This window comes from Sphingomonas sp. DG1-23, from assembly GCF_030730875.1.
Classification (GTDB): domain Bacteria; phylum Pseudomonadota; class Alphaproteobacteria; order Sphingomonadales; family Sphingomonadaceae; genus Sphingomonas.
The window spans coordinates 163,868-218,398 of sequence record NZ_JAVAMA010000003.1; the positions used below are offsets into that span (position 1 = coordinate 163,868).

57 protein-coding genes (2 of these 57 only partly in view) are annotated in these 54,531 nt (G+C 64.9%); 24 read left to right on the forward strand and 33 right to left on the reverse strand.

Annotated elements, in window-relative coordinates; translation table 11 throughout:
- The 4 genes from Q9Q95_RS06360 to Q9Q95_RS06375 form a co-directional block, all read right to left on the reverse strand.
- A protein-coding gene (locus tag Q9Q95_RS06360; protein WP_306095033.1) for an SDR family oxidoreductase crosses the window boundary here: on the reverse strand, positions 1-222 show its 5' portion. 573 nt of this gene lie to the left of the window's left edge; 222 of the gene's 795 nt are visible here — the first part of the coding sequence; its start codon is at positions 220-222; the stop codon falls past the left edge of the window.
- 97 nt (positions 223-319) lie between these two features.
- Entirely contained in the window at positions 320-1,504 is a 1,185-nt protein-coding gene (locus tag Q9Q95_RS06365) for a zinc-dependent alcohol dehydrogenase (protein WP_306095035.1), read from the reverse strand.
- Between the two features lie 62 nt (positions 1,505-1,566).
- Complete coding sequence (locus Q9Q95_RS06370) at positions 1,567-2,115, reverse strand: SRPBCC family protein (protein WP_306095037.1); 549 nt, start codon at positions 2,113-2,115, stop codon at positions 1,567-1,569.
- A 10-nt stretch (positions 2,116-2,125) separates the two neighbouring features.
- Positions 2,126-2,281, reverse strand: coding sequence for a hypothetical protein (locus Q9Q95_RS06375; protein ID WP_306095039.1), 156 nt, complete (start codon positions 2,279-2,281; stop codon positions 2,126-2,128).
- A 309-nt stretch (positions 2,282-2,590) separates the two neighbouring features.
- On the opposite strand from Q9Q95_RS06375, the gene cysS reads away from it, so the two are divergent.
- The 3 genes from cysS to Q9Q95_RS06390 all read left to right on the forward strand — a co-directional run bounded on the left by cysS (position 2,591) and on the right by Q9Q95_RS06390 (position 5,500).
- Complete coding sequence (gene cysS / locus Q9Q95_RS06380) at positions 2,591-4,018, forward strand: cysteine--tRNA ligase (RefSeq protein ID WP_306095041.1); 1,428 nt, start codon at positions 2,591-2,593, stop codon at positions 4,016-4,018.
- Between the two features lie 97 nt (positions 4,019-4,115).
- Positions 4,116-4,568, forward strand: coding sequence for a TM2 domain-containing protein (locus tag Q9Q95_RS06385; RefSeq protein WP_306095043.1), 453 nt, complete (start codon positions 4,116-4,118; stop codon positions 4,566-4,568).
- A complete protein-coding gene (locus tag Q9Q95_RS06390; RefSeq protein ID WP_306095044.1) occupies positions 4,565-5,500 on the forward strand; it encodes an NAD(P)-dependent oxidoreductase in 936 nt (311 codons plus the stop codon). The genes Q9Q95_RS06385 and Q9Q95_RS06390 overlap by 4 nt, the downstream gene beginning before the upstream one ends.
- Here the strand turns inward: Q9Q95_RS06390 and Q9Q95_RS06395 are convergent.
- Positions 5,494-5,823, reverse strand: a complete 330-nt coding sequence (locus Q9Q95_RS06395; RefSeq protein WP_306095046.1) for a hypothetical protein — start codon at positions 5,821-5,823, stop codon at positions 5,494-5,496. The two genes, Q9Q95_RS06390 and Q9Q95_RS06395, sit on opposite strands and share 7 nt — an antisense overlap.
- 115 nt (positions 5,824-5,938) lie before the next feature.
- Between Q9Q95_RS06395 and Q9Q95_RS06400 the strand changes: the two genes are divergently transcribed.
- The 4 genes from Q9Q95_RS06400 to Q9Q95_RS06415 all read left to right on the forward strand — a co-directional run bounded on the left by Q9Q95_RS06400 (position 5,939) and on the right by Q9Q95_RS06415 (position 13,095).
- Positions 5,939-7,528: a class II 3-deoxy-7-phosphoheptulonate synthase gene (locus Q9Q95_RS06400; RefSeq protein ID WP_306095049.1), complete on the forward strand. Its 1,590-nt coding sequence runs from the start codon at positions 5,939-5,941 to the stop codon at positions 7,526-7,528.
- A 68-nt stretch (positions 7,529-7,596) separates the two neighbouring features.
- Complete coding sequence (locus Q9Q95_RS06405) at positions 7,597-10,866, forward strand: SIR2 family protein (RefSeq protein WP_306095051.1); 3,270 nt, start codon at positions 7,597-7,599, stop codon at positions 10,864-10,866.
- A 137-nt stretch (positions 10,867-11,003) separates the two neighbouring features.
- Positions 11,004-11,456, forward strand: coding sequence for a hypothetical protein (locus Q9Q95_RS06410; RefSeq protein WP_306095052.1), 453 nt, complete (start codon positions 11,004-11,006; stop codon positions 11,454-11,456).
- A 109-nt stretch (positions 11,457-11,565) separates the two neighbouring features.
- Positions 11,566-13,095: a tryptophan halogenase family protein gene (locus Q9Q95_RS06415; protein ID WP_306095054.1), complete on the forward strand. Its 1,530-nt coding sequence runs from the start codon at positions 11,566-11,568 to the stop codon at positions 13,093-13,095.
- Positions 13,096-13,246: 151 nt separating this feature from the next.
- Here Q9Q95_RS06415 and Q9Q95_RS06420 read toward each other — a convergent pair whose 3' ends face one another.
- Positions 13,247-14,611, reverse strand: a complete 1,365-nt coding sequence (locus Q9Q95_RS06420; protein ID WP_306095056.1) for a cation:proton antiporter — start codon at positions 14,609-14,611, stop codon at positions 13,247-13,249.
- A 205-nt stretch (positions 14,612-14,816) separates the two neighbouring features.
- Between Q9Q95_RS06420 and Q9Q95_RS06425 the strand changes: the two genes are divergently transcribed.
- Both Q9Q95_RS06425 and Q9Q95_RS06430 read left to right on the forward strand, forming a co-directional pair.
- Positions 14,817-15,053, forward strand: coding sequence for a type II toxin-antitoxin system Phd/YefM family antitoxin (locus tag Q9Q95_RS06425; protein ID WP_306095057.1), 237 nt, complete (start codon positions 14,817-14,819; stop codon positions 15,051-15,053).
- Positions 15,053-15,547: a PIN domain-containing protein gene (locus tag Q9Q95_RS06430; RefSeq protein WP_306095060.1), complete on the forward strand. Its 495-nt coding sequence runs from the start codon at positions 15,053-15,055 to the stop codon at positions 15,545-15,547. Before Q9Q95_RS06425 ends, Q9Q95_RS06430 begins: the two co-directional genes overlap by 1 nt.
- Positions 15,548-15,708: 161 nt before the next feature.
- On the opposite strand, the gene Q9Q95_RS06435 is transcribed toward Q9Q95_RS06430, so the two are convergent.
- From Q9Q95_RS06435 to Q9Q95_RS06445, 3 genes are read right to left on the reverse strand one after another with little or no spacing between them, the layout of a single operon-like run.
- Entirely contained in the window at positions 15,709-16,098 is a 390-nt protein-coding gene (locus Q9Q95_RS06435) for a VOC family protein (RefSeq protein WP_306095062.1), read from the reverse strand.
- Between the two features lie 13 nt (positions 16,099-16,111).
- The gene (locus Q9Q95_RS06440) at positions 16,112-16,543 is read right to left on the reverse strand and encodes a DUF488 family protein (RefSeq protein ID WP_306095064.1); all 432 of its coding nucleotides are present in this window, start codon (positions 16,541-16,543) and stop codon (positions 16,112-16,114) included.
- The gene (locus Q9Q95_RS06445; RefSeq protein WP_306095066.1) at positions 16,540-17,166 is read right to left on the reverse strand and encodes a lysoplasmalogenase; all 627 of its coding nucleotides are present in this window, start codon (positions 17,164-17,166) and stop codon (positions 16,540-16,542) included. The genes Q9Q95_RS06440 and Q9Q95_RS06445 overlap by 4 nt, the downstream gene beginning before the upstream one ends.
- Positions 17,167-17,229: 63 nt before the next feature.
- On the opposite strand from Q9Q95_RS06445, the gene trmFO reads away from it, so the two are divergent.
- Positions 17,230-18,543 (forward strand): methylenetetrahydrofolate--tRNA-(uracil(54)-C(5))-methyltransferase (FADH(2)-oxidizing) TrmFO, encoded by a 1,314-nt coding sequence (gene trmFO / locus Q9Q95_RS06450; protein ID WP_306095067.1) that lies wholly within the window; start codon positions 17,230-17,232, stop codon positions 18,541-18,543.
- 30 nt (positions 18,544-18,573) lie between these two features.
- On the opposite strand, the gene Q9Q95_RS06455 is transcribed toward trmFO, so the two are convergent.
- Positions 18,574-19,047, reverse strand: coding sequence for a histidine kinase (locus Q9Q95_RS06455; RefSeq protein WP_306095070.1), 474 nt, complete (start codon positions 19,045-19,047; stop codon positions 18,574-18,576).
- 62 nt (positions 19,048-19,109) lie between these two features.
- The gene (locus tag Q9Q95_RS06460; RefSeq protein WP_306095072.1) at positions 19,110-19,784 is read right to left on the reverse strand and encodes a squalene/phytoene synthase family protein; all 675 of its coding nucleotides are present in this window, start codon (positions 19,782-19,784) and stop codon (positions 19,110-19,112) included.
- A 102-nt stretch (positions 19,785-19,886) separates the two neighbouring features.
- On the opposite strand from Q9Q95_RS06460, the gene Q9Q95_RS06465 reads away from it, so the two are divergent.
- From Q9Q95_RS06465 to Q9Q95_RS06475, 3 genes are read left to right on the forward strand one after another with little or no spacing between them, the layout of a single operon-like run.
- Positions 19,887-21,908 (forward strand): TadE/TadG family type IV pilus assembly protein, encoded by a 2,022-nt coding sequence (locus Q9Q95_RS06465; RefSeq protein WP_306095074.1) that lies wholly within the window; start codon positions 19,887-19,889, stop codon positions 21,906-21,908.
- Complete coding sequence (locus Q9Q95_RS06470) at positions 21,905-22,531, forward strand: TadE/TadG family type IV pilus assembly protein (protein ID WP_306095076.1); 627 nt, start codon at positions 21,905-21,907, stop codon at positions 22,529-22,531. Before Q9Q95_RS06465 ends, Q9Q95_RS06470 begins: the two co-directional genes overlap by 4 nt.
- Positions 22,528-23,244, forward strand: coding sequence for a TadE/TadG family type IV pilus assembly protein (locus tag Q9Q95_RS06475; RefSeq protein WP_306095078.1), 717 nt, complete (start codon positions 22,528-22,530; stop codon positions 23,242-23,244). Before Q9Q95_RS06470 ends, Q9Q95_RS06475 begins: the two co-directional genes overlap by 4 nt.
- A gap of 32 nt (positions 23,245-23,276) precedes the next feature.
- On the opposite strand, the gene Q9Q95_RS06480 is transcribed toward Q9Q95_RS06475, so the two are convergent.
- Both Q9Q95_RS06480 and pdhA read right to left on the reverse strand, forming a co-directional pair.
- On the reverse strand, positions 23,277-24,680 hold the full coding sequence (locus tag Q9Q95_RS06480) for a pyruvate dehydrogenase complex E1 component subunit beta (protein WP_306095080.1): 1,404 nt from the start codon (positions 24,678-24,680) through the stop codon (positions 23,277-23,279).
- Between the two features lies 1 nt (position 24,681).
- On the reverse strand, positions 24,682-25,731 hold the full coding sequence (gene pdhA / locus Q9Q95_RS06485) for a pyruvate dehydrogenase (acetyl-transferring) E1 component subunit alpha (RefSeq protein WP_306095082.1): 1,050 nt from the start codon (positions 25,729-25,731) through the stop codon (positions 24,682-24,684).
- A gap of 210 nt (positions 25,732-25,941) precedes the next feature.
- On the opposite strand from pdhA, the gene Q9Q95_RS06490 reads away from it, so the two are divergent.
- Entirely contained in the window at positions 25,942-26,175 is a 234-nt protein-coding gene (locus tag Q9Q95_RS06490) for a hypothetical protein (RefSeq protein WP_306095084.1), read from the forward strand.
- 21 nt (positions 26,176-26,196) lie between these two features.
- On the opposite strand, the gene Q9Q95_RS06495 is transcribed toward Q9Q95_RS06490, so the two are convergent.
- Entirely contained in the window at positions 26,197-26,514 is a 318-nt protein-coding gene (locus Q9Q95_RS06495) for a septum formation initiator family protein (protein WP_306095086.1), read from the reverse strand.
- Between the two features lie 217 nt (positions 26,515-26,731).
- Positions 26,732-28,009 carry a phosphopyruvate hydratase gene (gene eno / locus Q9Q95_RS06500; protein WP_306095088.1) on the reverse strand — a complete coding sequence of 426 codons (1,278 nt, stop codon included), beginning with the start codon at positions 28,007-28,009 and terminating at the stop codon, positions 26,732-26,734.
- Positions 28,010-28,156: 147 nt separating this feature from the next.
- Between eno and Q9Q95_RS06505 the strand changes: the two genes are divergently transcribed.
- From Q9Q95_RS06505 to Q9Q95_RS06525, 5 genes are all read left to right on the forward strand, one after another.
- The gene (locus Q9Q95_RS06505) at positions 28,157-28,678 is read left to right on the forward strand and encodes a hypothetical protein (RefSeq protein ID WP_306095090.1); all 522 of its coding nucleotides are present in this window, start codon (positions 28,157-28,159) and stop codon (positions 28,676-28,678) included.
- Positions 28,679-28,692: 14 nt separating this feature from the next.
- Complete coding sequence (locus tag Q9Q95_RS06510; RefSeq protein ID WP_306095092.1) at positions 28,693-29,031, forward strand: phage holin family protein; 339 nt, start codon at positions 28,693-28,695, stop codon at positions 29,029-29,031.
- A 14-nt stretch (positions 29,032-29,045) separates the two neighbouring features.
- Entirely contained in the window at positions 29,046-29,375 is a 330-nt protein-coding gene (locus tag Q9Q95_RS06515; protein WP_306095094.1) for a DUF3618 domain-containing protein, read from the forward strand.
- Complete coding sequence (locus Q9Q95_RS06520) at positions 29,372-29,728, forward strand: hypothetical protein (RefSeq protein WP_306095096.1); 357 nt, start codon at positions 29,372-29,374, stop codon at positions 29,726-29,728. The genes Q9Q95_RS06515 and Q9Q95_RS06520 overlap by 4 nt, the downstream gene beginning before the upstream one ends.
- A 75-nt stretch (positions 29,729-29,803) precedes the next feature.
- Positions 29,804-30,031, forward strand: a complete 228-nt coding sequence (locus tag Q9Q95_RS06525; RefSeq protein WP_306095098.1) for a DUF4170 domain-containing protein — start codon at positions 29,804-29,806, stop codon at positions 30,029-30,031.
- Here the strand turns inward: Q9Q95_RS06525 and Q9Q95_RS06530 are convergent.
- The 5 genes from Q9Q95_RS06530 to carA form a co-directional block, all read right to left on the reverse strand.
- Positions 30,028-30,657, reverse strand: coding sequence for a rhomboid family intramembrane serine protease (locus tag Q9Q95_RS06530; protein ID WP_371876699.1), 630 nt, complete (start codon positions 30,655-30,657; stop codon positions 30,028-30,030). The two genes, Q9Q95_RS06525 and Q9Q95_RS06530, sit on opposite strands and share 4 nt — an antisense overlap.
- 5 nt (positions 30,658-30,662) lie before the next feature.
- Positions 30,663-31,139 (reverse strand): transcription elongation factor GreA, encoded by a 477-nt coding sequence (gene greA, locus Q9Q95_RS06535; protein ID WP_306095100.1) that lies wholly within the window; start codon positions 31,137-31,139, stop codon positions 30,663-30,665.
- Positions 31,140-31,351: 212 nt separating this feature from the next.
- Complete coding sequence (carB, locus tag Q9Q95_RS06540) at positions 31,352-34,678, reverse strand: carbamoyl-phosphate synthase large subunit (RefSeq protein WP_306095102.1); 3,327 nt, start codon at positions 34,676-34,678, stop codon at positions 31,352-31,354.
- Positions 34,678-35,055 carry a hypothetical protein gene (locus tag Q9Q95_RS06545; RefSeq protein WP_306095104.1) on the reverse strand — a complete coding sequence of 126 codons (378 nt, stop codon included), beginning with the start codon at positions 35,053-35,055 and terminating at the stop codon, positions 34,678-34,680. Before Q9Q95_RS06545 ends, carB begins: the two co-directional genes overlap by 1 nt.
- Positions 35,052-36,257, reverse strand: coding sequence for a glutamine-hydrolyzing carbamoyl-phosphate synthase small subunit (carA, locus tag Q9Q95_RS06550; protein WP_306095106.1), 1,206 nt, complete (start codon positions 36,255-36,257; stop codon positions 35,052-35,054). The genes Q9Q95_RS06545 and carA overlap by 4 nt, the downstream gene beginning before the upstream one ends.
- Positions 36,258-36,396: 139 nt before the next feature.
- Here carA and Q9Q95_RS06555 point away from each other — a divergent pair, with 139 nt between their 5' ends.
- The 4 genes from Q9Q95_RS06555 to rpoD all read left to right on the forward strand — a co-directional run bounded on the left by Q9Q95_RS06555 (position 36,397) and on the right by rpoD (position 41,301).
- Positions 36,397-36,849 carry a GatB/YqeY domain-containing protein gene (locus Q9Q95_RS06555; RefSeq protein ID WP_306095108.1) on the forward strand — a complete coding sequence of 151 codons (453 nt, stop codon included), beginning with the start codon at positions 36,397-36,399 and terminating at the stop codon, positions 36,847-36,849.
- A gap of 100 nt (positions 36,850-36,949) precedes the next feature.
- The gene (locus Q9Q95_RS06560) at positions 36,950-37,351 is read left to right on the forward strand and encodes a GIY-YIG nuclease family protein (protein ID WP_306095109.1); all 402 of its coding nucleotides are present in this window, start codon (positions 36,950-36,952) and stop codon (positions 37,349-37,351) included.
- Positions 37,348-39,225, forward strand: coding sequence for a DNA primase (dnaG, locus tag Q9Q95_RS06565; protein ID WP_306095111.1), 1,878 nt, complete (start codon positions 37,348-37,350; stop codon positions 39,223-39,225). The genes Q9Q95_RS06560 and dnaG overlap by 4 nt, the downstream gene beginning before the upstream one ends.
- Positions 39,226-39,267: 42 nt before the next feature.
- Complete coding sequence (rpoD, locus tag Q9Q95_RS06570; protein WP_306095113.1) at positions 39,268-41,301, forward strand: RNA polymerase sigma factor RpoD; 2,034 nt, start codon at positions 39,268-39,270, stop codon at positions 41,299-41,301.
- Positions 41,302-41,616: 315 nt separating this feature from the next.
- Here the strand turns inward: rpoD and Q9Q95_RS06575 are convergent, their stop codons facing one another.
- The 12 genes from Q9Q95_RS06575 to pyrH form a co-directional block, all read right to left on the reverse strand.
- Entirely contained in the window at positions 41,617-42,105 is a 489-nt protein-coding gene (locus Q9Q95_RS06575; protein ID WP_306095115.1) for a hypothetical protein, read from the reverse strand.
- A gap of 93 nt (positions 42,106-42,198) precedes the next feature.
- Positions 42,199-42,534, reverse strand: a complete 336-nt coding sequence (locus tag Q9Q95_RS06580) for a PilZ domain-containing protein (RefSeq protein ID WP_306095116.1) — start codon at positions 42,532-42,534, stop codon at positions 42,199-42,201.
- Between the two features lie 139 nt (positions 42,535-42,673).
- On the reverse strand, positions 42,674-42,904 hold the full coding sequence (gene rpmE / locus Q9Q95_RS06585) for a 50S ribosomal protein L31 (protein ID WP_029724515.1): 231 nt from the start codon (positions 42,902-42,904) through the stop codon (positions 42,674-42,676).
- Between the two features lie 103 nt (positions 42,905-43,007).
- Complete coding sequence (gene fabZ / locus Q9Q95_RS06590; protein WP_306095123.1) at positions 43,008-43,499, reverse strand: 3-hydroxyacyl-ACP dehydratase FabZ; 492 nt, start codon at positions 43,497-43,499, stop codon at positions 43,008-43,010.
- Positions 43,496-44,239 (reverse strand): OmpH family outer membrane protein, encoded by a 744-nt coding sequence (locus tag Q9Q95_RS06595; protein ID WP_306095124.1) that lies wholly within the window; start codon positions 44,237-44,239, stop codon positions 43,496-43,498. Before Q9Q95_RS06595 ends, fabZ begins: the two co-directional genes overlap by 4 nt.
- On the reverse strand, positions 44,239-46,938 hold the full coding sequence (gene bamA / locus Q9Q95_RS06600) for an outer membrane protein assembly factor BamA (protein WP_306095566.1): 2,700 nt from the start codon (positions 46,936-46,938) through the stop codon (positions 44,239-44,241). Before bamA ends, Q9Q95_RS06595 begins: the two co-directional genes overlap by 1 nt.
- A 136-nt stretch (positions 46,939-47,074) precedes the next feature.
- Positions 47,075-48,208 carry an RIP metalloprotease gene (locus tag Q9Q95_RS06605; protein ID WP_306095126.1) on the reverse strand — a complete coding sequence of 378 codons (1,134 nt, stop codon included), beginning with the start codon at positions 48,206-48,208 and terminating at the stop codon, positions 47,075-47,077.
- Positions 48,205-49,365 carry a 1-deoxy-D-xylulose-5-phosphate reductoisomerase gene (locus Q9Q95_RS06610; RefSeq protein WP_306095128.1) on the reverse strand — a complete coding sequence of 387 codons (1,161 nt, stop codon included), beginning with the start codon at positions 49,363-49,365 and terminating at the stop codon, positions 48,205-48,207. Before Q9Q95_RS06610 ends, Q9Q95_RS06605 begins: the two co-directional genes overlap by 4 nt.
- The gene (locus Q9Q95_RS06615; RefSeq protein WP_306095130.1) at positions 49,362-50,138 is read right to left on the reverse strand and encodes a phosphatidate cytidylyltransferase; all 777 of its coding nucleotides are present in this window, start codon (positions 50,136-50,138) and stop codon (positions 49,362-49,364) included. The genes Q9Q95_RS06610 and Q9Q95_RS06615 overlap by 4 nt, the downstream gene beginning before the upstream one ends.
- Entirely contained in the window at positions 50,135-50,869 is a 735-nt protein-coding gene (locus Q9Q95_RS06620; RefSeq protein WP_306095132.1) for an isoprenyl transferase, read from the reverse strand. The genes Q9Q95_RS06615 and Q9Q95_RS06620 overlap by 4 nt, the downstream gene beginning before the upstream one ends.
- A 148-nt stretch (positions 50,870-51,017) precedes the next feature.
- A complete protein-coding gene (gene frr / locus Q9Q95_RS06625) occupies positions 51,018-51,575 on the reverse strand; it encodes a ribosome recycling factor (protein WP_306095134.1) in 558 nt (185 codons plus the stop codon).
- A 14-nt stretch (positions 51,576-51,589) separates the two neighbouring features.
- Positions 51,590-52,321: a UMP kinase gene (pyrH, locus tag Q9Q95_RS06630; RefSeq protein ID WP_306095136.1), complete on the reverse strand. Its 732-nt coding sequence runs from the start codon at positions 52,319-52,321 to the stop codon at positions 51,590-51,592.
- Between the two features lie 220 nt (positions 52,322-52,541).
- Between pyrH and Q9Q95_RS06635 the strand changes: the two genes are divergently transcribed.
- Positions 52,542-53,531 (forward strand): hypothetical protein, encoded by a 990-nt coding sequence (locus Q9Q95_RS06635; protein WP_306095138.1) that lies wholly within the window; start codon positions 52,542-52,544, stop codon positions 53,529-53,531.
- Positions 53,532-53,606: 75 nt separating this feature from the next.
- Here the strand turns inward: Q9Q95_RS06635 and tsf are convergent, their stop codons facing one another.
- Positions 53,607-54,531 carry the 3' portion of a translation elongation factor Ts gene (tsf, locus tag Q9Q95_RS06640; protein ID WP_306095140.1) on the reverse strand. 11 nt of this gene lie beyond the right edge of the window, so 925 of the gene's 936 nt are visible here — the last part of the coding sequence; its start codon lies off the right edge, out of view; it ends in the stop codon at positions 53,607-53,609.

Genomic DNA, 54,531 nt, shown 5'->3' on the forward strand with positions numbered 1-54,531 from the left:
GGCCGCAGCCGCGAGCAGCCGGTCATTGCCCTCGAAGGTCGACAGGTCGGCCTCGATCGCCTCGACAGCGACGCCGAACCCGTTCAGTTCGCCCGCGGCGGCGTCGATCGCCGGCTCGTCGGCGGCGAGAATCAAATCATAGCCCTCGCGCGCCGCGATCTTCGCGATTTCCTTGCCGATGCCGGTCGAGGCCCCGGTGATCACTGCCAGTCTGTTCGCCATTGTCTCCACTCCATCCAATCCGTGGCCCCGGCGAGCACCGGGATCTCGTGCGCATGGTTCCTTCGCCTGAGGTCCCGGCTTTCGCCGGGATGGCGGCCTAGGCCGCGACCATGCCCGGCTTGAGCACCACCTTGGTGCAGCTATCCTGCTCGTCCTTGAACATCTTGTAGCCCTGGGGTGCCTGTTCGAGCGGCAGCCGGTGGCTGATCAGGAAAGTGGTATCGAGCTCGCCCTTGCCGATCATCTCGAGCAATTGCGGCAGATATTTCTGGACATGAGTCTGCCCGGTGCGGATCTGCAGCCCCTTCTCCATCATCGCCCCGGCGGGGAATTTGTCGACGAACCCGCCATAGACGCCGGGGATCGACACCCGCCCGCCCTTGCGGCACGCGACGATCGCCTGGCGCAACGCATGGGGGCGATCGGTGCCGAGAAAGGTCGAGGCCTTGATCTGGTCGACGACATTGTCGGCGAAGAAGCCATGCGCCTCGAGCCCGACCGCGTCGATCACCGCGTCCGGCCCGATTCCGCCGGTCAGCTCCATCAGCGCCTCATAGGTGTCGGTCTGCTCGTAATTGACCGTCAGCGCGCCGAACTTCTTCGCGAGTTCGAGCCGGTGCGGGAAATGGTCGATCGCGATCACCCGGTGCGCGCCCATCTTGAACGCCGATTGCACCGCGAACAGCCCGACCGGGCCGCAGCCCCACACCGCCACCGTGTCGCCCGGCTCGATCTGGGCATTCTCCGCCGCCATCCAGCCGGTGGGCAGGATGTCCGAGAGGAACAACACGTCGTCATCGGGCATCCCGTCAGGGATCACGATCGGGCCCACGTCGGAAAACGGCACCCGGACATATTCGGCCTGCCCGCCCGGATAGCCGCCGGTCAGATGGGTATAGCCGAACAGGCCCGACATCGGCTCGCCGTACAATTCCATCCCGAGATCCTGGTTCTCGGCCGGATTGCCGTTGTCGCAGGCGGAGAATTGCTGCTTCGAGCAATGGAAGCACGATCCGCACGAGATCGTGAACGGAACGACGACGCGCTGCCCTTTCTTCAAGGTCGATTTCGGCCCGACATCGACGACTTCGCCCATGAATTCATGCCCGAGAATGTCGCCCTTTTGCAGCGTCGGGATATAGGCGTCGTAAAGGTGGAGGTCCGATCCGCAGATCGCTGTCGAGGTGATCTTGATGATCGCGTCGCGCGGATTGAGCAGTTCCGGGTCGGGAACGGTCTCCATCCGCACGTCGTGCTTGCCGTGCCAGGTGAGTGCGCGCATTTCGAATTTTCCTTCAGATCAGGGTCCGCTCCCCGTTCGCCCTGAGCGCGAACGGGGCGTTGTCAGGAATGCGGTTCGCGATTGGGCGGCGTGGTCGTGGCGATCTCGCCGGTTTCCATCAGCTGTTTGAACCGCCGCAGGTCGCGCCGCGATGAAGTCTGCGGCTCCTTCTGGGTCAGCGTGGCGATCGCCTTGCCGATGAACCCGGCGGGCGGGTCATAGGCCAGCACCGCGCGGACATGGGTGCCGTGCCCCGGAGGACCGTCGCGGAATTCCACCCGGCCGCTATTCTTGACCTCGCCTTGCGCTTCCCACGCGATCAATTCGCCTGGGCGGTCCTCGGTCACCACCGAATCCCATTCGTAATTCCCGTTCGGTCCCTTGACCGTCCAGTGCGACCGCGTCGCGTCGGCGGCGTCGACCGAGACGATATTCTCCATGAAGGTCGCGAGGTTCGCGAAGTCCCGCCAATATGCGTAGAGTTCCTCGCGCGGTCGCATGATCGTAACCGTATGGCCCCATACCGTGCCTTCGCCGCCCTGCGCCTCGCTGGTCTGCACGTCACTGTCTTTCGAGACATAAGACGGCGCATCGTCGCGTACATCGCTCATCTGCGTCTCCTCAATTTTGCTCGTGGCGGCCGGGATAATCTTCCGGCTCGGCCTTGCCCTGGTTTTTGACTGCCTGGCGGCCCTCATTCTGCAGCGCAGGGTCGGAGCCGGGCTCGAGTTTCGAGCCCTCGTCCTTGGCGCCGCCTTCGGAAAGATCCTTCGACATGCTTGCTCTCCCCGGAAAGCGGCTCACACCGCTATCCGACTGATCTGGATCAGTTTTTACAGGCTTCCGCGGGAAGGCGGATGCTTCGGGTGGTTAACCCCCGGCGGCAAAGGGCGTTCCCGCCATCTGCGGGCAGACCCATGAAACAAACCTTCACCCCGGCCTTGTGCCGGGGTCCACCAGGAGGATGCGGGAGAGACAAGCGCCTCCAGCCTTTTCCTTTCGAGGCGCAGTGGACCCCGGCACTGCGGCCGGGGTGACAAGGCAGAGCGGGATGACGGCGCGGGATGGAGCCGCTATGGCCGCGCCATGTCCGCCTCCCTCACCCTCTACAATTCGCTGACTCGCAGTCTCGAGCCCTTCGCGCCGCTCGATCCCGCCAAGGGCGTCCGCGTCTATTCCTGCGGCCCGACGGTCTATAATTACGCCCATCTCGGAAACTTGCGCGCTTATGTCTTCACCGACACGCTGAGCCGCGTGCTGACGTGGAAGGGCTATGCCCTCACCCATGTCATCAACATCACCGATGTCGGCCATCTGACCAGCGACGCCGATGCCGGCGACGACAAGATGGAGGCCGCCGCGCGCGCCCAGGCGAAGAGCATCTGGGACGTGGCCGCGCATTATACCGCGGCGTTCAAGCAGAACATCTCCGATCTCAACATCCGTCAGCCCTCGCGCTGGTCGGTCGCTACCGATCACATCGCGGAGATGCTCGATTTCGCGAAGCGGATTGCGCCGCAGCATTGCTACGAACTCGACACCGGCCTCTATTTCGACACCAGCACCGTTCGGGATTACGGGCGCCTCGCCGGCACGCAGGACGATGTCCGCGAAGGCCGGATCGACCCGGTCGCCGGCAAGCGTCACCCGCAGGACTTCGCGATCTGGCGCAAATCGCCCCAAGGCGAGCAGCGCCAGATGGAATGGGACTCGCCCTGGGGCAAGGGCGCGCCCGGCTGGCATCTCGAATGCTCGGTGATGAGCCTCAAATATCTCGGCGCGCCGTTCGACATCCACACCGGCGGGGTCGACCATCGCGAGATCCACCACCCCAACGAGATCGCCCAGAACCAGGCTTGGTGCGGCTGCAACGACACGGGTGCGCGTTTCTGGATGCACAACAACTTTCTCGTCGACCGCGGCGCCAAGATGTCCAAGTCGAAGGGCGGCTTTACCACGCTCCAGTCGCTGATCGACGCCGGCGTCCATCCCCTCGCCTATCGCCTGCTCTGCCTCCAGGCGCACTACCGCAGCGAGCTCGAGTTCAGTGCCGAGAACCTCGCCGCCGCCCTCACCCGGCTCAAGCGACTGATAATGGCGGTGACCGCGCTCGAGGCGAAGGCCGAGGGCGAAGGCACCGCGGTCGCCCTCTGGCTCGAGCGTCTCGACGAAGCCGTCTCGGACGATCTCGGCACCCCGAGGGCGCTTCCCATTCTCGACGAGCTGCTCGCCGACAAGAAGCTCTCGCCAGCCGATCGTCTCGCCACATTGGTGGCATTCGACGAAGTGCTCGGCCTCAATCTGCGCATCCTCACCCGCGAGGCGCTGCGCCTCCGTCCCGCCAACGCCACGCTCACCGCCGAGCAGATCGGCGACCGTCTCGTCGAGCGCCAGCAGGCCCGTCTGGTCAAGGACTTCCGGCGCTCCGACACGATCCGCGACGAACTCGCCGCCGGGGGGGTAGAGGTGATGGACGGCGACCCCCTCGGGTGGGACTGGAAGCCGGCTCTCTAAACTCCTCCCCGAGCGAGCTCGGGGAGGAATTTGTCCCTCCACCCCTTGCCTCCCCACCCCCGCTTCCGCCAAAAAGCGCGCAACACGGGAGGCACGAATGCGGGGACAGGTACTGGGCGTCGATCGCACCAGCGGCGAGGGCCAGATTTCGGGCGAGGACGGCCAGCGCTACAGCTTCCGGCCCGACGACTGGAGCGGCGAAAAGGGTCCGGCTGTGGGCGCGCGTGTCGATTTCGCGACCGAGGGCGCCCGCGCGCTCCGGATCTTCCGTCTGCCCGATTCGGATACCGTCGCGGTCGCGCATCGCCCGCCGGCATCGAGCGACCGCAACAAATATGTCGCGGCGTTGCTCGCCTTCTTCCTCGGCACGCTCGGCATCCATCGCTTCTATCTCGGCCGCAACGGGTCGGCAGTGCTGATGATCGTCCTGACGATCACCGTGGTCGGGATCCTCGTCACCAGCATCTGGGCGTTCATCGACACCGTCCGCTATCTGATCATGTCCGACGCCGAGTTCGAGCACCGCTACGCCCGCCACTATCCGCGATGAAGATCGTCCTCCCCGCGCTGGCCCGCCCGCTGGTCGAGGCGCATCTGCCCGCGGGACTCGACCTGCACTGGTTCGCCAGCCTCGACGAAGCGATCGCAATGGTCGCCGATGCCGATATCGGCTGGGTCGACAATAATGGTCCCGCCAATTGGGCGCGCGCGGTCGCCGCGGGGCGGAAGCTGCAATGGCTCTCGACGATCTATGCCGGGCTCGATCCGCTCGACAAGGACCAGCTCCGCGCCCGCGGCACCCGCGTCACCAACGGCAGCGGCGTCAACGCCCACACCGTCGCCGAATATGCGGTGATGGGGGCCTTGGTCGCCGCCAAGCGCTACGATCAGGTCGTCCGCATCGCCGAGACCCGCGAATGGCCGTTCGACGCGCCCGGCAAGCTCGAATTGTTCGAGAGCAATGCCCTCGTCATCGGCTATGGCACGATCGGCCGGCTGATCGGCGAGCGCCTCGCCGGCTTCGGCGTGACCGTCACCGGCGTCACCCGCACCGGCGCGCCCGGCACGATCGCGCCCGATGCGTGGCGCGACCGCCTGGGCGAATTCGACTGGACCTTCCTCGCCGCCCCCGCCACCGACGCGAGCCGCGCGATGATCGGCGAGGCCGAATTGCGCGCGATGAAGCCCTCGGCGTGGATCATCAATGTCGGCCGCGGCGAGCTGATCGATCAGGACGCATTGATCGAAGCAGTGACGAGGCGCCGCATCGCCGGCGCGTTCCTCGACACCGTCGCGCCCGAGCCGCTTCCGCCCGAGCATCCGCTGTGGACCACCCCCAACATCTTGTTGTCGATGCACCTCTCGGGCCGCAGCCAGACCCGGATGTTCGTCCGTGCCGCCGGGCTCTTCGTGCGCAACCTCCACGCTTTCCTCGCCGGCGAACCGCTCGAGAACGAAGTCGATCTCGCCGCGGGCTACTGACCGGCAGGAGGCGCCACCGCGAACAGCCGGTCCCAGAACGCGTCGTTCAGCAGATATTCCATCGTCTTGCCGTCGCTCTGGTCGTCGGGGCAGCCCGCCTGATAGGCGAAGGTTCGCGCCGCCATCTCGTCGCACACTTCGCGTGCGAAATCGGGCCCGAGCCGCCGGGTCAGCACTACCAGCATCGCCCGTGCCGCCTCCGAGCCGAACAGCGAGCGCGGATCGGGGACATAGTCATGATCGCTGGCCTCGTCGCCCTCCGCGTCGGCGACATACTCATTGTCGAGTTCCGCCTCCCGATCGATATTGTGCACGCCGTCCATGAGGCGGTCTCCTTCACCGCATCAACGCGAAGACTGCCTTATTCGCTCCTTTACCCCATCCGGGTAAAATTCCCGCTTGCCAAGATTTACCCAGCGGGGGTAAGGCGCTTGCATCATGACCACGCTCGCCGGTTCCAAAATCCGCCGCTTCCGCGAGGAACGCGCCCTTTCCCGCGCCGCTTTCGGCGCCTGGTTCGACACGCCCGGCTCGACCGTGCAGGGCTGGGAGGAGGACGGCAAGCGCGCCTCGCCGGCGACGCTCAATCAGATCGCCGCCAACGGCATCGCCCATCATCAGGACTGGTACGTCCATGTCCGCAATCTGGAGCAGACCATGGGCTGGACCCCCGACAGCTGGAGCCAGGCCGAGGCCCGCCAGCTCCCCAATTACCCCGACAAGGCCGCGCTCGACGCCGCGACCGGCCAGCTCGCCAGCTTTCCCCCGCTGGTCTTCGCCGGCGAGGCGCGCGAGCTCACCACCGAGCTCGCCAAGGTGTCGCGCGGCGAGGCCTTCCTGCTCCAGGGCGGCGACTGCGCCGAGAGCTTCGCCGAGTTCCACCCCAACAACATCCGCGACACCTTCCGCGTCATCCTCCAGATGGCGGTGGTCCTCACCTTCGCGTCGAAGCTGCCGACGGTGAAGCTCGGCCGCATGGCCGGCCAGTTCGCCAAGCCGCGCAGCGCCGATGACGAGACGATCGACGGAGTCACCCTCCCCTCCTATCGCGGCGACAACGTCAACGACATTGCGTTCACGCCCGAGGGGCGTCGGCCCGATCCGCAGCGCATGGTCCAGGGCTACAGCCAGTCCGCCGCGACGCTCAACCTGCTGCGCGCCTTCGCCACCGGCGGCTATGCCAATCTCCATCAGGTCCACAAATGGACGCTCGACTTCATGGGCCGCAGCCCGTGGTCGAAGAAGTTCGCCGACGTCGCCGACCGCATCGGCGAATCGCTCGATTTCATGGAGGCGTGCGGGATCAACCCCGACACCGTCCCCCAATTGAAGGGCACCCAATTCTACACCAGCCACGAAGCGCTTTTGCTCCCTTATGAGCAGGCGCTCACCCGGCAGGACAGCCTCACCGGCGACTGGTACGATACCAGCGCGCATTTCCTGTGGATCGGCGACCGCACCCGCTTCGAGGGCAGCGCGCATGTCGAGTTCCTCCGCGGCATCGGCAATCCGATCGGGATGAAGTGCGGCCCCAGCCTCGAGCCCGACGCCCTCCTGCGCCTGCTCGACACGCTCAACCCGTCGCGCGTCCCCGGCCGCATGACGCTGATCACCCGCTACGGCCACGACAAGATCGAGAAGGGCCTCCCCGCCTTGGTCCGCGCGGTCAAGCGCGAGGGCCATCCGGTGGTGTGGAGCTGCGACCCGATGCACGGCAACGTCGTCAAGGCCGCCAACGGCTACAAGACCCGCCCCTTCGAGCGCATCCTCGCCGAAGTCCGCGGCTTCTTCGCCGTCCACCGCGCCGAAGGCACCTTCGCCGGCGGCATCCACGCAGAGATGACGGGACAAAACGTCACCGAATGCACCGGCGGCGCGATCGCCGTCACCGAGCAGTCGCTGGCGGACCGCTACCACACGCATTGCGACCCGCGGCTGAATGCGGGGCAGAGTTTGGAGCTGGCGTTCCTGCTGGCGGAGATGCTGAATGCGGAGATGGCTGAGCGAAGGAAGGCGGCTATTAATTAATCGTGACAGACTTGCATAAATGACCGCCTCATTGAACGATACTGCTTTGGCAGGGGATGGAGGATGCGTTGGGGTTCGATTTGATAAGGCAAGCAGCCGAATCAGGCGATCTAGTTATTATAGCCGGGGCCGGAGTCAGTATCGGCCTTACCAACGCCACAAAGCCAGCTCCGCCATGGAGGCAGTTGATATCAAATTGTTTAGAATACGCTCACGCGCGTGGAGAAATATCGGATCAACAACTATCTCGCTGGCGTCAAACCCTAGATTCAGACGACATTGATGATCTTATAAGTACTGCAGAATTTGCGGGACGGAAGCTCGGCTCTCCAGACGGCATATTATACGCGAGATGGCTTCAAGAGTCTTTTGAAAGTCTAAGATCAAGCGACAACGAACTGTCCAAGGCAATAAAAAGCCTACACAATAGTGGGGTTCAAATTTGCACAACAAACTATGACAATTTAATCGAACAAGCTACAGATACATCATCTATAACATGCAAAGATAGATCCGAAGCATTATCGTGGTTCAGGAAGAATAATAAAAGCATATTACATTTGCATGGTGTTTGGAATAGACCGCCATCTTGTATATTGGGCGTTAGGGATTATGAAGTAGCAATTCAAGAAGGATTTCGCAGAATTCTTCAGCAGGGATTAGCGTCATTTAAAACGCTACTGTTTGTAGGATGTGGCGACACAATATCTGACCCGAATTTTTCAGCACTTGTCCGCTGGGCGAAAGAAGTTCTTCACGCCTCTGGCCAGACGCACTACGCACTTACCCGCGATATCGAGGTGACAGCTCGATTGCGAGACCCAACATGGCATGGCTTCATAGAGCCCATCTCGTTCGGTGCCGCGTTCGATCAGCTAGGTGCGTTTCTCCAATCCCTCGCACCGAGTGCACAAATCCGCCAAGCTCCCGCCGCCGCTTCAGCCAAAAGCCATGACAGCATCCTAAAACACTATCGCGAGTTCCTTCTCAAAGATTGTGGCCAGATGTCCATCGAAGGGATTAAAACTGATTTCGACACGGCCCAAGGAAAATTTCATTTAGAGCGCCTGTTCGTGCCGCTGGAGGTGGCTCGCATCCCTCCCGATTTTCCACAGTCGGATCCAGATCGAGAAGAAAAACTCGCGCAATGGCTTCGTAAGCACGGCAACAGTCGATCCTTCGGTTCAATACTCCGAGATGAAAGACATATAGCCTTACTCGCCCTCCCCGGCGGAGGAAAGACGCTCTTACTAAAGCGTCTCGCCGTCGCTTATGCCGATCCAACGCGGAGGACCGATAGCAACGACGCGCTTCCCAAACTAGACGTCATTCCCCTGATGATAAGGTGTCGAGAATGGCGCGAACATATCCGGAAACCTCTAGAAACGATATTAAAAAATATGGATATCGTGACTGGAAAGTCAGATTTTTCTCAACTTTATGATGCGATATTGCCGCACCTTCGAACAGGAAACGTTCTTGTATTAATAGATGGCTTGGACGAGATCCACGATGATGGCGACCGGCAAACGTTTGTAGAAAATCTAGAGAAATTCGTCGACGAATTCCCTAACATTCGCACCATAACAACCAGTCGCGAGGCGGGATTTTCTCTTGTTGCGCCAAATATATCTCGTTTCTGTTCACGGTGGCGGATCGAGCCGCTGAGCGAAGGATCTATTAGATTGCTGGTGGAGTACTGGCAATTACTAATGGGCGGAGAAGATCCAGATTCGGCGCGTGAAGCGAAAGACATATGGGAGACCTTGCGTGACAGTGCGCCGCTTAGCCGATTAGCAGAAAACCCTTTACTGCTCACGATGCTCCTAGTTGTAAAGAACAGCGCAGGGAGACTTCCAGTCAATAGAGTGAATCTCTATGAGCGAGCCGTCGAAGTATTGTTAGACACTTGGAACATAAAGGGTCACAAATCTCTTGATATAAAGGAATCTATTCCACAATTATCTTGTGTAGCGTTCGAAATGCTCGTTCAAGGAAAGCAGACTGCTACTAAGAAGGAGATTTTATCTATATTAGATAGCGCTAGAGATAATGTTTCTCAAATTAAGCGATATGCGAAAGATACTCCCGCAGAGTTTCTCAAGAGGGTAGAAATCCGTTCCAGCTTATTGGTAGAAGCTGGGCACTCTCTTGAAGATGGAAGAATAGTTCCATTCTATCAATTCAGGCATTTGACATTCCAAGAATATCTGGCGGCCGTAGCTGCGGCGGAGGGAAATTTCCTTGAGTACAAGCAAGGGGATTCCGTACTGATCCCGCTTGCGCCTTTTTTGTCGTCCGAGAGATGGAAAGAGGTAATACCGATGGCTGCCGTCTTGTCCCGAAAGCAGGCGGAGCCGCTAGTCGCAGCATTAGTTGATATCGGAAGTAATCTGCTCGCTACCGCTCAGGACGAGTCAGGTGATCTTACTATGGATTCCGAGACCCTGCCTGACTCAATAGGGAAGATTTTTCAATGCCTATTTGAGGAAGCGGAATGCTCTAGCGAAACACTAGTGAGTGCTCTTCAATTGATAGCATTATCTGCGCGTGGTGCTCATGGGGCGGAAAATTGGCGGGCCTTTGTTCGTGGGCCTTACGGCGCAGAGTTGTTGCATCAATCATGGCTGACATTCGATAGTCAGGGAGGTATTAATAAATACGTCCTACGCAACACCCTATCTAACTTTGCCGCGCTTCGAAAGGATGTCGAATCTTGGCTCGATGAGGCCAACGTATCTCAAATTAGATTGGATCTTCACAGCAATTCTGAAGAACTTATCACTATCGCAGCATCGACCATTTGCGGTATTTATAGTTCAGAAACAGCGGATGAGGCGATAGATGTTACGGAAAGACTCTGGCACGACCTCCAAATAGCGGCACTTAGCAAAAATCCGGCTACCTGCGAGGTAATTTCTTGGGTATTTGCGTTATATGGTTATTGGAGCAACCATGAAGGTGGACGTCGCACTACGCAGGTTTCTGTCGCAGTTTTAGACCGAATGTTGCATGGGTGGCTAGTTAGGTCTTCGAGGGGCGAATTGAAATCAATACTTAGTTTTGCAATTTTCGAATCCGCTCCTCTTGATCGTGCATCATGGCAGCCAATGATCACCTTAGATCAGCTCTCAAAGCTTGGCGAGCTGGCCGATAACAATGACGAACCTGAATTTGATAGATATGATACTGCAGCCTTCCTTTGGTTATCTTACCTGACGCGGCACTTGCCGGATGCTCACATAAGGTCAAGGTTAGATCAAATCTCCTCGGTCGATGAAGTTAGAATCGCGGAGATGTTAGCTGTCTTATGTAATGCTAGCGAAAAAGAGGTATGAGCGGGTTAGCCCTCAGCGGACGCAGAAATCGCTTTCCTACAATCCCCCACGTATGCAATGTTCCGCATATGTTCCAAACTGCCGACTCGCCCCCGCAAGAGGCTTCCGCCCCTCTCCTCCGCTTCACCCCCCACCCCATGCCACCGCGCGCCGGCGGGTGGTCGGCTGAGCGGCAGATTGCGTTCGTCGACTGCCTGCGGCGCATCGGCGTGGTCGCCGCGGCGGCGCGGTCGGTGGGGATGACCGCAAGCGCCGCCTATCAGCTGCGCAAGCGCGCCGGGCCCGGCAGCGGCTTTGCCCGCGCATGGGATCAGGCGCTCGACGAGGCGCAGTGCGAGGCGATCGATGCGGCGCGCGCCCTCGGCTACGGCCCGATCCGCGAGCCGATGTTTCGCGCCGGGCGGCAAATCGGCTGGCGCGAGCGCTATGACAACCGGCTGCTCTATGCCGCGCTGCGCGCGCTCGACGGCGCCTCGAGGCGGTTCGAGCGGAGATATCATGCCGATCCGGCCGAAGTGCTGGCCGCAGTCCTGCGCAACGAAGTTACGCCGACACGCAACAACATTGCCGATTCACCGTGCAAACCGTGAAATTGTCCCGCCCAAATCCTACAAGCCACGCCGCGCCGCCGGAGCCCGCGCGCGCGCGGTAACGCCGCCATTGTCCCCGCCCCGCGCTTCCCGCTATCGTGCCGGCATCATGGGGAAGCGCGAAGTCCTGGTCATCGGCGGCGGCACGGCGGGGTGGATCGCCGCGGCCTATCTTGCGCGCTTTTTCGAGGGGCGGGTTGGCGTCACCTTGCTCGAATCCCCCGAGATCGGGATCATCGGGGTCGGCGAAGGCGCCTTTCCGACGATCCGCAACACGCTCAAATTCCTCGGGATCGACGAGAGCCATTTCATCCGCGCCGCCTCGGCGACGTTCAAGCAGGGCATCCGCTTCGACGACTGGCTCCACGCCCCCGCGGCCGACGGCACCCGCCATTCCTATCTCCACCCGTTCGAGGCGCCGTTTCACGCCGAGGCGAGCGGGCTGGTCCCTTATTGGCTGCTCCAGGACGCCGGCACCCGCGCCCCCTTCGCCGAAGCCGTGACGATCCAGAACCGCGTCGCCGCGGCGCAGCGCGCGCCCAAGCGGCCGGGCGAAGGCGACTATGCCGGCCCGCTCAACTACGCCTATCATTTCGATGCGGCGCGGCTCGCCGAAGTGATTGCCGCGCGGGCAGTCGAGCTCGGGGTGCGGCATTTGAAGGGCCGGCTCACCCATGTCGAGCTCGCCAAGGACGGCAGCATCGCCGCGATCGCCACCGACGCGCACGGCGCCTTGGCCGCCGATCTCTATGTGGATTGCTCGGGGTTTCGCGCCGAGTTGATCGGCAAGGCGCTCGGGGTGCCGTTCCGGTCGGTTCGCCACCAATTGTTCACCGATCGCGCATTGGCCTGCAAGATCCCCTATGACCGCCCCGACGCGCCGATCGCCAGCTTCACCATCGCCGCCGCGCACCCCGCCGGCTGGACATGGGACATCGGGCTGCAGGGCGCGCGCGGGATCGGCTGCGTCTGGTCGTCGGCGCACATGTCCGATGCCGAGGCGGCGGACCAGCTGCGCGCCTATGTCGGGCACGACGCCTATGAGGCGCGGATCATCCCGTTCGAGCCCGGCTATCGTCCGACGCAATGGGTGAAGAATTGCGTCGCGGTCGGGCTGTCGGGCGGGTTCCTCGAGCCGCTCGAATCGACCGGCGTGGTGCTGATCGAGGCCGCGGTCGCGATGATCGCCGAGCTGTTTCCGCTCGGCGGCCCCGCCGATGCGCCCGCGGCGCGGTTCAACCGGCTGATGAGCGCGCGCTATGCGAACATCATCAATTTCCTCAAGCTGCATTATTGCCTGAGCCGGCGCGGCGAGGCGTTCTGGCGCGACAATGCCGATCCCGCCTCGATCCCCGCGGCGCTGCAGGAATTGCTCGATCAGTGGCGCTGGCGCCCGCCGAGCCGCTTCGATTTCCTGCTCGATCTCGAGAGCTTCGCCTTCTTCAACTATCAGTACATCCTCTACGGGATGGAATATCGCACCGATCTGTCGGCGAGCCGCGGCGATTTCCCCAATATGGCAGCGGCGGAGAAGATGTTCGCGCGAATCCGCAGCTTCGGCGAGCGCGCCACCGCGGACCTGCCGTCGCACCGCGCGCTGATCCGCGAGATCAACCAGGGCCTGTCGCTGGCGGGGTGACCAATCTCCTTCTCCCCTTGTGGGAGAAGGAAGGGGCCCGCGCCGAAGGCGTGGGAAGGATGAGGGGGAGTAAGGCGCCAGCCCCCTCACCCTTCCGCCGATTTCATCGGGCTCCCTCCCTCTCCCACAAGGGGAGAGGGAAAGACCTGCCTCAGGCAGTGGCGAGCCGCCCGTCGACCTGGTCGAGTTCGCCGGTCTCGCGGGCCTTCTTGCCATAGACCGCCTCGAACAACGGGGTGGCCATCACCGTGGTGACGATCGCCATCAGCACGAGCATCGAGAACAGCGTCGGTCCGATGATCCCCTTCTGGAGGCCGATATTGATGATGATCAGTTCCATCAGCCCGCGCGAGTTCATCAGCGCGCCGATGCCGAGCGCCGTGCGGTTGTCCTCGCCCGAGAGCCGCGCCGCCGCCCAGCACGCGCCGAACTTGGCGAGCACCGAGACGAGGAGGATGCCCAATGCGATCAGCAGCAAGGCGGCCGAATTGACCATGTCCATCCGGGTGTTGAGCCCCGAATAAGTGAAGAACATCGGCAGCAGCAGGACCACCGCGAGCGGCTCGACCTTGCGCTTGAGTTCCTCGACGAACAGCCCGCGCGGCATGCACACCCCGATCAGGAAGCCGCCGAAGATCGCGTGGATCCCGATCGCGTCCATCAGGAACGCCGAGAGGCAGAACAGGAGCATCGTGATCGCGAGCACCTGCGTGGTCATCTCGCCGCGCGCCTCGACCGCCCGGCCCAGCGGCGCGAGCAGCTTGCGGCCGTAGAGGATCATGAAGCCGGTATAGAGCACCGCTCCCCCGATCGCGATCACCGCCACGCCCGGTCCCGATCCGAAGGTCGCGAGCACCAGAGCGAGCACGCACCACGACGCCGCATCGTCGAATGCGCCGGCCGTGAGCGAAAGCGTGCCGAGCGACGAATTGGCCAGCCCACGCTCGTTGATGATCCGGGCGAGCATCGGGAACGCGGTCAGCGCGATGCACGCGCCCATGAACAGGGTGGCGTTGCCCTGGCTGATCCCCGGCGCGAACAGCCCGGGCACGGTCAGCAGCAACGGCGTGATCAACGCCGCGAGCAGGAACGGCGCAGCGATGCCGGCCGCCGACACGGTCGCGGCGCTCTTCGCCTTGGACTGGAAGTGATCGAGCCGCAGCGTCAGCCCCACCATGAACATGTAGAGCCCGACGCCCAGTTGCGCGCCGACATAAAGTACGTTGCGCGTCTCCTTGGGAAAGATCGCATTCTGCAGATCCGGAAAGAACAATCCGAGCAGCGAGGGCCCGAGCACCACCCCCGCGATCATCTCGCCGACGACCTGCGGCTGGCGGAACAATTTCTGCCCAAGCCAGCCGACGACGCGGCAGGCAAGGATGATCACGGCGAGTTGCAGGAAGAAATGGACGCTGAAATCCGCCGGCGAATAGCTTTTGACGGCATTCACCGCCGGACCGTGCGGATTGAGCACGTCGGTCAGCGTGAACCAGGCACTATGGAGTAAATCAAGCATCTAACCTCCCCCGATTGGCGTTCGCATCGGCCTCTTCGTGCCTCTCGCGAACCCCTAGGGAGCGTAGCATCGCAGCGCCGCGCAACGCTTAAATCTGCACCCGCCCGCATTTTCCCGCGGCAAATTACCTTTGTGTTGCAAGCCGCGCACACCATAGTAACGTGCCTACATGACAACGCGGACAAGATAGCGACATAGGTATGATATGAGGGTGATCGGCAGCCGCGAATTCAATCAGGATGTCAGCGCCGCGAAGCGACTCGCGCGACTCGAACCCTTGTTCGTCACCGATCGCGGCAAGCCCACGCATGTGCTGATGAGCATCGATGCGTTCCGGCGGATGAGCGGCGAGCGCGAGAGCATCGTCGATCTGCTCGCTTTGCCCGGCGCGCGCGATGCCGCGCTCGGTCCGGTCGAGCGATGGGATCGCGAGCCCCGCTGATGTATCTGCTCGATACGCCCGTCGTCTTCGAACTGCGCAAGGCCCGCGCCGGCGATGCGGATCCGGGACTTGCAGCCTGGGCCGCGAGCGTGGCGCGCGAACGGCTGTTCCTCTCGGCGATCAGCCTCGTCGAGCTCGAGGGCGTGGTCGAGCGCACCGCGCGGATCGACAAATCGGCGGGAGCGGCGTTGCGCGGCTGGATCGACAACCAGCTGGTTCCCGCCTTCGAAGGCCATATCCTCGCGCTCGACGCGGCGATCGCGCGTCGCCGCGGCAAGCTCGCGCTCGCCGAAACCCGTGACGCGCTGTTCGCCGCCACCGCGCTCGAGCACGGCCTGACGCTCGTCACCCGCAACCTCGCCGCGTTCAAGGGGACGCGCGCGAAGCTGTTCGATCCGCGCGATTATCGTGCCAGCGACGACGAAGACACCGACTGGCGCACCGCGGTACGCACCAGCGCGGCATGGCTGCGCAATCCTTTCGTGCGAAGCTGAGAGAAAACGATCCCGCGTTCGTCGTCGCGAGCGGCTGCAACAATGTGAAACACGTTTGTAACCCGGCTCCGCCAGTGGAGCCGTGCCGGCGCAGGGTCCCCTCCTGCCGCGCCGGCTCTCCCCGAACTACGGGGCGGCTCCGGCCGCCCCGCTTTTTCGAGTCATTCGGGGCGGTGGCAGACCGCTTCGATATTCTGCCCGTCGGGATCGAGCACGAAGGCGCCGTAATAATTCGGGTGGTAATGCGCGCGGATGCCCGGTGCGCCGTGATCGGTGCCGCCCGCGGCCACCGCCGCGGCGTGGAAAGCATCGACCTCGGCGCGGCTGTCGACCGTGAAGGCGATGTGGGTGCCCTGCCCCACCTGCTCATTGTCGCCGATCCAGAAGAAGGGCTTGTCGTCCTTGCCATAGCCGATCGCGGTGCCGCCGCTCTCGGTCTGTTCGGGAGTGACCCGCATCAATTCGGCAATGCCGAGCGGCGCGAACGCGGCGGCGTAGAAGGCGCTGGATCGGGCGAGATCCGAGACTGCGAAGCCGACATGATCGATCATGCTGAAATCCTCCTCAGGGAAACAGGTCCACCACTTCGGCACCTTCGCCCTCGGCATGGAGCAGCAAGGTGCGGTGGCAATGTTCGGGGTTGCGCTCGAAGCAGAGCAAGGCGCTAGGCTTCTCGGCGGCCAGCGCGCGCATCCGCGCCGCTTCGGCCTGCGCCTCGGGCAGCCCGAGCTGGGTCTCGTACACGGCCTCCAGCGTCGCGACGTCGCCTTTCTTGGCCGCATCGCGCCCGGGCTTCGGCGTGCCGAGATTCTTCAGATGGACATATTCGATTCCCGCATCGTTCAGGCTCGCCGCGAGGATATTCTTCGAGAAACCTGGCCGCCGCGACAACGGCAGCGCGCGCACATCGATCACCCGTTCGACACCCGCATTGTGCAACGCCGCGATGAATTCGGCCATTGTGGTGGCCTCATAGCCGATCGTGAAGATCTTCATGTCCGCAAGCTCCGCACGACGCCCCAGGCGATCAACGCCTGCCCGGCGAAATAGGTCGGCCAGATCAGCAGCCCGGGCAGGTCCGAAGCGGCGAGCGGCCCCAGCTGGGCAAAAAGGAGCAGATCCGAGAGAACGAAAAAGGCGGCACCGTTGCCGACGGTGAACGGCGAGAAACGGCTCACCGCAGCGGTGCCGAACATCGCTCCCAGCCCCGCGGCATAGAGCGCGATCCCCGGAGCCGCGGCGCGGTCGGCGGGCAGCCACCATGCAAGCGCAGTTACCGCGACGGCGATCAAGACAGCCTGCCACAAGGGTTTGGCGCGGTTGCGCAGATACAATCCCGTCGCAACGACATGCCCGGCGAGAAACGCGACCGCGCCGACTGTCAGTCCATGGGTCTCGAGCAGGACGTCGCCCAGCGCGCCGAACCCCAAAGCCGCGGCGATCAGCCAGCCGTCCGCCGAGCGCGCCTGCACCGCCGCCCACAAAGCGAGCAGCCCGACCCCCGATCCTTTCCACACGACGCCGGCCGCCGGCGCGGCGGCGATCCAGTGCGTCGCATAATAGCTGCCCCCCGCGATCAGGGCGGCGAGAAAGAGCAAGCGGGCGGCACGGCTGTCCATCCAGCGAACATAGTGCCATTGCGGCCTTTGTCATGCGGGGCACATGCGGCTATTCGCCCCGGCGTGACTCACGACATCCACATCATCGGCGGCGGCCTCGCCGGTTCCGAAGCCGCATGGCAGCTCGCGCAGGCCGGGTACAAGGTCAAGCTCTCCGAAATGCGCGGTTCGGGCAGCATGACCCCCGCGCATCAGAGCGACCGCCTCGCCGAACTGGTCTGCTCGAACAGCTTCCGCTCGGACGATGCCGAGCGCAACGCGGTCGGCCTGCTCCACCAGGAGATGCGCGATCTCGGTTCGCTGATCCTGACGCAGGGCGATGTGCACAAGGTTCCCGCCGGATCGGCGCTGGCAGTCGACCGCGATGGCTTTGCCGACGGCGTCACGGCGGCGCTGAAGGCGCATCCGAACATCACGATCGTCCGCGAGCGCGTCGATCGCCTGCCGACGGAAGGCCTGACGATCGTCGCCACCGGGCCGCTGACGGCGCCGGGCCTCGCCGAGAGCATCGGCACCGCGACCGGCAAGGATCAGCTCGCATTCTTCGATGCGATCGCCCCTATCGTCCATTTCGAGAGCATCGACTTCACCACCGCCTGGTATCAGTCGCGCTGGAACAAGGGCGACGGCAAGGATTACATCAACTGCCCGATGTCGAAGGACGAGTATCTCGCCTTCCACGCCGGGCTGCTCGCCGGCGAGAAGACCGAGTTTCGCGAGTGGGAGAACGTCCCCTATTTCGAAGGCTGCATGCCGGTCGAAGTGATGGCCGAGCGCGGCGTCGACACGCTGCGCTACGGCCCGATGAAGGGCGTCGGGCTCGACGATCCGCGCACCGGGCGCTGGCCCTATGCCGTGGTGCAGCTTCGCCAGGACAATGCCAGCGGTACCTTGTGGAACATGGTCGGCTTCCAGACCAAGCTCAAATACGGTGCGCAGGTCGAACTGTTCCGCACGATCCCCGGGCTCGAAAAGGCCGAGTTCGCGCGACTCGGCGGACTCCACCGCAACACCTTCATCCGCTCGCCCGAACTGCTCGACGGCAGCTTGCGGCTCAAGGCGCACCCGAACATCCGCTTCGCTGGCCAGATCACCGGCTGCGAAGGCTATGTCGAAAGCGCGGCGATCGGGCTGCTGGCCGGGCGCTTCGCCGCTGCCGAGCTCGCCGGCCGGACGCTGGCCGCCCCGCCGCGCGAGACGGCATTGGGCGCGCTGCTCGCGCACATCACCGGCGAGGCCGAAATCGAGACCTATCAGCCGATGAACGTCAATTTCGGCCTGTTCCCGCCGATCGAGGGCCGCTCGAAGAAAGCCGACCGCAAGCTGATGTACACCAGCCGCGCCCGCGCGGCGTTCAGCGGCTGGATGCCGGCTTAATTCCTCCCCGATCGGGAGCGGGGACCGGGCCTAGTCCTCGGCCTCTTCCTTCGCCGGTGCCGCGGGGCAGACGCAGCGGGGCTTGGCGCCGGCGCGCGGCTTGGGTGCCGTGGCAAGGAATTCGGCCCGGGTCAGCGCTCCGGATTTGTCGGCGTCCGCACCGGCGAATTTGGTCGTGGTCTTGATCGCCCATTCGTCGAAGTCGAGCCGGCCGTCATGGTTGGCATCGAGCTTCGCATAAGCCTTGCGCCGCGCCAGCAGATATTCCTCGCGAGTCACTGCCTCGTTGCGATCCTTGTCGAAGCGATCGAAGCGCTTTTGCTCACGCGTCTTCGCGCTCGCCTTGGGCGCCTCCGGCAACGGTTCCTCGGGCGCCGCCACCGCAGTGCGCGCCGCGGGAGCAGCGGGAAGCTTGAATTCGGAAGCGGCCGAGCTGCGAAACAGGAACATGCCTGCGAGCATCAGCAAAGCCGCCGCGCCCGCGCCTGCGAAATAGCGCCACATCGAAGGTCTCCCCCGATCGCCGAAGGCAGCAGGCTACGCCTGTGGCACGCGCTGACAAGCCCTTATTTGCCGGTCAGCCGATGCCATAATAGCCGCCCGACCCGGTGCGGCGCGCCGATCCGGGGCGCCGCGCCTTCGGGTGCCTGCAAATCCAGCCGCGCCAGATGGGCCAGCGCGCCGAGCGCGCGGCCGTTGCGGCTCCAGCGCCGCGCCGCCGCTGCGGCCAGCAGCGGGATCGCCATGCTCCGTGCCCCATCGGCCTCGCCGGACCCGCGAAGATTGCGCGACAGATCGGCGAGCGCCCAGCCCTGGCCCGCCGCGGCGAGCGGATCGTGCGGCCCCGCCCCCATCGCAGCGCCCGCCGCGACGAACACATGCCCCCGCCCCTCTCCGAACCGCCGCAATGCGCCGGAATCGAGCGATTCCTCCTCGATCAGCACTTCCCAGCCATGGACGATCGGCACCAGCGCCGCGCCGCGCACCCCCTTCGCCAGAACCTCGCGCTCGAGCGCCTTGAGCACCGGCTCGGCCGGCGCCGGCTCCTGGTCCAGCCGCGCCAGCGCCTCGCGCCACCAGGCCAGCCGCATCTGCCCCAGCGCCGGCTCGCGCGTCGTCCGGAGCAGTTGCGCCAGCGCATCGTCGAGCGCGAGCAACGCCTCCAGCGCGCGGCGATCCCCGGGCCGCGCATAGGATAGCGCCAGCATGCGTTCGGGATCCGCGCCGGGATCTCCGGTCATGCCCCTAGGCTCCATAAGCGCATCGTTAACCAGCTGGATTTAGAAGGCGTTAGGTGCGCGCGTGGCAATACGCCACGTTGATCGGGGACCGGGATCGCAAACATGGTGGGCAATCTGCAGAGCTTGAAGGCGCGGGCGTTCCTGACGCGGTTGGCCCGCGACACGCGCGCCAACACGCTCGCGCTCATGACGATGGCACTGATACCCCTTGCCGGGATGGTTGGCGGCGGCATCGACATCAGCCGCATGTACATCGTCAAGACGCGCCTGCAACATGCTTGCGACGCGGGCGCGCTGGCCGGCCGCAAGATGATGGGCGGCGGCAGCTGGGCGACGAACAGCTATGCCGCGCGCGGCGAGGCGGAACGGTTCTTCGACGCCAATTTCAATCCCAACGCCTACGGCACCACGCTCGAGGCCGCCGCTGATCGTCGCAGCTTTTCGGAAAGCGCGGGCAAGGTGACCGGCAATGCCCGTGCGGTGGTGCCGATGACGTTGATGCGGATCTTCGGCAAGACCAGCGAGACGCTCAGCGTCACCTGCGACGCCGAAATGCGGCTGCCGAACACCGACGTGATGTTCGTCCTCGACACCACCGGATCGATGGATTTCTGTCCCAACGGCAGCAGCAGCTGCAACGGCGACGCCAATTCGCGTATCGCCGCGCTGCGCAAGGCAGTGAAGTGCTTCTACCAGATCGTGGCGCGACTCGACGTGCCGGACACGGTTTGCAACGCCGTCGGCGCCGAGCCGAGCGGCGGCACCGGCAATCAGGTGCAGATCCGCTTCGGTTTCGTGCCCTATTCGACCAACGTGAACGTCGGCAAATTGCTGCCCAACGACTATCTCGTCGATCAGTGGGACTATCAGACCCGCAAGGCGAACATGGCCGTCCCGCCGCAGAGCACCAACACCTATTGGGAAACCTATGGCGGCGGCTCGCTCAGCCAGGGCAATTGCCTGAGCTTCATGAAGAACGAGTCGTTCGGCAGCTTCACGCCTACCCCGGCCAATTCGGGCGGCCCGAACCCGGAGCCGACGATCGTGTCGAGCTTCCCGCATGACGGCGGCGCCACCGACGGCACCGAATGGGGCTGGTGGGGGTCTTCGGACCGCGACGGCAACAGCAAGAGCTGCCGGCGCCGGCGCACCGACGTCACCACATTCTATGTCGAGAAGTTCGCCAGCTGGACCTACAACCAGCTGCCGGTGACGGTCAGCGGCCTCAAGGCCGGCGGCAGCAGCTGGAACAACTCGTTCAACTGGCCGGTCGGCGACACCAGCATCGGCAACGACGTCACCAATTCCACGATCACGTGGAGCGGGTGCATCGAGGAGCGCGACACCGGCGAGCCGACCACCGATTTCGATCCGATTCCCGACGACAAGATCGATCTCGACATCGACACCGTCCCCCATGACGATGCGTCCCGCTGGAAGCCGGCGCTGCCGCGCCTGATCTTCACGCGCGGATCGACCTCGGGCTCCAATTACAACGCCAATAGCTGGACCAACGGGAACACCAGCAACTGGTCGACCGCCGCGCTCACCACGAGCACGGACTATAACAACAACTCGACCTTCTTCTGTCCGACCGAGGCGCGCAAGCTTCAGGCGTGGACCGACGCGTCGGCGTTCCAGACCTATGTCAACAGCCTTGATCCGAACGGCAACACCTATCACGACATCGGCATCATCTGGGGTGCGCGGCTGATGTCGCCGACCGGCATCTTCAAGACCGAGAACGCCACCACGCCCGGCGGCGGCGAGATCGAGCGGCACATGATCTTCATGACCGACGGCGACACCAACGCGAATGCCGGCGACTATGCTGCCTATGGCCTGCCTTTCTTCGATCATCGTCAGACCGGCGAGAATCCCACCAAGGCGCAGCTCGACGAGCAGGTGAATCTGCGCTTCCTCGCCATCTGCCAATGGGTTCGGAACTCGAAGATCACCCTGTGGGTCGTCAATTTCGGCGAGGGCCAGAGCCAGGCGACGCAGGACCGGCTCGAGCAATGCGCCTCGGAAGGCCGCTATTTCTCGAATACCGATGCGGATGGTCTGCAGCAGACCTTCAAGTCGATCGCCGACCAGATCTCGCAGCTGAGGCTGACCAAGTGATCGGTTCGATCCATCGCCTGCGCCGGCTCGCGCACGACGAGCGCGGCGCCACGGTGGTCGAGTTCGCGATCGTGGCGCCGGTGATGGGGCTGCTGCTTCTCGGGGCGTTCGACGTGGCGCACACCCTGTACATGCGGGCGGCGCTGCAGGGCGTCGTGCAGAAGGCGGCGCGCGACGCGACGCTCGAATCCGGCCTCGTCGGCGCTACCCAGACCGCGCTCGACAACAAGGTGAAGAACCAGATCAAGACGCTCGCCAACAACGGCACGGTGACGATCACGCGCCAATGGTATCGCAATTACGAGCAGGCCGCCGCCTCGCGGTTCGAACCGTGGACCGACACCAATCACAACGGCACCTGTGACGGCCCGCAGGGCCTCACGCCCGGGGAGCCCTACGAGGATTCCAACCGTAATGGCGTGTGGGACGCGACGGGGGGCAATCTCAGCCAGGGCGGCGCCAAGGACGCCGTGCTCTACACCGCGACGGTGAGCTATCCGCGCTTCTTCCCGCTCAACAATTTCATCGGCGGATCGAGCACCACCACGGTTACCGCGCAGACCATCCTGCGCAACCAGCCTTATGGCGATCAGGGCGCGCCCGAAGTGAGGAGCTGCACATGAAGCGCGGATTGACCCTGCTCGGGACGACCGCGCGTCGGCTCGGCCGCGACACCAGCGGGCTGGCATTGCTCGAATTCGCCTTCTCGCTGCCGATCCTGCTGGCGATGAGCCTCACCGGCGCCGAGCTGACCAATTATGTCATCACCCGGATGCGGCTCAGCCAGATCGCGCTGCAGATCGCCGACAATTCGGCGCGCATGGGATCGGGCAGCCAGCTCGAATCGAAGAAGGTCTATGAGAGCGACATCAACGATCTGCTCACCGGCGCCAATTTCCAGTCGGGCGAGCTGGGCCTGTTCGCCAACGGGCGCGTGATCATCTCGAGCGTCGAACCCCATGAGACGACGGCGAACAAATACCGGATCCGCTGGCAGCGCTGCAAGGGCACGCGAACCAGCTGGGGATCGAGCTGGGGAACCGCCGCCACCAAGACCAGTGTCGACGGCATCGGGCCGACCGGGCGGCAGGTCATCGCCCCGCCCAACGGCGTCGCGATGTTCGTCGAGGTGCGCTACCAATATCAGCCGCTGATCAAGACGTCGCTCGCGCCGTCGAGCGAGATGAACGAGATCGCGTCGATGATGGTGCGCGACGCCCGCGATACCAGCGACGACAGCTTCATCACCGTCAACGGGGTCAAGCAGAACAACCCCAACAAGACGCATCCCAACGGCGTCTATATTGAGAACGGCGTCACCGCCTCGACCTGCTGACCGGCGGGCGCCGCGAAGCGCCCGCCTCGTCCTCAGCCGCGATAGGTGACTTTCTTCACCGCCGCGACGACGCGCGCCGCATCGACCAATGCGAGCTTTTCGAGATTGGCGGCATAAGGCAGCGGCACGTCCTCGTTGGTCACGCGCAGCACCGGCGCGTCGAGATCGTCGAAGCCCTGCTCCATCGCCACCGTGATGATCTCGGACGCGATCGAGCAGACCGGCCAGCCTTCCTCGACCACGACCATGCGATTGGTCTTCTTCAGGCTCTCGAGCACCGTCGCGGTGTCGAGCGGGCGCAACGTGCGCAGATCGATGACTTCGGCCTCCACGCCCTCGCCCGCCAGCGCCTCGGCTGCCTCGAGCGCGACGCCGACGCCGATCGAATAGGACACGATCGTCACGTCCTTGCCCGCACGGACGATCCGCGCCTTGCCGATCGGCAGGACATAATCGTCGAGCTTGGGAACCTCGAAGCTGCGGCCGTACAGCAGCTCGTTCTCGAGGAACACCACCGGGTCCTCGCTGCGGATCGCCGCCTTGAGCAGCCCCTTGGCGTCGGCCGCGTCATACGGCGCGATCACGATCAGGCCGGGAACGCTGGCGTACCACGGGCCGTAATTCTGCGAATGCTGCGCGCCGACCCGGCTCGCCGCGCCGTTGGGACCGCGGAACACGATCGGGCAGCGCATCTGGCCGCCCGACATGTAATTGGTCTTGGCGGCCGAATTGATGATGTGGTCGATCGCCTGCATCGCGAAGTTGAACGTCATGAACTCGACGATCGGCTTCAGCCCGCCCATCGCCGCGCCGGTGCCGACTCCGGCAAAGCCATATTCGGTGATCGGCGTGTCGATGACGCGCTTGGCGCCGAACTCCTCGAGCAGGCCCTGCGTCACCTTGTACGCGCCCTGATATTCCGCCACTTCCTCGCCGATCACGAAGACGCGCGGATCCGTGCGCATTTCCTCGGCCATCGCGTCGCGCAGCGCCTCGCGCACCGTGGTCTTCACCATCTCGGTGCCCTCGGGGATCGCCGGATCGGAAACCGTCGCGGCCTTGTTGCTGGCGAGCTGGGCAGTGCCGCTCTCGGCCTTTTTCGGCGCGGGGGCTTCGGATTCCTCGGCCTTCTGCTCGGCGGCGGGCGCTTCGGTCCTGGGTGCCGGCGCGGGCGTCGGAGCAGCGGCGTCCTCCCCCTCGGCCGCGATCGTCGCGATCACGGTGCCGACCTTCACATTGTCGGTGCCCTCGGCGACCACGATCGACGCGATCGTGCCTTCGTCGACTGCCTCGAATTCCATCGTCGCCTTGTCGGTCTCGATCTCGGCGAGGATGTCGCCGGACTTCACGACATCGCCTTCCTTGACGAGCCACTTGGCGAGCGTGCCCTCTTCCATGGTCGGCGACAGCGCCGGCATCTTGAGTTCGATCGCCATCTCAATAGGTCTCCACCAGCACGTCGGTGTATAGTTCCGCGGGGTCGGGTTCGGGGGTCTGCTCGGCGAAATCGGCCGATTCGTTCACGACTTTCCGGATTTCCTGCTCGAGCGGCTTGAGCTGCTCCTCGCTCACGCCGAGCGCTTCGAGCTCGCGCTTGACCGCCTCGATCGGATCGGACTTGTCGCGAACCGACTGGACTTCCTCACGACTGCGATATTTCGCCGGATCCGACATCGAATGGCCGCGATAGCGATAGGTCTTCATCTCGAGGATGATCGGACCCTTGCCCGCGCGGACCCAGGCAAGCGCTTCCTCGGCCGCGCCGCGGCAGGCGAGCACGTCCATGCCGTCGACCTGGATGCCCGGGATGCGGAAGCTCTCGCCGCGCTTGTAGAGCTGATCCTCGGACGAGCTGCGGTTGACGCTGGTGCCCATGGCGTACTGGTTGTTCTCGATCACATAGATGATCGGGAGCTTCCACAGCTCGGCCATGTTGAACGATTCATAGACCTGGCCCTGGTTCGACGCGCCATCGCCGAAATAGGCCATCGCGACGCCGCCATCCTCGTTGTACTTGTGCGCGAAGGCGAGGCCGGTGCCGAGCGAGACCTGCGCGCCGACGATGCCGTGGCCGCCATAGAATTTCTTCTCGGTCGAGAACATGTGCATCGAGCCGCCCTTGCCGCGGCTGATGCCGGCGCCACGCCCGGTCAGCTCGGCCATGATCACCTTGGGATCGATGCCGTACGCCAGCATATGGCCATGGTCGCGATAGCCGGTGATCACCGAGTCCTTCTCGCCGTCCAGCGCCGACTGCAGGCCCACCGCGACCGCTTCCTGGCCGATATAGAGGTGGCAGAAGCCGCCGATGAAGCCGAGGCCGTAGAGCTGGCCGGCCTTCTCCTCGAAACGGCGGATCAACAGCATCTGCTTATAGAATTCGAGCAGCTGCTCCTTGGACGCCTTGAACCGCTCTGGTTCGTTCGGACGTTCGCGGTTCGGTACCGCGGGTTCGGTAGACGCTTTTCGTGCCGGTGCTTTGGCCACAGGAAATCCTCATGCCCGGGGGAGGTCAGTGCGGCGCCTATAAGCGCCTTCTTGGCCCGGACGCAACGTCAACGCGCGGGGAAACGGTCAGCCACGTATCGACGGCGCGGCAGGCGCGATGGGCAGCCCGTCGAATCTGTGCTCCAGACGCGCCATGGGGTCCATGCGTCTTCTCAAGGCGCTCGATGATCTGCTGCACGAAGGGATGACTTGGCTGGTTTCCATCCGGTCACCCTGCGGCGCACGGTGCGGCATTCCTGGGCGATGATGGCCATGCGGGTGGTGGTGCTGATCGTCCTCGCCTTGTTCTGGTCCGGCAGTCCGCAGACGAGGCGGTTTACACGCGTGCTCGGTGTCTCGACGGCCCGCGCATGGCGGATCGCATCGATCGGAATGGTCGAATGCGTGGTGGCGATCGCTTTGGTGGCGCCGCCGATCGCCTGACCCGGGTCAGCCGGCGCGCGATTATTTGTCGAGCGGGACGATCACTTCGTCGGGACGCGCGACGTTGAGCTGTTTGCGCACCAGTTCGTCGACCATGTCGGGATCGGCGCCGCGTTTCGGATCGAGCAGGTCGACCCGGTTCTTGAGCTCGGCGCGCTTCTTGGCGAGCGCGGCATATTCGACGTTCTTCTGCCCCAGCTCGGCGCGGAATTCCTTGGCCGCGACGATTCCGGTCGGGCCCAGCACTGCGTTATAGCCGAAAAAGCCGACAGCGATGAGCACCGCGGCGGGAAGCCCCGCGCGGCGCAAAAGGGTATTGATCGGAGAAGTGCGCGCCATAGGTTATTTCTCGCGTAACCACGCCTGTTAATCAAGGTCGCAGTTTCACTTAGGGATCGATAGGAAACCATCGCCGCTATCGTTCCCCTCCCGCTTGCGGGAGGGGTCCGGGGGGAGGGCTTGGCCACAAGCTGCGTCGTCCGAGGCGACTCCCCTCCCCTGACCCCTCCCGCAAGCGGGAGGGGAAAGAAGAGCTGACCGCAAGCGGAAAGGGAGGTCAGGCCTTCAGCACCGACTTCCCGGCATAACGCGCGGCATCGCCCAGTTCTTCCTCGATGCGGATGAGCTGATTGTATTTGGCGAGCCGGTCCGAGCGCGCGAGGCTGCCCGTCTTGATCTGCCCGCAATTGGTCGCGACCGCGAGGTCGGCGATCGTCGCGTCCTCGGTCTCGCCCGAACGGTGCGACATCACCGCGGTGTAGGACGATCGCTGGGCGAGGCTGACGGCCTCCAGCGTCTCGGTCAGCGTGCCGATCTGGTTGACCTTGACCAGCAGCGAATTGGCATAGCCGCCGTCGATGCCGCGCTTGAGGCGCTTGGGATTGGTCACGAACAGATCGTCGCCGACCAGCTGGACCTTGTCGCCGATCGCGTCGGTGAGCGCCTTCCAGCCTTCCCAATCGTCCTCGGCCATGCCGTCCTCGATCGAGAAGATCGGATATTTCGCGGCGAGCCCGGCGAGGAATTCGACATTTTCGAGGCTGGAAAGCGTCTTGCCCTCGCCCACCATCCTGTACGCGCCGTCCTTGTAATATTCGGTGGCGGCGCAATCGAGCGCGAGCATCACGTTCTCGCCCGGCTGGTAGCCCGCGGCCTCGATGCTCGACATGATGAAGTCGAGCGCCTCGGTCGTGCTCGCGATGTTCGGCGCGAAGCCGCCTTCGTCGCCCACGCCGGTCGCGAGCCCCTTTTCGTGGAGCTTCTTCTTGAGCGTGTGGAAGATCTCCGAGCCGCAGCGCACCGCCTCGACGATGTTCTCGGCACCGACCGGCACGATCATGAATTCCTGGAAGTCGATCGGGTTGTCGGCATGCTCGCCGCCGTTGATGATGTTCATCATCGGCACCGGCAGGACGTGCGCGTTGACGCCGCCGACATAGCGGTAGAGCGGCAGACCGCGCGCATCGGCGGCGGCCTTGGCCGCGGCGAGGCTCACGCCCAGGATCGCATTGGCGCCCAGCCGGCCCTTGTTCTCGGTGCCGTCCAGCTCGATCATCGCGCGATCGAGATCGGCCTGGTCCTCGGCGTCGAGCCCGAGCACTTCCTCGGCGATCTCGCTATTGACTGCCTGCACCGCCGCCTCGACGCCCTTGCCCAGCCAGCGCGATTTGTCGCCGTCGCGCTTCTCGACCGCCTCGTGCGCGCCGGTAGAGGCACCCGAAGGCACCGCGGCGCGGCCGAAGCTGCCGTCTTCCAGCAGGACATCGACCTCCACCGTGGGATTGCCCCGGCTGTCGAGGATCTGGCGGGCATGGATGTCGATGATTGCGGTCACGTAACGGTCTCCCTACTTAGGGTATAACGGATTGCCCAAAGGCGCGCGCGAGCCTCTAACCGCTTGCACGCCCCCGGGCAACGCAGAGGATGGAACCCGCGCGGACGGCCATGGTTCTCTGCTCGACACAAGGAAAGGGCCCAAGCCATGGCTGATGCGAACAACACCACCGGCGGCGAGGAAGTGAGCTTCGAGGCGGACCCGAAGCTTGAGGCAAATGCGAGCAACGCTGGTCCTGCGGCGATCAATTTCGAGGCCGCCGACGATCTCGCCGAGCCGAAGCGCAGCTCGACCCAGCAACTCAAGGACGAGGCGTCGAAGCTCGGCACGCAGGCCGCCGATCGCGCGCGAGAATTCGCCGGCCAGGGCAAGGAGCGCGCCACCACTGCGCTCGATGAAGTCGCCAAGATGTTCGAAGGCGCCGCGCTCGACGTCGATTCGCGGCTCGGCGAGGAATATGGCCGCTATGCCCGCTCGGCTGCCCAGGGGATTTCGAGCTTCGCCGACAGCCTGCGCGGCAAGGAAGTCGACGATCTGATCTCCGACGCGACCGAGCTGGTGAAGAAGAGCCCGGTGATCGCCGTGGGCGCGGCTGCCGCGATCGGCTTCGTCGTGGCGCGGCTGATCAAGTCGGGCGTCGACGCGGCGTCCGAACCCAACGACGCCTGAGGAGAAACCGGGGGGTGGCGGAGCAGGAGAACGAAGAGAGCATCGGCACGCTGATCGGGCGGCTGGTCGAGGACGGCAAAGGCTATGCCCGCGCCGAGATCGGCTATTATCGCACGCTCGCGGCAAGCAAGCTCGGCGAGGCGAAGCTCGGGCTGATCCTCGGCGCTGCGGCGCTCGTCCTCGCGCTCTGCACGGTCACTGCGCTGCTGGTCGGGCTGATCCTGTCGCTGTCGCCTCTGGTCGGACCCGGTTGGGCGACGTTGATCGTGATCCTTGTCGCGCTGGCGCTGTCCGCCCTGCTCGGCTGGCTGGCATACAAGCGCATCCTGCGCCTGTTCGGGAGCGAATCATGAGCATTGATCCCGCCTTGCTTTCCGCCGAGGCGCAGGTTCGGGCGGCCCGCTCGCGATTGTTCGCGACGCTCGGCGAAGTGCAGGAGCGGCTCAAGCCGTCGAACCTCGCCCAGAACGCCGTCGAGACCGCCGCCCAGGGCGTCGCCTCCACGGCGCGCAAGGGTGCCGAGGCAGTGCGCTCGCGCCCCTTTGCGGCCGCGGCCATCGCCGGAACGGTCGGACTGGTGTTCGCGCGCGGCTGGATCGCCGACCTGCTTCGCCGCCGCAATGAAACCGCCCCGGCCGCCGATGGTTTGAACAAAAAGACATCCGCGAAGCCCGCGAAGAAAGGACAGCCCCGATGAGCAACGGCAATACGAGCACGCCCAAGGCCGCCAACCATAACGGCGATACCGGCGGCACGACCGGACCGGCCGAAGGCATCGGCAGCAATCCCGTCGCCTTGCTCGCCGGCGGCGTCGCGCTGGGCGTGGTCATCGGCATGCTGCTTCCGCGCTCGTCGAAGGAGCGTGAACTGCTCGATCCCGTCGGCCGCAGGCTCGCCGACCGCGCCACGGCCACTGCGAGCGCCGTCAAGGAAGCCGGCAAGCAGGAGATCGAATCGCTCCTCCCCGGCCGCGATGCCACCAAGGAGCGCGTGACTGCCTTGTTCGGCAATATCCTCGACGCCGCCAAAGGCGCGGGCCAAAACGCCTAGGGGTCAGTTCGGGGTTGAGCGGTTAACCCATTGACCGGTAAGGGCAGCGCCAAATCGCTCTCCCCAGGAGTCTCCATGAGCAAGCTTCACCTCGTCTTCGGCGGTCGCGTGACCGATCCGCAGACGCTCGACTTTCAGGATCCGTCGCAGCTCGACGTGGTCGGCATCTTTCCCGATTTCGCCAGCGCCGAGAAAGCATGGCGTGCCGCCGCGCAGCGCACAGTCGACGATGCCGAGATGCGCTATGTCGTGGTGCATCTCCATCGGCTGCTCGAGCCCGATCTGGAAAAGCCCGCGGCCTAGGCCCGGCGCCACTTCCACATCAGCAGCGGCCGCGCGAGCGCCAGACCGGCAAGGAACCCGCCGATATGCGCGCCGGCGGCGACCGCCACGCCCGCGCCCAGAAACGCGTAGCCTATCATCAGGTTGATCGCCGTCCACGCGGCGGCGAGCCACACCACATGCACGGCCTGGGCCGGGATCGGCCCGATCGCCTTTGCCCGCGAGCGCCCGAACAGCAAGGAATAGGCGCCGACCACCGCCGACGCCGCGCCGCTCGCGCCGATCATCGGGGTGAGCGACTGCGGCTCCGGCAGCCATTGCGCGAAGGCTGCGGCATAGGCGCCGACGACGTAGAGAATGAGAATTCCCCACGGCCCCACCGCGCGTTCGGTCTCGCGTCCGGTGAAGCCGAGCATCAGCATGTTCATCGCCAGGTGCAGCAGCCCGGCGTGGAGCAAGGTGCAGCTGAGCGGCGTCAGCAGCGCCGGCACCGCGAGATAATCGGTGTCGATCCCGCTCAGCCGTGCCGGAATGAATCCCGCACGCATGCTCGCTTCATAGGCATTGCCGCCGGCGAGCGTGACGACGAGGCTCACCGCCGCCGTCACGAGGATCAGAATTGCCGTCGCCGAACTCCGGCGCATCATGCTGCTCAGATGAATTCGATCTTCGAGACGAGGTAGTATCGGTCGCCCGCGGGGACCGATACCTCGACTTCCTCGTCGACCTTGCGCCCGATCAGCGCCCGGCCGATCGGCGAATTGTACGAGATGCGGCCCTTGCTGGCGTCCGCCTCGGTCTCGCCGACGATCTGATATTTGAGCGGCTTGTCGTCCTCGTCGAGCAACGTCACCGTCGCGCCGAACACGATCTTGTCGCCCGACAGGTCCTTGGGATCGATGATCTGGGCACGGCTCAATTTGCCCTCGATGTCGGAGATCGTCGCCTCGTTCTGGCCCTGCTGCTCCTTGGCGGCGTGATATTCGGCGTTTTCCGAAAGGTCGCCGTGCGCGCGCGCTTCCTCGATCGCGTCCACGATAAGCGGGCGCTCCGCTTTGAGGCGCTTCAGCTCGGCAGTGAGCTTCTCATAGCCCTCCTTGAGCATCGGCATCTTTTCGACCGTCGCCATTCCATTCCGCCCTTCAAACGCCTCGATCCCCAAGCGTCCCACAAGGGGTACGCCCGCACATTAACATCGATTGGGGGAGTTCAATTGTGCGATTGCGAATAATAAGACTGCGAAGGGCAAACATCAAGCGCTCGCCCGATTGATGCCGCAATTCGTCGAGTCCCTCCCGGCTACCGCTTTCGCTCCCCTCCCGCTTGCGGGAGGGGCAAGGCTCACCGCTCCGCGTAAAACGCCTGCAACGGCTTCACGTCGAGGCTGTTGCGGCCCAGCGCCTCGATCGCCCGCGCCGTCGCCACGCTCGCCGGCGCGGTGGTGAAATAGGGAATCTTCTGAGCCATCGCGGTGGCGCGGATGCTCGCCGAATCCTTGAGCGACTGCCAGCCCTCGGTCGAGTTGAAGATCAACGCGACGTCGCCGTCCTGGATCCGGTCGACGATGTGCGGCCGGCCCTGCGCGACCTTGTTGACCCGCTCGACCGCGATCCCCTCGGCCTCGAGATAGTCGGCGGTCCCGCCGGTCGCGATGATCCCGAAGCCGAGCCCGGCGAGGATCTGCACCCCCGGCAGCACCACCGGCTTGTCGCTGTCCTTGACGCTGACGAACAAGGTTCCGGACGAGGGCAGCACGGTCCCCGCCCCCAGCTGCGATTTGGCGAAGGCAGTAGCAAAATCGCTATCGATTCCCATCACTTCACCCGTGGACTTCATTTCGGGTGAGAGCACCGGATCGACCCCGGGGAAGCGCGCCCAGGGGAACACCGCTTCCTTGACCGCGATATGATCGATGTCGCGATCGATCTTCGGCAGGTCCTTGAGCTTCTCGCCCGCCATCACCCGGCTGGCGATCTTGGCGACCGGCACGCCGATCGCCTTGGCGACGAAGGGGACGGTGCGGCTGGCGCGCGGATTGACTTCGATCAGATAGACCTGGCCGTCCTTGACCGCGAACTGGATGTTCATCAGCCCCTTGACCTTGAGCGCCCGCGCCAGCGCCTCGGTCTGCTTTTCGATCTCGGCGACGATCTCGGCCGACAGGCTGTAGGGCGGAATCGAGCAGGCGCTGTCGCCCGAATGGACGCCCGCCTCCTCGATATGCTGGAGCACGCCGGCGACCACGACATCGTCGCCATCGGCGATCGCATCGACATCGACCTCGATCGCATCGCGCAGATATTGGTCGATCAGCACCGGGCTGTCGCCCGAGACCTGCACTGCGGTCTGGATATAGTCGTCGAGCTGCTGGAGCGTGTCGACGATCTCCATCGCCCGCCCGCCGAGCACATAGGACGGCCGCATCAGCACCGGGAAGCCGATCCGCTCGGCCGCCGCCACCGCTTCGTCGCGGCTCCGGGCGAGGCCGTTGGCAGGCTGCTTGAGCCCCAATCTGGCGACGAGATCGGCGAAGCGCTCACGATCCTCGGCAAGGTCGATCGCGTCGGGCGACGTGCCGAGGATCGGGATCCCGGCCTCCTCGAGCGCCTTGGCCAGATTGAGCGGCGTCTGTCCGCCGAACTGGACGATCACTCCGACCAGCTCGCCGTTCGACTTCTCGACCTCGAGGATCTCGAGCACGTCCTCGGCGGTGAGCGGCTCGAAATAGAGCCGGTCGCTGGTGTCGTAATCGGTGCTCACCGTCTCCGGATTGCAATTGACCATGATCGTCTCATAGCCGGCATCGGCCAGCGCGAAGCAGGCGTGGCAGCAGCAATAATCGAACTCGATCCCCTGCCCGATCCGGTTCGGACCGCCGCCGAGGATGACCACCTTCTTGCGATCGGTGGGATTCGACTCGTTCTCGGGCTCGCCGAAGCTCGGCGCCTCATAGGTCGAGTACATGTACGGCGTCTTCGCCTCGAACTCGGCGGCGCAGGTGTCGATCCGCTTGAACACCGGACGCACGCCGAGCTTGTGGCGCAGCTTCCGCACGTCCGCCTCGGTCACCCCGCCGCTCATCGCCTTGGCGACGTCGCCGATCAGCCCGTGGCTGCGCGCCATCCGCTCGGAGCCTGCGCGCATGTTGACCGATTTGAGCGCGAGATACGCCAGCCTTTTGTCGCTGAATCCCATCGCCTTCAACTTGCGCATGCCGGCCGCGTCCTGCGGCAGCCCGCCGCGGCACACCTGCTCCTCCGCCGCGACGATCTCGGCGATCCGCTGGAGAAACCACGGGTCGTAAGCGGTCAGCGCCTGCACTTCGGCGACGGTGAAACCCTCGCGCAGCGCCTGCGCCGCGATCAGCAGCCGATCGGGGCTCCGGACGGCCAATGCCGCCTCGATCTCGTCGCGCGGCGCGCCGGCGAGACGGTCGACCTGGTTGAAGCCGCTCAATCCGGTCTCGAGCCCGCGCAATGCCTTCTGCATCGATTCATGGATGTTGCGGCCGATCGCCATCACCTCGCCGACCGACTTCATCGCCGTGCCCAAGGTCGCCTCGGCGCCCTTGAACTTCTCGAAGGCGAAGCGCGGGATCTTGGTGACGACGTAATCGATCGTCGGCTCGAACGACGCCGGCGTGGCCCCGGTGATGTCGTTGGTGATCTCGTCGAGCGTGTAGCCCACCGCCAATTTGGCCGCGACCTTGGCGATCGGGAAGCCGGTCGCCTTGGAAGCCAGCGCCGACGACCGCGACACACGCGGGTTCATCTCGATGACGATGAGGCGGCCGTCCTTGGGATTGACTGCGAACTGCACGTTCGAACCACCGGTTTCGACGCCGATTTCCCGAAGCACCGCGATCGATGCATTGCGCATGATCTGGTATTCCTTGTCGGTCAGCGTCAGCGCCGGCGCGACAGTGATCGAGTCCCCGGTATGCGTGCCCATCGCGTCGACATTCTCGATGCTGCAGATGATGATGGCGTTGTCGTTGCGATCCCGCACGACCTCCATCTCATATTCTTTCCAGCCGAGCAGCGATTCCTCGATCAGCACCTCGGTGGTCGGCGAGAGATCGAGACCGCTGCGGACGATCGCGATGAATTCCTCGCGATTATAGGCGATGCCGCCGCCCGATCCGCCCATGGTGAAGCTCGGCCGGATGATCGCCGGCAGCCCGACATGCTCGAGCCCCGCCAGCGCCTCGGCTTCGCTATGCGCGATCGCCGAACGGGCGCTTTCGAGCCCGATCTTGGTCATCGCGTCCTTGAACTTGAGCCGGTCCTCGGCCTTGTCGATCGCCTCGGCATCGGCGCCGATCATGATGCAGCCGAACTTCTCCAGCGTGCCGTCGTTCGCCAGCGCCAGCGCGGTGTTGAGCGCGGTCTGCCCGCCCATCGTCGGCAGCACCGCGTCGGGCCGCTCCTTCTCGATGATCCTGGCGACGATCGCCGGGGTGATCGGCTCGACATAGGTCGCGTCGGCGAGCTCGGGATCGGTCATGATCGTCGCCGGGTTCGAGTTGACCAGGACGATGCGATAGCCCTCTTCCTTGAGGGCCTTGATCGCCTGCGTGCCCGAATAATCGAACTCGCACGCCTGACCGATGACGATCGGCCCCGCGCCGATGACGAGGATGGAGGAGATGTCGGTGCGTTTGGGCATTATGGCTTTCCGAAATACTTAGTGGCGAGGACGCCAAGCAAAGCGCCGACGCCGATCTTGAGAAGGTCCCAGGCGCGTTCGCCCCAAGACACCGATCGAATGCGCCCGAGCAAGCTTTCCCGCTCAATCGCCTTAACTTTGGATACGGCCTCGTCATTCAAGCTGAATAGGACTGACCGCTTTCCTTCTTCAGAAACCTCCATCAAGCTCCCGAAGCCAATTTTCTGCCAAGACCTGGCTAGTTCAGTAAGCTGCTCGACTGTCATCCTGGGAGCTAAATCTGATAGAGACGGTATGTGATCCTTATTCTTCAACGCCCATTTCACCGCTCGTCGCAATAGACGCAGGCGGGGAATGGGAGGTTCGAACTCAATCACCCCATCATCCCCACGAACTTCTCGAACAGGTATAAGCTGTCCTGCGGCCCCGGGCTGGCCTCGGGGTGATATTGCACCGCGAATGCCGGCCGATCGGTCAGCTCGAAGCCAGCATTCGACCCGTCGAACAGCGACACGTGCGTCTCGCGCGCGTTCTCCGGCAGCGTCTCGCTCAGCACCGCAAAGCCGTGGTTCATGCTGGTGATCTCGACGGCGCCGTCGCTCAGCCTTTTGACCGGGTGATTGGCGCCGCGATGGCCCTGGAACATCTTGCTGGTCTGCGCGCCCACCGCCAGCGCCATCAATTGGTGGCCGAGACAGATGCCGAACACCGGCTTGCCGCTGTCGAGCATCTGCCGGATCACCGGCACGGCATACTCGGCGGTCGCGGCGGGGTCGCCGGGGCCGTTGGACAGGAAGAAGCCATCGGGCGCGAACGACATAGCCTGCTCGAAGGTCGCGGTGGCGGGGAGCACGGTCACCCGCGCGCCGGCACGGGCGAGGTTGCGGAAGATATTGTGCTTCGAGCCGTAATCGATCGCGACGATATGCGGCTTGTCCCCGGGCGCGCCACCTGCGCTCCCCTCCCGCTCGCGGGAGGGGAATGAAGAGGCGTCGTCCCCATACCCAAACCCAAGCCGCCAGACGCCGCCTTCCCAGCCATAATGCGTCTCGGTGGTGACCGCGATGGCGAGGTCCATGCCCTCCAGGCCCGGCCATTCGCGCGCCATCTGGAGCAGCAGCGGGATATCGAACTCGCCTGCCGCCGAATGCGCGATCACGCCGTTGGGCGCTCCGCCGGCGCGGATGCGCCGGGTCAGCGCCCGGGTGTCGATCCCCGACAGCCCGATCCGCGCATGCTTCTTCATCCACACATCGAGATGCTCGGTCGAACGGAAGTTGCTCGGCTCGGTGACGTCCTCGCGGACGATCATCCCCAATGCATGCGGCTGGTCGGCCTCGACATCGTCGGGATTGGCGCCGACATTGCCGATATGCGGGAAAGTGAAGTTGATGATCTGACCGGCGAAGCTCGGGTCGGTCATGATCTCCTGATAGCCGGTCATCGCGGTGTGGAAGCACACCTCGCCGACGGCCTGCCCTTCGGCGCCGAATCCCCTGCCCCAGATCACGTCGCCCGAGGCGAGGACCAGCACGCCGGTGGCTCCAGCGGGCATAGACACGGGTTTGGCTTCGGCCATGTAAGGGTGGCGCTCCATTAGGGTTGCTGCGATGTCGCTAAGGGGTGGCGGCTAGACCCCTGTCCGCCCCGCGTCAACCGGTTCACGGACGCCGCCGCTTGCGTTAGGGCTGATCGCTTTCCGATTATCGAGAGAGACCATGATTCGCGACGACATCAAAGCCGCGCAGATCGCCGCCATGAAGGCCGGTGACAAGGAAGCGCGCGGCGCCATCAGCCTGATCCAGGCCGCGATCAAGAATCGCGACATCGAGGCGCGCACCGGCAAGGCGCCCGAGGACGACGACGCGCTCGTCGTCGAAGTGCTCCAGAAGATGGTCAAGCAGCGCCGCGAATCGATCGAGATGTACAGCAAGGGCGGCCGCCAGGAGCTCGCCGACGCCGAAGCCGCCGAAGTCGCGGTGATCGAACGGTTTCTGCCGCAGCAGATGAGCGAGGCGGAGACCGCCGCGGCGATCGAGGCGATCAAGGCCGAACTGGGCGCGAGCGGCATGAAGGACATGGGCCGGGTGATGGCCGAACTGAAGGCGCGCCACGCGACCACGCTGGACATGAGCAAGGCGAGCGCAGCGGTGAAGGCGGCGCTGTCGTAGCCGAGATCTTTCTCCCGTTCGTTTCGAGCGAAGTCGAGAAACGGAGACTTGGGACACGCTTCTCGACTACACTCGAAGCGAACGGAGGTACGGGCCGGCAATGGCATTCTGGGCGTACATGCTGAGATGTTCGGACGGGCGCTACTACACCGGCCACACCGACAATCTCGAACGCCGGATCGGCGAGCACCAGAGCGGCGCCTGCGACTACACCTCGCGCCGCCTTCCGGTCGAACTCGTGTGGAACGAAGGCTTTCCCAGCCGGATCGAAGCGCTCGAAGCCGAACGCATCGTCGCCGGCTGGTCCCGCGCCAAGAAGGAAGCGCTCATCGCCGGGGACTGGAAGCGGGTATCGTTCTTCTCCCGGCCACCGAAAGAGCGTTTCTCGACTTCGCTCGAAACGAACGGAGATGGTTTGTCGATTGCCCCCTCACCGCTCGTTTCCAGCGAAGTCGAGAAACCTGATACGCGAAGCACCAAGCCACCGGCCCCCGCACGATGAGCCTCACCCCCCAGTTCCTCGACGAGCTCCGCGCCCGCACCCTGCTCTCCGGCCTCATCGCCAAGACGGTCAAGCTTCAGAAAGCGGGAAGAGAGTTCCGCGCCTGCTGCCCGTTCCACAACGAGAAGACGCCGAGCTTCTACGTCAACGACGACAAGGGCTTTTACCACTGCTTCGGCTGCAGCGCGCATGGCGATGCGATCCGCTGGATGACCGATCAGCGCGGGCTGCCCTTCATCGATGCGGTCAAGGAACTGGCGCAGGCCGCGGGCATGGAGATGCCCGAGCCGGACCGCCGCGCCGCCGAAAAGGCCGAACGCGCCAAGGGGCTGCACGAGGCGATGGTCGACGCCGCGGCGTGGTTCGTCGAGCGGCTGAACGGCATCGAGGGCGCCGAGGCGCGGGGCGTGCTCAAGCGCCGCGGCATCACCGAAGAGACCGCGCGCAGCTTCGGCCTCGGCTTCGCCCCCGATTCGCGCGGCAAGCTCAAGCAGGCGCTCGCGACCTATGGCGACGCGATGCTGGTCGAGGCCGGCATGCTGATCCAGGTCGAGGAAAAGGAGCCGTACGACCGCTTCCGTGGCCGGCTGATGATCCCGATCCGCGACGTCCGCGGCCGGGCGATCGCGTTCGGCGGGCGCATCATCGGCGACGGCGAGCCCAAATATCTCAATTCCCCCGAAACCCCGCTCTTCGACAAGGGCCGGACGCTCTACAATCTCGATCGCGCCCAGGCCGCGGCGCGCAAATCCGGACGGATCATCGCGGTCGAAGGCTATATGGACGTCATCGCGCTCGCCCAGGCCGGGTTCGCGGAAGCCGTCGCCCCGCTCGGCACGGCGCTCACCGAGCATCAGCTCGAGCGGCTGTGGCGGATGGCCGAGGTGCCCCTGCTCTGCTTCGACGGCGATTCCGCCGGGCAGAAGGCCGCGCTCCGGGCGGCGCATCGCGCGTTGCCGATGCTCCAGCCGGGCCGCAGCCTCGCCTTCGTCACCTTGCCCGACGGGCTCGATCCCGACGATCTCGTCCGCACCAAAGGCGCGGCGGCGTTCGAGGCTCTGCTCAAGGCGCCCCAGCCTCTGGTCGACCGGCTGTGGCAGAGTGAGCTCGCCGCCGAGCCGCTCGACACGCCCGAGCAGCGCGCCGGGCTCAAGCGCCGGCTCGGTGCGCTCGCCGAGAGCATCGCCGACGGCAATGTGAAGCACGAATATCTCGCCGAGTTCCGCGAACGCATCGACGCGCATTTCGGCCGCGGACCGCGCGCCTTCGAGGCCCGGTCCCCGCGCGGCCCCGCGCCCGCCCGCGGCAAGCGCGACAGGCGCGGCAATTGGCAGCCGCCCGAGGCGCCGCCCTCGGCGATCGCACGCAGCCTCGGCGCCGGCGGGCTCGACCCGATCCTCGCCCGCGCGGTGCTCGCCGGGCTGATCCGCCACCCTGCCGAGATCGCCCGCCACATGGAAGTGCTCGGCAGTCTGCGCAGTGCCTCGGGCGCGCTCGGCAAATTGTTCGAGGCGGTGATCGACGTCGCGCTGGAGGACCGGCAGCTTGATAGCGGCAAAGTTCTCACCATATTGGCGCGATCCGGCTTCGATTCTGTGGCGAGCGATCTGTTGAGAGCCGACACGTTGCCTTTCTCGTTCACCCGCAATCAGGCGGACGAAGCGAAGGCGCGCGAGGATCTGAACGAGGCGATCGCAGTGATGGTGGCGCAGCCCGCGGTGGACGCGGCGCTCGCCGAGGCCACCGCGGCGTTGAGCAGGGACGGATCGGAAGAGGCGTTCACACGTCAGGTGGCACTTTCGCGGACGCGGCAGGAGCTGCACGCACGGCTTGCGAATCTGATGCTTGCGGACGAAGAAGATTTCGAGGATTAGGGCGGCGTATAATAGCCGCCATCAGAATTTCGAGGGCAATTGATGGCGAAGGCGAATGGCGGCGGCAGCGGCGACGACACCACGATGGACGTGGGCGACGCTCCGCTGATCGATCTCAACGAAGGCACGCTCAAAAAGCTTGTCGCCCGTGCGAAGAAGCGCGGCTACATCACCGTCGATCAGCTCAACGAGATGCTCCCGCAGGATCAGATGACCTCGGAGCAGATCGAGGACGTCATGTCGGCGCTCAACGACATGGGCATCAATGTCGTCGAGAATGAGGAAGGCGGCGAGGACGCCGAGGCCGAGGACGATACCCCCGACGAAGTCGATGCGCCCGAAGGCGGCAGCGACGAGCCGGCGTTCGAGCTGGCGAAGAAGAAGGAGACGGTCGATCGCACCGACGATCCCGTCCGCATGTATCTGCGCGAGATGGGCGCGGTCGAATTGCTCAGCCGCGAGGGCGAGATCGCCATCGCCAAGCGCATCGAGGCCGGCCGCGACACGATGATCCTCGGCCTGTGCGAATCGCCGATCACCTTCAACGCGATCATCGGCTGGTCGAACGCGCTCAACGAAGGCACGATGCAGCTGCGCGAGATCCTCGATCTCGACGCGATGCTCTCCAAGGGTCCTTCGGCCGAACAGGTCGAGAATGCCGAGGACGACAACGGCGAGATCAGCGAGAAGACCGCCGGCACTTCGTTCAAGGAAGAGGAAGAGCCCGAGGAAGTCGCCGAGGAGGAAGATGAGGATTCGATGACCGAGCGCCGCGCCCCGCGGATCTCGGACGACGAGGAAGAGGACAACACCCTCAGCCTCGCCCAGATGGAGGAGACGCTCAAGCCGCAGGCGCTTGAGAAGTTCGCCAACATCACCTCGGTCTACAAGAAATTCTCCAAGGTCCAGCAGGCCCGGCTCGACGCGATGGCGGCGGGCGGCGAGCTGCCGGCCGCGCAGGAGCGCACCTATCACAAGCTCCGCGAGGAGCTGACCGCCGAAGTCGAGAGCGTCCAGTTCCACCAGGCCAAGATCGAATATCTCGTCGACCAGCTCTACAGCTTCAACCGCCGCCTCACGACCTTGGGCGGGCAGATGCTGCGCCTCGCCGAGCGCCACAAGGTGCCGCGCAAGGATTTCCTCGATCGCTATGTGAATCACGAGCTCGACGAGGGCTTCATCGCCACGGTCGAGAAGCTCGACAAGAAGTGGAAGGCGTTCGCCGACAACGAGGCCGCCGCGGTCGATCGCATCCGCGTCGAGATCTCGGAGATCAGCCAGGCGACCGGCATGGCGCTCGCCGAGTTCCGCCGCATCGTCAACATGGTCCAGAAGGGCGAGCGCGAGGCGCGGATCGCCAAGAAGGAGATGGTCGAGGCCAATCTCCGCCTCGTGATCTCGATCGCCAAGAAGTACACCAATCGCGGGCTGCAGTTCCTCGACCTCATTCAGGAAGGCAATATCGGCCTGATGAAGGCGGTCGACAAGTTCGAGTATCGCCGCGGCTACAAGTTCAGCACCTATGCGACGTGGTGGATCCGCCAGGCGATCACCCGCAGCATCGCCGATCAGGCGCGCACCATCCGTATCCCGGTGCATATGATCGAGACGATCAACAAGCTGGTCCGCACCAGCCGCCAGTTCCTTCATGAGCAGGGCCGCGAGCCCACGCCCGAGGAAATGGCCGAGCGCCTGAGCATGCCGCTCGAGAAGGTGCGCAAGGTGATGAAGATCGCCAAGGAGCCGATCTCCCTCGAAACGCCGATCGGCGACGAGGAAGACAGCCATCTCGGCGACTTCATCGAGGACAAGAATGCCGTGATCCCGGTCGACGCCGCGATCCAGGCCAACCTTAAGGAGACCGTGACCCGGGTGCTGGCGAGCCTGACCCCGCGCGAGGAGCGCGTGCTGCGCATGCGCTTCGGCATCGGCATGAACACCGATCACACGCTCGAGGAGGTCGGCCAGCAGTTCAGCGTCACCCGCGAACGCATCCGCCAGATCGAGGCCAAGGCGCTGCGCAAGCTCAAGCATCCGAGCCGCAGCCGCAAGATGCGGTCGTTCCTCGACCAATAGGTCGACATCGACAGCGCCTGAAAAACGAACACCCCCGGAATTGCTTCCGGGGGTGTTCTGGTTTTCGAGACGGGCATCCCCTGCCCGTCTTAACGTCGCCCGGCCTTGTTCGGCGGCCGTGCAACGCTCCTCCCCCCGGATCGAAAACCGGTCGCTCGTCGCGCCTGGCCGCGCCCCCCGGTGCGGCCTGCAGCAACGCTGCGCAGGCAATCCCGATAGCGGATCACCGCCTTTCCACCGTTGAACGCATGTGCCGCCGCCTTGCGCGGCGATGTCACCGCGCTTGATTTGGCGTTAAACGACGGGAGCGGCGCCTTATTTTGGGACGGCTTGCCACACTGCCGCGGCCACGCCGCCGCCGCCGACACTGAACGGCGGGCTGTCGTCATTGCCATCGAGCCGCAGCACGAAGGCAGCGCCGAGCGGCGACCGGCGCTGCCGCGGACGCGGCTGCGCGCGCAGGACGTCGTAGACCGCATAGCTGCCGCCTGCTCGGGCTGTGACTTCGGGCGAGGGATCGCGTTCGAGCGTGGACGGTGCGCCCTGCCGGCTTTCCGCCGTCAGCCGCGCCGCGGGCAGGCCTTCGAGCCGCGCATTGCCCGCCGGAAGCATGAAGCGCTGCGGCCGAGACTTGTCGACCGCCGGCGCCGGCACACGTTGCGTGGCGGGATCCTTGATCAGCCGAGGAAATGCGATGCCACGCTGCGCGACAGGCGATCGCGAATGGACGCCGGAGCGCTCGCCTGCCGACGCGGGACAGGACAGTCCACCAAGGATCACACAGCAAACCAGCATCTTGCGCATCACCGTTTCCCCAAACCAGTGAAGTCCGGTCAAGCTGACCTACCCGCGATCATAACACAATGCAGGCCGGCTTCGTTCCGCCGCATTCGGCACTCACTGCGCCGTAAGTATATCAAATTCCTCGGTCGTCAGGGGTGTCTGGAACTCGAGGCCGGCCTCGAAATCATGCGCCCATACCACGCGGGCGGAGCATTGCCCGATGCCGGAAAGCGTCAGCCAGAGCATCGTGCCGGCGCGAAGTTCCGAATAGGTCTGGAGCCGCGCCCCGTTGATCGAAAGATCGGTGACGCGGCAGAGCGCGCGATCGAGCCCGCCGCGGCCGACCCGCGCATCGAGCGACACCGGTGCGCGCGGCGTACGGCGCCGGCCGAGGCTCTCCGCCGGTTCGAATTCGGCCGCGAACGAGGCATGTCTGAGGTGCGTCGCCATGCCCGAAGGCTAGGCTTTTTTGGCTAAAGCCGCGTTAACGACGAAATCCCGGCACTGCCGGACCATGCGGGCGTCCGCCCACCGGTCCGGCCTTGCCGGGATTTCCGAAAGCTGGCGAGCCGCGCCGGGCGGCCGGCGCTTACTTCTTGCCGAGCGAGAGGCCGCCGAAGCGCTTGTTGAAGCGCGCGACCTGACCACCCTGATCGAGCATCTGGCCGCGACCGCCGGTCCAGGCCGGGTGCGCCAGCGGATCGATGTCGAGCGTCATCAGATCGCCTTCCTTGCCCCAGGTCGAGCGAGTCTCGAACACGGTGCCGTCGGTCATCTGCACCTTGATCATGTGATAATCGGGATGCGTGTCTTTCTTCACGGTCAATTCCTTGGAAAAGCCGCCGGTTTCCGACCGGCAGTGGACGCGCGCGGTTAGCAGAGGGGCGAAGCGAAGGCAACCTTCCCCGCCGCGCGCCGCGAAATCAGGCTGCGGGCGGCTCCGCGATCATCGCGGTGAATTCGCATTCGGTGGCGATCTCGCCGCCCAGCATCGCCTTGCCGGCGAACTTGCAGACGCGCGAGCGCTTCTGGAGGAACTCGACCTCGAGGCGGAGCAGCACGCCCGGCTCGACCGGCTTGCGGAACTTCACGCCGTCGATCGACATGAAATAGACCAGCTTGCCCGAACCGGCGAGACCGAGGCTCTCCACGGCGAGCACGCCGGCGGCCTGCGCCAGCGCCTCGACCTGGAGCACGCCGGGCATGATCGGACGCCCGGGGAAATGCCCCTGGAAGAATTCCTCGTTGATCGACACTGCCTTGATCGCGACGATGCGCTGGTCGAGGATCAGCTCCTCGACCCGATCGACGAGCAGCATCGGGTAACGATGCGGCAGCGCCGCCATCACCCGCTTGATATCGAGCGGGCCCCCCGCGGCGGGGGTGGAAACGCTGCCGGTGTCGGTTTCGCTCACCGGGGCTCGGCCGGCTTGGGGGGCTGGGTGCCCGCGGCTGCCGGCGCGGTGCCCGGAGCGGCCGCACGCTGCTGTGCCGCCTGCTGATAGGCCTGGATCTGCGCGGCCTGCGCGATCTGCTGTTGAATCGCCAGCGTCTCGCGCGAAGGCTGCCAATCGGCCGGCGGCTGGATGCTCACGGTCGGCGCGACCTTGTCGATCTCGGCAGTGATCGCTTGGCTGATATTGGCCGAGTCCGGCGCATACATGAACACTTCGGGCGAAAGCACGACGCTGATCTTGCGTGCGTTCACGACGCGCAGCTGCGCGGCCTCATACTGACGCAGCACCGATTCGATCGCGAACAGCTCGGCGCGCGCCGCCGGGTTGCTCAGGCGGCCGAGATCGTTCTGGGCATTGGTCTGCGCGGTGCGGATCTTTTCGATCGCGGGATTCTTGGCGGTCTGCGCGGCCTTGGCCTCTTCCTCGCTGACCTTGCCGTCCTTGTTCGAATCGAGCTGGGCGACGAGCGGCTTGAGCTCGTTGTCGAGCGCGGTGCGGCGCTGCTGCATCTGATCGAACGCCGCCTTGTAGGTCGTCGAGATCTGCTGGTTGGCGGCGCCGAACGCCTTGGAGCTGGCGACCACGCTGGTCGGGTTCGCATAAGCGATGCCGGCGACCTGGGCGTGGGCGGGCGCGGCGATCGCGAGCGCCGCGGGAGCGGCGAGCATCGCCGCCAGGATTGCTTTCTTCGTAATCATCAGAACTGGGTCCCTACGTTGAATGTCACAAGCTTGTCGTCGTCGCCGTCGACCGTCACCAGCGTCTTCGCGACGTCGATGCGCAACGGTCCGAACGGCGAATTCCAGTTGACGCCAAAGCCGACCGAGATGCGCGGCTTGGCAGAGTCGCCGACGAAGCGCTCGAGGAACGGCGCAGTTGCGTTGTTGGCGATGGGGTTGATCGTGGTGCCGACGCAGTTGGTCAGCGTCGTGCCGAAGCCGACGGTGCATGGCGTCGCGCTCTGAACTCCGGTGGTCGGATCGGTGTAGACGTAAAGCTGGTTGCCGTTCGCGTCCTTCAGGAAATTGTCCTTGGGCAGCAGGGTCGGCGAACCGTCCTTGTTGAACAGCAGCTTGCCGGTCGAATCGGTAGCCTGGGCGAACTCGACGGTCCGGCCCGGACGGGTGATGCCGAACAGGCTGCCCGCCATCACGAAGATCGACGGCCGCAGCCCCATTTCCGCCGCGCCCGCTCCCAGCGGGATCTCCAGCTCGGCCTTGGTGAGGTAATAGGCTTTGCCGCCCAGCGCGTCGTCGACGATATTGTCGTCGCCGGTGACCATCGCCTGGGTGCCCGCAAGCGGGTCGCCGGTCAGCTGGATACGCTGGACGCGCGGGCCGACGCCGCGAATGTCGAAGCCGCGGAACTGCGGTTCGCCGAGATAGAAGCGGTCGGTGATGCGCACCGGATCCACGCCGGCCCGGGTCTTCTCGAGGCTGTGGATATAGCCGCCCTCGGCCGAGAGCGAGAAGATGAACCCGCTGCCGACGTTCCAGTATTTGTCGCCTTCGAAGCGCGCGCGGAGATATTTCACTTCGCCGCCGAGGCCGGCAAAGTCGACGCCGGCGCTGAGACGCTGGCCGCGGCTCGGGCGCAGCCGGCTGTTGAGGCTGTCGTAGATCAGCGAGAGGCCGACGAGCGAGGTGATCCGGTTGCCCACTGCCTCGCAATAATAGCGGCCGGCCTTGAGCGGATCGCACTCGAAATCGCCGTCGCCGTCGACATCCGAATAGAAGCTCGACCGATCGAGCGTGACATTGTCCTGGCGCAGCGTGTAGCGCGCCGAGAGCGTCCAATATTCGGTGAGCGGCAGGCCCGCGACCAGCTGGCCGCCGGTCGCGACCTGGCTGTAGGTCGTGCTGCGGTCGCTGCCGATATAGTTGAACGCGTTATAGTCCTGGCGGAACAGGGTGCCGCCGAGCGCGATGTTGGTGTTGAACAGATAGGGCTCGGTGAAGCCGAGCTCGACCGACTTGGAATAGCTCGAATAATCGACCGAGGCCGACACCGTCTGGCCCATGCCGCGGAAGTTGCGCTGGCGGATCGACGCCTGGAGGATGAAGCGCTCGAGGCTCGAGAAGCCCGCCGACAGCGTCAATTCGCCGTTCGGGCGTTCCTCGACGTTCGCCGCGAGCACGATGCGGTCGGGTGCCGAGCCTTCCTTGCGCTCGATCTCGAACTTGTCCTGGAAATAGCCGAGCGAGTTGATGCGGTCCTGCGAGCGCTTGACGAGGAAGGTGTTGAACGCGTCGCCTTCCGCGACGCGGAACTCGCGGCGAATGACCTTGTCCTGGGTCTGGCGATTGCCGGTGATCTCGATCCGCTCGATATAGGTGCGGTTCGATTCGCCGATGTGGAAGTTCATCGACATGGTCAGCGCTTCGCGGTCGCGCTGGAAATCGGGCCGCACGTCGGCAAAGGCATAGCCGAAGGCGCCGGCGGTCTCGCTCAATTGCTCGACCGTGTCCTCGACCGCCTTGGCGTTGTAATATTGGCCTTCCTTGATCGACAGCGCGGAGGCGAGGCGCTTGTCGTCGAAGTCGCGGATCGCGCTGTCGACGGTGACCGGGCCGAATTTGTAGCGCGGGCCTTCTTCCACCACGTACGTGATGATGAAGTCCTTCTTGTCCGGGGTCAGCTCGGCCACCGCCGAGATCACGCGGAAGTCGGCATAGCCTTCGGTCAGGTAGAATTGGCGCAATTTTTGCTGATCGTAGGCGAGGCGATCCTGGTCGTAGCTCGTGTTCGAGCTCAGGATGTTCATCAGGCTCGAGGTCTTGGTCGCCATCTCGCCGCGCAGCTTGCCGTCGGAGAACACCTCGTTGCCGATGATGTTGATCTGGCGGACCTTGGACTTGGGGCCCTCGTCGATCTCGAAGATCACGTCGACGCGGTTCTGGTCGAGGCTGACCATCTTGGGCTCGATGCGCGCGGCGAAGCGGCCCTGGCGGCGATAGAGCTCGATGATCCGGGCGACGTCGGCGCGGACTGCGGTGCGGGTGAAGATCTGGCGCGGCGCCAGCTTCACTTCCTTGGCGATCTTGTCCTGCTTGAGCCGCTTGTTGCCCTCGTAGATCACCCGGTTGATCACCGGATTCTCGCGGACCCGGATCACCAGATTGCCACCGGTGGTGTCGATCGACACGTCGGCGAGCAGCTCGGAGGCGAGCAGATCCTTGATCGCCTGGTCGACGGTCTCGTTGGTGAAGGTGTCGCCGACGCGCAGCCGGGTATAGGAAAGCACCGTCTCGGGCTCGAGGCGCTGCGATCCCTCGACGCGGATCGAGCGGATCGTCCGCACTTCCTGCACCGGCGCGGGCACGGCGAGAACCTGCGACGCGGGAGCGGGCGCCGTCGGGGCGGGGGCGGTCTGCGCGTGCGCGAGTCCCGAGAGCATGGTGCCCGCGAGAAGCGTCGCAGTGGCGCGTACGCCGAAATGATTAGCCTTGATCGTCACATCCCACCCCAAGTCGGATTTCGAGTAAAGTCGCTGCCCATGCGACGCCGGAACAACCGCCCCTGCCTGAACCGCATCAGCCGATCAACCCGGCCAGATTTCTCCAGACCCCGAACGAGCCCAGATCGTTGAACGTCACCAGCAGCATCAGCGCCAGAATTGCGATCAGACCACCCCGGAAGGCCCATTCCATGACCCGTGGCTCGACCGGGCGGCGGCGTACAGCTTCGACTGCGTAGAACAGAAGATGCCCGCCATCCAGCACCGGAACTGGCAAGAGGTTGATGAATCCGAGATTAATCGAGACGAATGCGATCAGCGCGACCAGCTCGGCGGGCCCGAGCGCGAAGCTCTGGCCCGAGATCTTGGCGATCCGCAGCGGCCCGCCCATCTCGGAGAGCGGCACGCGGCCGAGAATGATCTGCTTGAGCCCGTCGGCGGTCATCCCGACCAGCTCCCAGGCGCGCTTGATCCCCACGCCCGGCGCCTCGAGCAGCGATACCGGTTCGAACACCGACTTGCCGGGCCCGATGCCCAGCATGCCGCGCCGGGTGACGTTGCCGAAGCGGTCGCGGAACGAGTCGGTGCCGATGACCGCCTCCGCGCTGCGCGCCGTGCCGCCCCGGTCATAGCCGATGCTGACCTGCTCGCCGGCGCGGATCGCGGTATAATAATACATGTCGCTGAAATCGTCGATCGCGCGACCGCCCAGCGCAGTGATGCGGTCGCCGGGCTGCAGGCCGGCCTGCGCGGCCGGGCTTCCGGCCACCACCGAGCCGATCACCGGCGGCGTCACGCGCTGGCCATAGGCGAAGCCGAAGGCGCCGAGGATGACGATGGCGACGAGGAAATTGGCGATCGGGCCCGCCGCGACGATGATCGCGCGCTGCCACAGCGGCTTGGCCTGGAAGGTCTGCGCCCGCTCCTTCGCCGGCAGCGCGAGCCATTCGGGCGAAGGCTGCGAGGCCGGGTTCATGTCGCCGGCAAAGCGGACATAGCCGCCGAGCGGCAGCCAGCCGAACTTCCAGCGAGTGCCGCGCCTGTCGGTGATCCCCGCGACTTCGCGGCCGAAGCCGATCGAGAATTCCTCGGCCTTCACCCCGAACCAGCGTCCGGCGAGATAATGTCCGAGCTCGTGCAGGAAGACGAGCGGACCGATCACCAGCGCGAACGCGAGTATGGTGACGAGGATGCCGGGAGATTCGATCAAAGAACGCAGTCCTTCACACGCTCGCCCGCATACGCCCTCGCCTCGGCGTCGATTGCCAATACGGCATCCAGCGATTCCGGGGCGGCCGGGTCGTAGCGCGCCAGCGTATCGGCAACGATTGCGGCAATTTCAAGAAATGCGACGCGTCCTGCAAGGAATGCGGCGACGGCTACCTCGTTGGCGGCATTGAGAATCGCCGGCCGTGCCCCGCCCGCCGACAGCGCGTCGCGCGCGAGGGTCAGCGCCGGAAAGCGCACCGGGTCCGGCGCCTCGAAGTCGAGTCGGCCGATCCGGGCGAGGTCGAGCGCCTCGCACGGCGTCGCCATCCGCTCGGGCCAGGCGAGCGCAAAAGCGATCGGCGTGCGCATGTCGGGCGTGCCCAGCTGGGCCAGCACCGAGCCGTCGACATATTCGACCATCGAATGCACTACCGACTGGGCATGGACGAGAATGTCGAGCTGGTCCGCGCCCACCGGGAACAGATGAAAGGCCTCGATCAGTTCGAGCCCCTTGTTCATCATCGTCGCCGAATCGACCGAGATCTTGGCGCCCATCGACCAGTTCGGATGCGCCACTGCCTGCGTCGGCGTGATCGACCGCATCGCCTCGATCGGCGTCGCGCGGAACGGGCCGCCGCTGGCGGTGAGAATGATCTTGCGCACCCCGCGCGGCGCCGTGCGGTCGAGACACTGGAACACCGCATTATGCTCCGAATCCACCGGGAGCAATGTCGTCGCATGCGCCTGCGCCGCCGCGGTCATGACCTCGCCCGCCGAGACCAGCGCCTCCTTGTTGGCGAGCGCGACGGTCCCGCCCGCCTCGAGCGCCGCCATCACCGGCTTGAGCCCGGCGGTGCCGACGATCGCCGCCATCGTCCAGTCGGTATTCAGCCGCGCCGCGTGACAGACGGCATCGGCCCCCGCCCCCGCCTCGATGCCGCTCCCGGCGAGCGCCGCGCGCAACGCGCCGAGACAGGCTTCCTCCGCGACCACCGCGAGCTTCGCACGCGTGCGGATCGCCGCCGCCGCGAGCTTGTCGACGTCGCGATTGGCAGTCAGCGCTACCACTTCGAATTGATCGGGCGCCCGCTCGATGAGATCCAGCGTCGACCCGCCCACCGAGCCGGTGGCGCCGAGGATGGTGACGCGCTTGGTCATGCCGCCACCAGCACCAGCAGCGCCGCGAACGGCGCGACCGCGACGAGCCCGTCGAGCCGGTCGAGGATGCCGCCATGGCCGGGAAGCAGATTCCCCGAATCCTTGACGCCGGCGCAGCGCTTGAGATGGCTCTCGAACAGATCGCCGACCTGCGCCAGCATCGCGAGGAACGGCGTGGCGAGCGCGAGGATCACCGGAAGCCCGAAACCGATGACGAGCAACGCGGCGAACGCCCCTGCCGCCGCGACACCGCCGAGAAAGCCGGCCCAGGTCTTGTTCGGGCTGATCAGCGGTGCGAGCTTGGGGCCGCCGATCGCGCGCCCCGCGAAATAGGCGCCGGTATCGCAAGCCCAGACCAGAGCCATCGCCCAGAAGGTATAGAGCAGGCCGTGCGCCGGATGCGCGCGCAGCGCGACCAGAGCGAGCGCGGGAAGCCCCGAATAGAGCACGCCCGCCGCCAATTGCCCCTTCCGCGTCGCCGCCGCGACGAAAAAGGCGGCCCCGATCACCAGGCCCAGTGCGAGGAAGCCCGGGCCCGCGGCCAGTCCCGGCGCCATGATCGCCAGCGGCACGGTCAAGGCATATTGGGCGAGCCTTTTCTCGCGCAGGCCGGCCCCCGAAAGCTCCGCATATTCGGCCATCATCAGCAGCGCCACCACCGCGATGACCAGCCAGAAGCCGAGCCCGCCCGCCCATAAAGCGATCGCGGCGAGCGCGATCAGCGCGACGGCGACGATCGCGCGCGTCCCCAGATCCGATTTGCCTTGGGTCACAAGCCTCCGAAACGCCGCTGACGCTGTCCAAAACGATCGAGCGCGTCTGCGAGTGCCTTCTCGTCGAAATCGGGCCAGAGCGTGTCGACGAACAGCAATTCGGCATAAGCCGCCTGCCACAGCAGGAAGTTCGACAGCCGCTGCTCGCCCGAGGTGCGGATCAGCAGGTCCAGCGGCGGCAGATCCGCGGTCTCGAGCTCGGCTTCGAAGCGCGCCTCGTCGATCGCGGCCGGATCGAGCGCGCCGTCGCGGGCCTGCTCGGCCAGCCGGCGCGCCGCAGTCAAGATCTCGGCCTGCGCGCCGTAGTTGAGCGCGATGACCAGGGTCGGACCGGGATTGGCCACGGTCCGCGCGACCGCCGCGTCGATCATGCCGACGAGATCGGGCGCGAGCCCGCGCCAGTCGCCGATCACCCGAAGCCGCACGCCTTCGGAGACCAGTTCGTCGAGCTCGCTCGCGAGGAAGTGGCGGAGCAACCCCATCAGGTCGCGGACCTCTTCCTCGGGGCGGCGCCAGTTCTCGGAGGAGAAAGCGTAGAGCGTCAGCACCTCGACGCCGAGCGCGCGTGCGGCGCGCGCGACCCGGCGAACCGCCTCGACGCCCTGCTTGTGCCCCGCGATCCGCGGCAGGAAACGCTTCTTCGCCCAGCGTCCATTGCCGTCCATGATGATGGCGACATGGCGCGGCGGCGCGGTATCGCCCCCTAATGCGGGGATGGCTTTGGCGGCCATTGTCCGAACCCCCGTCATCCCCGCGAAAGCGGGGACCCATCTCCGACGTGCGCCCTACCCCACAACGGCTGTTGTGAAGTCGGCACCTCCGGGAGACGGGCCCCCGCTTTCGCGGGGGTGACGATAGTTGAAGAGGCGCAAACCGGGCTCACTTGCCCAGGATTTCCTTTTCCTTGACCGCGGTCACCGCGTCGATGTCGGCGATCGTGCTGTCGGTGAGCTTCTGCACCTCGGTCTCGTGGCGCTTGCGCTCGTCCTCGCCGAACAGGCCCTTTTTCTCGTCGGTCTTGAGGCTGTCATTGCCGTCGCGGCGGACGTTGCGCACCGCGATGCGCGCCTTCTCGGCATATTGGCTGGCGAGCTTGGCGAGCTCCTTGCGGCGCTCCTCGGTCAGATCGGGGATCGGCAGACGCAGCGTCTGGCCGTCGACGATCGGATTGAGGCCGAGCCCCGCCGAACGGATCGCCTTGTCGACCGGGCCGACATTGGTCTTGTCCCAGACCTGCACCGAAAGCAGGCGCGGCTCGGGCGCCGAGACGCTCGCGAGCTGGTTGATCGGCATCTGTGCGCCATAGACCTCGACCGTCACCGGATCGAGCAAGGTCGTTGAGGCACGGCCGGTGCGCAGGCCCTGGAGGTCGTGCTTGAGCGCCTCGACCGCGCCGGCCATGCGGCGCTCGATATCTGCTTTGTCGTAAGCGGCCATTTTCGGCTCTCCCGTTATGCGGATGCGGTTTGATTCTGGACGATCGTCGAGGCGCCCTCGCCGCGCAGAACCGCGGAGAGATTGCCTTCGTCGCGGATGTTGAACACCACGATCGGGATATTGTTGTCGCGGCAGAGCGCGACTGCGGAGGCGTCCATCACCTTGAGATTGTCTGCGAGGACGCGATCGTAACTAAGTGAATCGTAACGCTTCGCCGTCGGCACCTTCTTGGGGTCGGCGTCATAGATGCCGTCGACCGAAGTGCCCTTGAACAGCGCGTCGCAATTCATCTCGGCGGCGCGCAGCGCGGCGGTGGTGTCGGTCGTGAAGAACGGCAGGCCGGTGCCCGCGGCGAAGATCACCACGCGTCCCTTCTCCATGTGCCGCTCGGCGCGACGGCGGATATAGGGTTCGCACACGCTCGCCATGGGAATCGCCGACTGGACGCGGGTCTGGACGCCGGCTTTCTCGAGCGCGTTCTGCATCGCCAGTGCGTTCATCACGGTGGCGAGCATGCCCATATAATCGGCGCTGGCGCGGTCGAAGCCTTGCGCCGCGCCGGCGAGTCCGCGGAAGATGTTGCCGCCACCGACGACCATGCAGATCTCGAGGCCGGTCTCGGTCGCGTCCTTCACCTCGGCGGCGACCCGGGCACAGGTGTCGGGATCGATGCCGAACTGCCCCTGCCCCATCAGGACCTCGCCCGAGAGCTTGAGAAGGATGCGTTTGAAGCGGGTAGCAGTCATCGGAGCCTTTTCGGATACGCCGGGATACGGGAGCGGCGCGGACCTTAGAGGCGTGCTCGCAAAGGGACAAGCGCAGACGCGGATAATCCGCCCCTCCTTTCAGCCTCCTCCCCCGCCGGCATGCGGCGCCTCGCTTCGGCGTGACGGCGGTCACGCAGTGGCGGCGATCCTTCGTGGCATGAGCCCCTGGTTCGTCCGAACCGTCAACAGGGGATATGCAATGAAAAGGATAGTCGCATTCATCGTGGGGCTGGCGCTGCTCCCAATGCCCGTTCACGGCCAAGAGGCCGATTTCTCCGAAGCCTGCCGCGCCGACGAACAGGCGCTGCAGGGAGTCGAATCCCAGTTCGCCGGCCGGCAGAAGCGGATCGCGGATCAGGGCGAGGAAATCGAGCGCGATGCGCCGGACGGGCTCAAGACCAGCGGCACGGTCAAGTTCGAGAACGCACATATGGCATTGCACATGCCGAGCGTGACGATGAAGACCCGGGCATTCAGCTTCGACACGCCGAGCGTGACGATGCGGCAGCGCGGTTTCAGGTGGAAGGTGCCGCAGCTCACGATGGAGACCCGGACCATCGGCCATTATTACACGGTCGAATGCCGGCGCTGGCGCTGCAAGCCGGTGCGCAAGGCGATCAAGACCGACGTGCCGGTGACCCGGATGGTGCTGAAGGAGGCGTCGACCAAGATCCCAGAGTTCCGCATGAACACGGTCTCGATCAAGACCGACGTGCCCGAAGTGAAGATGGTCCGCAAAGACCTTTACTACAAGCTTCCGCACATCACCGTGGCCGATCCGATCCCCGAGACCGGGCCGATCGAGAAGCGCGGCAGGACGCTCGAGGCGGACGCCAGACAGCTCGGCACCGAGATCGAGGCGCGGGCCGCCGAACTGACCGACAAATTGTTCGGTTGCCATCGCAAACAACTGGTCGACGAGCGTGAAAAGGTTGCCGCATCGTTCGAGGAGGGCATCGTCCAGCTCAACAAGGCCATCGCAGTCGCCAAGGCGATGGATGCCGACCCCACGGCGTTCCAGCCCAGCGACGCCGCGGACGGGGAGACGCTCGACCTCGTGGCGCAACGCGACAAGCTTATCGTGGATCGCGACGCCGCCTTGGCCCAGCTGGACGGCTCGATCACCGCGCTTGCCGCGGCCAACGCGGTCGACGTCCCCGCCGCCGCGGCGCTGACCGAGACGAGCTGACGGCGGGCCTCGCGCCAACGCAAACGGGCGCCGCCACCCCTGGGTGACGGCGCCCGTCCTGCAATCAGAAAGACCTTATTTGGTCAGACCGGCGGTCGCGGCGACCTCGGCTGCGAAGTCGCTCTCTTCCTTCTCGATGCCTTCGCCGAGCTGGAAGCGGACATAGTCCTTGAGCGTGATCGTCGCGCCGGCATCCTTGCCCGCCTTGGCGATCACGTCCTGCACCGGGGTCTTGCCGTCCATCACGAACGCCTGGGTGAGCAGCGCGTTCTCCTTCTTGAACTTCTCGATCGGACCGTTGAGGATCTTCTCGGCCACCTCGGCGGACTTGCCGACGATCTTCTCGGCGTTCTTCTCGCGAAGGATCGCGGCCTCACGGTCGACGACCTCGGGATCGAGGCCCTCGACCGACAGCGCGAGCGGGAACGCCGCCGCGATGTGCATCGCGATCTGCTTGCCCAGCGGCTCGAGCACGTCGACGCCGGCATCCGATTCGAGCGCGACGAGCACGCCGATCTTGCCGAGGCCGGGCGCCGCCGCGTTATGGACGTACGGGATCACCGCGCCGTTGGTCACTTCGACCTTCTTCGCGCGGCGCAGCACCTGATTCTCGCCGATCGTCGAGATATTGTTGGTGAGCACTTCCTCGACGGTGCCGCCGGCCGGCAGCTGGGCCGCCTTGAGCGCGTCCAGATCGTCGCCCTTTTCGAGCGCGACTGCGGTCACGTCGCGGACGAAGCCCTGGAAGATCTCGTTCTTGGCGACGAAGTCGGTCTGCGAGTTGACCTCGACCGCGACGCCCTTGGTGCCGGCGACGGCGACGCCGACCAGACCCTCGGCCGCGGTACGGCTCGACTTCTTGGCGGCGGCCGCGAGGCCCTTCGAGCGCAACCAGTCGCTGGCGGCTTCGAGGTCGCCATTGGTCTCGGTCAGCGCCTTCTTGCAATCCATCATGCCGGCGCCGCTCTTTTCGCGGAGCTCCTTCACGGCTGCTGCAGTG

What these genes read in the sequence shown, in the direction of transcription:
- Q9Q95_RS06365 (WP_306095035.1), bottom strand. Translation starts at nt 1,504, where the DNA reads ATGCGCGCACTCACCTGGCACGGCAAGCACGACGTGCGGATGGAGACC.
- Q9Q95_RS06370 (WP_306095037.1), bottom strand. Translation starts at nt 2,115, where the DNA reads ATGAGCGATGTACGCGACGATGCGCCGTCTTATGTCTCGAAAGACAGT.
- Q9Q95_RS06375 (WP_306095039.1), bottom strand. Translation starts at nt 2,281, where the DNA reads ATGTCGAAGGATCTTTCCGAAGGCGGCGCCAAGGACGAGGGCTCGAAA.
- cysS (WP_306095041.1), top strand. Translation starts at nt 2,591, where the DNA reads ATGTCCGCCTCCCTCACCCTCTACAATTCGCTGACTCGCAGTCTCGAG.
- Q9Q95_RS06385 (WP_306095043.1), top strand. Translation starts at nt 4,116, where the DNA reads ATGCGGGGACAGGTACTGGGCGTCGATCGCACCAGCGGCGAGGGCCAG.
- Q9Q95_RS06390 (WP_306095044.1), top strand. Translation starts at nt 4,565, where the DNA reads ATGAAGATCGTCCTCCCCGCGCTGGCCCGCCCGCTGGTCGAGGCGCAT.
- Q9Q95_RS06395 (WP_306095046.1), bottom strand. Translation starts at nt 5,823, where the DNA reads ATGGACGGCGTGCACAATATCGATCGGGAGGCGGAACTCGACAATGAG.
- Q9Q95_RS06400 (WP_306095049.1), top strand. Translation starts at nt 5,939, where the DNA reads ATGACCACGCTCGCCGGTTCCAAAATCCGCCGCTTCCGCGAGGAACGC.
- Q9Q95_RS06410 (WP_306095052.1), top strand. Translation starts at nt 11,004, where the DNA reads ATGCCACCGCGCGCCGGCGGGTGGTCGGCTGAGCGGCAGATTGCGTTC.
- Q9Q95_RS06415 (WP_306095054.1), top strand. Translation starts at nt 11,566, where the DNA reads ATGGGGAAGCGCGAAGTCCTGGTCATCGGCGGCGGCACGGCGGGGTGG.
- Q9Q95_RS06420 (WP_306095056.1), bottom strand. Translation starts at nt 14,611, where the DNA reads ATGCTTGATTTACTCCATAGTGCCTGGTTCACGCTGACCGACGTGCTC.
- Q9Q95_RS06425 (WP_306095057.1), top strand. Translation starts at nt 14,817, where the DNA reads ATGAGGGTGATCGGCAGCCGCGAATTCAATCAGGATGTCAGCGCCGCG.
- Q9Q95_RS06430 (WP_306095060.1), top strand. Translation starts at nt 15,053, where the DNA reads ATGTATCTGCTCGATACGCCCGTCGTCTTCGAACTGCGCAAGGCCCGC.
- Q9Q95_RS06435 (WP_306095062.1), bottom strand. Translation starts at nt 16,098, where the DNA reads ATGATCGATCATGTCGGCTTCGCAGTCTCGGATCTCGCCCGATCCAGC.
- Q9Q95_RS06440 (WP_306095064.1), bottom strand. Translation starts at nt 16,543, where the DNA reads ATGAAGATCTTCACGATCGGCTATGAGGCCACCACAATGGCCGAATTC.
- Q9Q95_RS06445 (WP_306095066.1), bottom strand. Translation starts at nt 17,166, where the DNA reads ATGGACAGCCGTGCCGCCCGCTTGCTCTTTCTCGCCGCCCTGATCGCG.
- Q9Q95_RS06455 (WP_306095070.1), bottom strand. Translation starts at nt 19,047, where the DNA reads ATGTGGCGCTATTTCGCAGGCGCGGGCGCGGCGGCTTTGCTGATGCTC.
- Q9Q95_RS06460 (WP_306095072.1), bottom strand. Translation starts at nt 19,784, where the DNA reads ATGACCGGAGATCCCGGCGCGGATCCCGAACGCATGCTGGCGCTATCC.
- Q9Q95_RS06465 (WP_306095074.1), top strand. Translation starts at nt 19,887, where the DNA reads ATGGTGGGCAATCTGCAGAGCTTGAAGGCGCGGGCGTTCCTGACGCGG.
- Q9Q95_RS06475 (WP_306095078.1), top strand. Translation starts at nt 22,528, where the DNA reads ATGAAGCGCGGATTGACCCTGCTCGGGACGACCGCGCGTCGGCTCGGC.
- Q9Q95_RS06480 (WP_306095080.1), bottom strand. Translation starts at nt 24,680, where the DNA reads ATGGCGATCGAACTCAAGATGCCGGCGCTGTCGCCGACCATGGAAGAG.
- Q9Q95_RS06495 (WP_306095086.1), bottom strand. Translation starts at nt 26,514, where the DNA reads ATGGCGCGCACTTCTCCGATCAATACCCTTTTGCGCCGCGCGGGGCTT.
- Q9Q95_RS06505 (WP_306095090.1), top strand. Translation starts at nt 28,157, where the DNA reads ATGGCTGATGCGAACAACACCACCGGCGGCGAGGAAGTGAGCTTCGAG.
- Q9Q95_RS06520 (WP_306095096.1), top strand. Translation starts at nt 29,372, where the DNA reads ATGAGCAACGGCAATACGAGCACGCCCAAGGCCGCCAACCATAACGGC.
- Q9Q95_RS06525 (WP_306095098.1), top strand. Translation starts at nt 29,804, where the DNA reads ATGAGCAAGCTTCACCTCGTCTTCGGCGGTCGCGTGACCGATCCGCAG.
- Q9Q95_RS06530 (WP_371876699.1), bottom strand. Translation starts at nt 30,657, where the DNA reads ATGATGCGCCGGAGTTCGGCGACGGCAATTCTGATCCTCGTGACGGCG.
- greA (WP_306095100.1), bottom strand. Translation starts at nt 31,139, where the DNA reads ATGGCGACGGTCGAAAAGATGCCGATGCTCAAGGAGGGCTATGAGAAG.
- carB (WP_306095102.1), bottom strand. Translation starts at nt 34,678, where the DNA reads ATGCCCAAACGCACCGACATCTCCTCCATCCTCGTCATCGGCGCGGGG.
- carA (WP_306095106.1), bottom strand. Translation starts at nt 36,257, where the DNA reads ATGGCCGAAGCCAAACCCGTGTCTATGCCCGCTGGAGCCACCGGCGTG.
- Q9Q95_RS06555 (WP_306095108.1), top strand. Translation starts at nt 36,397, where the DNA reads ATGATTCGCGACGACATCAAAGCCGCGCAGATCGCCGCCATGAAGGCC.
- Q9Q95_RS06560 (WP_306095109.1), top strand. Translation starts at nt 36,950, where the DNA reads ATGGCATTCTGGGCGTACATGCTGAGATGTTCGGACGGGCGCTACTAC.
- dnaG (WP_306095111.1), top strand. Translation starts at nt 37,348, where the DNA reads ATGAGCCTCACCCCCCAGTTCCTCGACGAGCTCCGCGCCCGCACCCTG.
- rpoD (WP_306095113.1), top strand. Translation starts at nt 39,268, where the DNA reads ATGGCGAAGGCGAATGGCGGCGGCAGCGGCGACGACACCACGATGGAC.
- Q9Q95_RS06575 (WP_306095115.1), bottom strand. Translation starts at nt 42,105, where the DNA reads ATGCGCAAGATGCTGGTTTGCTGTGTGATCCTTGGTGGACTGTCCTGT.
- Q9Q95_RS06580 (WP_306095116.1), bottom strand. Translation starts at nt 42,534, where the DNA reads ATGGCGACGCACCTCAGACATGCCTCGTTCGCGGCCGAATTCGAACCG.
- Q9Q95_RS06595 (WP_306095124.1), bottom strand. Translation starts at nt 44,239, where the DNA reads ATGATTACGAAGAAAGCAATCCTGGCGGCGATGCTCGCCGCTCCCGCG.
- bamA (WP_306095566.1), bottom strand. Translation starts at nt 46,938, where the DNA reads ATGCTCTCGGGACTCGCGCACGCGCAGACCGCCCCCGCCCCGACGGCG.
- Q9Q95_RS06610 (WP_306095128.1), bottom strand. Translation starts at nt 49,365, where the DNA reads ATGACCAAGCGCGTCACCATCCTCGGCGCCACCGGCTCGGTGGGCGGG.
- Q9Q95_RS06620 (WP_306095132.1), bottom strand. Translation starts at nt 50,869, where the DNA reads ATGGCCGCCAAAGCCATCCCCGCATTAGGGGGCGATACCGCGCCGCCG.
- frr (WP_306095134.1), bottom strand. Translation starts at nt 51,575, where the DNA reads ATGGCCGCTTACGACAAAGCAGATATCGAGCGCCGCATGGCCGGCGCG.
- pyrH (WP_306095136.1), bottom strand. Translation starts at nt 52,321, where the DNA reads ATGACTGCTACCCGCTTCAAACGCATCCTTCTCAAGCTCTCGGGCGAG.
- Q9Q95_RS06635 (WP_306095138.1), top strand. Translation starts at nt 52,542, where the DNA reads ATGAAAAGGATAGTCGCATTCATCGTGGGGCTGGCGCTGCTCCCAATG.